At 44.9% G+C, this 57,671-nt stretch carries 48 protein-coding genes and 1 riboswitch (1 of these 49 running past the window's edge); of the genes, 17 read left to right on the forward strand and 31 right to left on the reverse strand.

What is annotated here, in order from left to right:
* Positions 1-235: 235 nt before the first annotated feature.
* The gene (locus CA598_RS12500; RefSeq protein ID WP_094876705.1) at positions 236-1,132 is read left to right on the forward strand and encodes a LysR family transcriptional regulator; all 897 of its coding nucleotides are present in this window, start codon (positions 236-238) and stop codon (positions 1,130-1,132) included.
* Positions 1,133-1,212: 80 nt separating this feature from the next.
* On the opposite strand, the gene CA598_RS12505 is transcribed toward CA598_RS12500, so the two are convergent.
* Entirely contained in the window at positions 1,213-2,445 is a 1,233-nt protein-coding gene (locus tag CA598_RS12505; RefSeq protein ID WP_256990483.1) for an MFS transporter, read from the reverse strand.
* 188 nt (positions 2,446-2,633) lie between these two features.
* Here CA598_RS12505 and CA598_RS12510 point away from each other — a divergent pair, with 188 nt between their 5' ends.
* Complete coding sequence (locus CA598_RS12510) at positions 2,634-3,209, forward strand: TetR/AcrR family transcriptional regulator (protein ID WP_094876706.1); 576 nt, start codon at positions 2,634-2,636, stop codon at positions 3,207-3,209.
* A 42-nt stretch (positions 3,210-3,251) separates the two neighbouring features.
* Here the strand turns inward: CA598_RS12510 and CA598_RS12515 are convergent, their stop codons facing one another.
* The 3 genes from CA598_RS12515 to CA598_RS12525 form a co-directional block, all read right to left on the reverse strand.
* Entirely contained in the window at positions 3,252-3,734 is a 483-nt protein-coding gene (locus tag CA598_RS12515; RefSeq protein ID WP_094876707.1) for an NUDIX hydrolase, read from the reverse strand.
* Between the two features lie 33 nt (positions 3,735-3,767).
* A complete protein-coding gene (locus tag CA598_RS12520) occupies positions 3,768-5,483 on the reverse strand; it encodes an ABC transporter ATP-binding protein (RefSeq protein ID WP_094876708.1) in 1,716 nt (571 codons plus the stop codon).
* Positions 5,484-5,793: 310 nt separating this feature from the next.
* A complete protein-coding gene (locus tag CA598_RS12525; protein WP_094876709.1) occupies positions 5,794-8,046 on the reverse strand; it encodes a glycoside hydrolase family 127 protein in 2,253 nt (750 codons plus the stop codon).
* A gap of 145 nt (positions 8,047-8,191) precedes the next feature.
* On the opposite strand from CA598_RS12525, the gene CA598_RS12530 reads away from it, so the two are divergent.
* Positions 8,192-9,085 carry a helix-turn-helix transcriptional regulator gene (locus CA598_RS12530; protein ID WP_094876710.1) on the forward strand — a complete coding sequence of 298 codons (894 nt, stop codon included), beginning with the start codon at positions 8,192-8,194 and terminating at the stop codon, positions 9,083-9,085.
* A gap of 179 nt (positions 9,086-9,264) precedes the next feature.
* On the opposite strand, the gene CA598_RS12535 is transcribed toward CA598_RS12530, so the two are convergent.
* Positions 9,265-10,821 (reverse strand): sigma-70 family RNA polymerase sigma factor, encoded by a 1,557-nt coding sequence (locus CA598_RS12535; protein ID WP_094876711.1) that lies wholly within the window; start codon positions 10,819-10,821, stop codon positions 9,265-9,267.
* A 171-nt stretch (positions 10,822-10,992) separates the two neighbouring features.
* Here CA598_RS12535 and infC point away from each other — a divergent pair, with 171 nt between their 5' ends.
* On the forward strand, positions 10,993-11,511 hold the full coding sequence (gene infC / locus CA598_RS12540; protein WP_094869666.1) for a translation initiation factor IF-3: 519 nt from the start codon (positions 10,993-10,995) through the stop codon (positions 11,509-11,511).
* Between the two features lie 104 nt (positions 11,512-11,615).
* On the opposite strand, the gene CA598_RS12545 is transcribed toward infC, so the two are convergent.
* The 9 genes from CA598_RS12545 to CA598_RS12585 form a co-directional block, all read right to left on the reverse strand.
* Positions 11,616-12,317: a histidine phosphatase family protein gene (locus tag CA598_RS12545; RefSeq protein WP_094876712.1), complete on the reverse strand. Its 702-nt coding sequence runs from the start codon at positions 12,315-12,317 to the stop codon at positions 11,616-11,618.
* 18 nt (positions 12,318-12,335) lie between these two features.
* Positions 12,336-12,938 carry a response regulator transcription factor gene (locus CA598_RS12550; protein WP_042184310.1) on the reverse strand — a complete coding sequence of 201 codons (603 nt, stop codon included), beginning with the start codon at positions 12,936-12,938 and terminating at the stop codon, positions 12,336-12,338.
* Positions 12,935-14,089, reverse strand: a complete 1,155-nt coding sequence (locus tag CA598_RS12555; protein ID WP_143812121.1) for a sensor histidine kinase — start codon at positions 14,087-14,089, stop codon at positions 12,935-12,937. Before CA598_RS12555 ends, CA598_RS12550 begins: the two co-directional genes overlap by 4 nt.
* Before the next feature lie 4 nt (positions 14,090-14,093).
* Positions 14,094-14,828, reverse strand: a complete 735-nt coding sequence (locus CA598_RS12560; RefSeq protein WP_094869711.1) for an ABC transporter permease — start codon at positions 14,826-14,828, stop codon at positions 14,094-14,096.
* Between the two features lie 2 nt (positions 14,829-14,830).
* On the reverse strand, positions 14,831-15,739 hold the full coding sequence (locus tag CA598_RS12565; RefSeq protein WP_094876713.1) for an ABC transporter ATP-binding protein: 909 nt from the start codon (positions 15,737-15,739) through the stop codon (positions 14,831-14,833).
* Positions 15,740-15,922: 183 nt separating this feature from the next.
* Complete coding sequence (gene nfsA, locus CA598_RS12570; RefSeq protein WP_094876714.1) at positions 15,923-16,675, reverse strand: oxygen-insensitive NADPH nitroreductase; 753 nt, start codon at positions 16,673-16,675, stop codon at positions 15,923-15,925.
* A 31-nt stretch (positions 16,676-16,706) separates the two neighbouring features.
* Positions 16,707-19,169: a heavy metal translocating P-type ATPase gene (locus tag CA598_RS12575; protein ID WP_094876715.1), complete on the reverse strand. Its 2,463-nt coding sequence runs from the start codon at positions 19,167-19,169 to the stop codon at positions 16,707-16,709.
* 114 nt (positions 19,170-19,283) lie between these two features.
* Positions 19,284-19,484, reverse strand: coding sequence for a copper chaperone CopZ (gene copZ, locus CA598_RS12580; protein WP_042184300.1), 201 nt, complete (start codon positions 19,482-19,484; stop codon positions 19,284-19,286).
* 53 nt (positions 19,485-19,537) lie between these two features.
* Positions 19,538-19,810: a metal-sensitive transcriptional regulator gene (locus tag CA598_RS12585; protein WP_256989783.1), complete on the reverse strand. Its 273-nt coding sequence runs from the start codon at positions 19,808-19,810 to the stop codon at positions 19,538-19,540.
* Positions 19,811-20,187: 377 nt separating this feature from the next.
* Between CA598_RS12585 and CA598_RS12590 the strand changes: the two genes are divergently transcribed.
* The 7 genes from CA598_RS12590 (at position 20,188) to CA598_RS12620 (ending at position 26,700) form a co-directional block, all read left to right on the forward strand.
* Positions 20,188-21,708 (forward strand): MDR family MFS transporter, encoded by a 1,521-nt coding sequence (locus CA598_RS12590; protein WP_094876716.1) that lies wholly within the window; start codon positions 20,188-20,190, stop codon positions 21,706-21,708.
* 4 nt (positions 21,709-21,712) lie between these two features.
* Positions 21,713-22,276: a PadR family transcriptional regulator gene (locus CA598_RS12595; RefSeq protein ID WP_042184294.1), complete on the forward strand. Its 564-nt coding sequence runs from the start codon at positions 21,713-21,715 to the stop codon at positions 22,274-22,276.
* A gap of 117 nt (positions 22,277-22,393) precedes the next feature.
* Entirely contained in the window at positions 22,394-23,371 is a 978-nt protein-coding gene (locus tag CA598_RS12600) for an aldo/keto reductase (protein ID WP_256990484.1), read from the forward strand.
* 393 nt (positions 23,372-23,764) lie between these two features.
* Positions 23,765-24,928, forward strand: a complete 1,164-nt coding sequence (locus CA598_RS12605; protein WP_218832597.1) for a flagellar export protein FliJ — start codon at positions 23,765-23,767, stop codon at positions 24,926-24,928.
* 1 nt (position 24,929) lies between these two features.
* Positions 24,930-25,517, forward strand: coding sequence for a signal peptidase I SipW (sipW, locus tag CA598_RS12610; RefSeq protein ID WP_094869658.1), 588 nt, complete (start codon positions 24,930-24,932; stop codon positions 25,515-25,517).
* 91 nt (positions 25,518-25,608) lie between these two features.
* A complete protein-coding gene (locus CA598_RS12615) occupies positions 25,609-26,211 on the forward strand; it encodes a TasA family protein (protein ID WP_094876719.1) in 603 nt (200 codons plus the stop codon).
* A gap of 159 nt (positions 26,212-26,370) precedes the next feature.
* Positions 26,371-26,700 carry a helix-turn-helix domain-containing protein gene (locus CA598_RS12620; protein WP_256989782.1) on the forward strand — a complete coding sequence of 110 codons (330 nt, stop codon included), beginning with the start codon at positions 26,371-26,373 and terminating at the stop codon, positions 26,698-26,700.
* A gap of 181 nt (positions 26,701-26,881) precedes the next feature.
* Here CA598_RS12620 and CA598_RS12625 read toward each other — a convergent pair whose 3' ends face one another.
* Positions 26,882-27,037 carry an anti-repressor SinI family protein gene (locus CA598_RS12625; protein ID WP_143812120.1) on the reverse strand — a complete coding sequence of 52 codons (156 nt, stop codon included), beginning with the start codon at positions 27,035-27,037 and terminating at the stop codon, positions 26,882-26,884.
* A 27-nt stretch (positions 27,038-27,064) separates the two neighbouring features.
* Positions 27,065-27,149, reverse strand: a riboswitch (cyclic di-GMP riboswitch).
* 471 nt (positions 27,150-27,620) lie between these two features.
* Between CA598_RS12625 and CA598_RS12630 the strand changes: the two genes are divergently transcribed.
* Complete coding sequence (locus tag CA598_RS12630) at positions 27,621-30,488, forward strand: 2-oxoglutarate dehydrogenase E1 component (RefSeq protein WP_094876720.1); 2,868 nt, start codon at positions 27,621-27,623, stop codon at positions 30,486-30,488.
* Positions 30,489-30,540: 52 nt separating this feature from the next.
* A complete protein-coding gene (gene odhB, locus CA598_RS12635) occupies positions 30,541-31,815 on the forward strand; it encodes a 2-oxoglutarate dehydrogenase complex dihydrolipoyllysine-residue succinyltransferase (RefSeq protein ID WP_094869654.1) in 1,275 nt (424 codons plus the stop codon).
* A 403-nt stretch (positions 31,816-32,218) separates the two neighbouring features.
* Here odhB and CA598_RS12640 read toward each other — a convergent pair whose 3' ends face one another.
* From CA598_RS12640 to CA598_RS12660, 5 genes are all read right to left on the reverse strand, one after another.
* Positions 32,219-33,181, reverse strand: coding sequence for a hypothetical protein (locus tag CA598_RS12640; protein WP_094876721.1), 963 nt, complete (start codon positions 33,179-33,181; stop codon positions 32,219-32,221).
* A complete protein-coding gene (locus CA598_RS12645) occupies positions 33,142-33,750 on the reverse strand; it encodes an RNA polymerase sigma factor (protein WP_094876722.1) in 609 nt (202 codons plus the stop codon). The genes CA598_RS12640 and CA598_RS12645 overlap by 40 nt, the downstream gene beginning before the upstream one ends.
* Positions 33,751-34,121: 371 nt before the next feature.
* Positions 34,122-35,372 carry an L-lactate MFS transporter gene (locus CA598_RS12650; RefSeq protein ID WP_094869651.1) on the reverse strand — a complete coding sequence of 417 codons (1,251 nt, stop codon included), beginning with the start codon at positions 35,370-35,372 and terminating at the stop codon, positions 34,122-34,124.
* 126 nt (positions 35,373-35,498) lie between these two features.
* Entirely contained in the window at positions 35,499-36,227 is a 729-nt protein-coding gene (locus CA598_RS12655) for a LytR/AlgR family response regulator transcription factor (protein ID WP_094869650.1), read from the reverse strand.
* Positions 36,224-37,828 carry a sensor histidine kinase gene (locus CA598_RS12660; protein ID WP_280787205.1) on the reverse strand — a complete coding sequence of 535 codons (1,605 nt, stop codon included), beginning with the start codon at positions 37,826-37,828 and terminating at the stop codon, positions 36,224-36,226. Before CA598_RS12660 ends, CA598_RS12655 begins: the two co-directional genes overlap by 4 nt.
* A 262-nt stretch (positions 37,829-38,090) precedes the next feature.
* On the opposite strand from CA598_RS12660, the gene CA598_RS12665 reads away from it, so the two are divergent.
* Entirely contained in the window at positions 38,091-38,606 is a 516-nt protein-coding gene (locus CA598_RS12665) for a nucleotidyltransferase family protein (RefSeq protein WP_179283662.1), read from the forward strand.
* Positions 38,607-38,657: 51 nt separating this feature from the next.
* Here the strand turns inward: CA598_RS12665 and CA598_RS12670 are convergent, their stop codons facing one another.
* The gene (locus CA598_RS12670; protein WP_094869649.1) at positions 38,658-40,175 is read right to left on the reverse strand and encodes a methyl-accepting chemotaxis protein; all 1,518 of its coding nucleotides are present in this window, start codon (positions 40,173-40,175) and stop codon (positions 38,658-38,660) included.
* Positions 40,176-40,419: 244 nt separating this feature from the next.
* On the opposite strand from CA598_RS12670, the gene CA598_RS12675 reads away from it, so the two are divergent.
* Positions 40,420-41,514, forward strand: coding sequence for a GGDEF domain-containing protein (locus CA598_RS12675; RefSeq protein WP_179283658.1), 1,095 nt, complete (start codon positions 40,420-40,422; stop codon positions 41,512-41,514).
* 60 nt (positions 41,515-41,574) lie between these two features.
* Here CA598_RS12675 and CA598_RS12680 read toward each other — a convergent pair whose 3' ends face one another.
* The gene (locus CA598_RS12680) at positions 41,575-44,718 is read right to left on the reverse strand and encodes an EAL domain-containing protein (protein ID WP_094876725.1); all 3,144 of its coding nucleotides are present in this window, start codon (positions 44,716-44,718) and stop codon (positions 41,575-41,577) included.
* A 291-nt stretch (positions 44,719-45,009) separates the two neighbouring features.
* Here CA598_RS12680 and CA598_RS32275 point away from each other — a divergent pair, with 291 nt between their 5' ends.
* Both CA598_RS32275 and CA598_RS12685 read left to right on the forward strand, forming a co-directional pair.
* The gene (locus CA598_RS32275) at positions 45,010-45,153 is read left to right on the forward strand and encodes a hypothetical protein (protein WP_167348483.1); all 144 of its coding nucleotides are present in this window, start codon (positions 45,010-45,012) and stop codon (positions 45,151-45,153) included.
* Positions 45,154-45,323: 170 nt separating this feature from the next.
* A complete protein-coding gene (locus tag CA598_RS12685) occupies positions 45,324-47,651 on the forward strand; it encodes a TPM domain-containing protein (RefSeq protein WP_094876726.1) in 2,328 nt (775 codons plus the stop codon).
* Positions 47,652-47,751: 100 nt separating this feature from the next.
* On the opposite strand, the gene CA598_RS12690 is transcribed toward CA598_RS12685, so the two are convergent.
* From CA598_RS12690 to CA598_RS12730, 9 genes are all read right to left on the reverse strand, one after another.
* Complete coding sequence (locus CA598_RS12690; protein ID WP_094876742.1) at positions 47,752-49,353, reverse strand: ATP-binding protein; 1,602 nt, start codon at positions 49,351-49,353, stop codon at positions 47,752-47,754.
* A 180-nt stretch (positions 49,354-49,533) separates the two neighbouring features.
* A complete protein-coding gene (locus CA598_RS12695) occupies positions 49,534-50,322 on the reverse strand; it encodes a formate/nitrite transporter family protein (RefSeq protein WP_094869645.1) in 789 nt (262 codons plus the stop codon).
* Positions 50,323-50,682: 360 nt separating this feature from the next.
* Entirely contained in the window at positions 50,683-51,783 is a 1,101-nt protein-coding gene (locus CA598_RS12700; protein WP_094876727.1) for a toxic anion resistance protein, read from the reverse strand.
* Between the two features lie 11 nt (positions 51,784-51,794).
* Positions 51,795-52,499, reverse strand: coding sequence for a hypothetical protein (locus tag CA598_RS12705; RefSeq protein ID WP_094876743.1), 705 nt, complete (start codon positions 52,497-52,499; stop codon positions 51,795-51,797).
* Between the two features lie 34 nt (positions 52,500-52,533).
* Positions 52,534-53,589: an ATP-grasp domain-containing protein gene (locus CA598_RS12710; protein WP_094876728.1), complete on the reverse strand. Its 1,056-nt coding sequence runs from the start codon at positions 53,587-53,589 to the stop codon at positions 52,534-52,536.
* Positions 53,586-54,419: an HAD family hydrolase gene (locus CA598_RS12715; protein ID WP_094876729.1), complete on the reverse strand. Its 834-nt coding sequence runs from the start codon at positions 54,417-54,419 to the stop codon at positions 53,586-53,588. Before CA598_RS12715 ends, CA598_RS12710 begins: the two co-directional genes overlap by 4 nt.
* On the reverse strand, positions 54,416-55,567 hold the full coding sequence (locus CA598_RS12720) for a cysteine protease StiP family protein (RefSeq protein ID WP_094876730.1): 1,152 nt from the start codon (positions 55,565-55,567) through the stop codon (positions 54,416-54,418). The genes CA598_RS12715 and CA598_RS12720 overlap by 4 nt, the downstream gene beginning before the upstream one ends.
* Entirely contained in the window at positions 55,564-56,994 is a 1,431-nt protein-coding gene (locus tag CA598_RS12725; protein ID WP_094876731.1) for a phosphoribosyltransferase family protein, read from the reverse strand. The genes CA598_RS12720 and CA598_RS12725 overlap by 4 nt, the downstream gene beginning before the upstream one ends.
* Positions 56,939-57,671, reverse strand: the 3' portion of a protein-coding gene (locus tag CA598_RS12730; RefSeq protein WP_256990485.1) for an HpcH/HpaI aldolase/citrate lyase family protein. It continues 479 nt past the right edge of the window; the window shows 733 of its 1,212 coding nt (coding positions 480-1,212); its start codon lies off the right edge, out of view — the gene reads right to left on this strand; the stop codon is at positions 56,939-56,941. Before CA598_RS12730 ends, CA598_RS12725 begins: the two co-directional genes overlap by 56 nt.

A 57,671-nucleotide genomic window follows, 5' to 3' on the forward strand; every position in this document is an offset into this window, starting at 1 on the left:
TACGAAGTGAGCTTTCCTACGGAAAGCTTTTAGTCGGTCGCTGACGCTCCTACAGTTCCAAACCTCCTCTTCGGTACTCCTTTTCCCTAACTAAAGATTCAAGTTCAACTTCAACTTCAACTTTATACCTGTATTGTAAATCAGTTATAATCATAAATATAATATATCTTTAAACCAAAATTATATATTTAATATATGAATCAAACGATAGCAGATAGCAGATAGGAGCTTAACCATGAATCTACACGCCTTACGCTTATTCCATGTGATCGCATCAACGGGTAGCGTGACGCGCGCCTCTGAAGTATTAAATATCAGTCAGCCTGCGATTACGGCTCAGATCAAGAAATTCGAAAAGGAACTATCCTTCGCCCTGTTCAAGCCTCAAGGTAGAGGAATTGCTTTAACGGATGCGGGTGAAGAGCTTGCCCTACTCGCAAAAAGACTGTTCGCTGTCGAACAGCAGATCGAACAATTCACTCAGGATTATGTTAATGGCACGAATGGAAGTATACGCCTAGCCGCGACGTATTTGCCTGCTCATTTCCTTATCCCTACCTGGATCGCAAAGTTCAAGCAACAATATGAGCAAGTAGAAATGGTGATTACGACCACCAATTCAAGCGATGCCCTGAAGCAGCTGTTAAATGTAGACGTGGATATGGCGATTTACGGAGGGATTTCCGAGGCCTATCCAGATACGATCCGGACAGAGGAGTTATTTCAGGATGAGTTATGGTTTGTGGTCGCACCCCATCACCCCTATGCGAATAAGCAGATTTCTTTATCCGAAATGATGAAGGAGCCTTTTGTCATGCGTGAGGAAGGGAGTTCGACGAGAGAGCGATTATTATCGTTATGCCGTACATATAATACGCCAGTTCCCACAATCTCTTTGCAATTTAACGGACTTCATGAAGCGATCCAAGCCGTTATCGCCGGGTATGGCGCCAACTTCGTCTCTTCACTCGTTGTTCGCGAAGATGTTGAACGGGGAGAGTTATGCCGAGTTTATGTTGAAGGCATACATCTGAAGAATAGCATTGCGATTTGTACGCGAAAAAATGAACCGTTATCCGCCTCGGCGGCAAACCTTATTCAAATGATTCGCCAAAATCCTTATACCGTTTAGGAATTCCAAAAAAGACTGCTCTCTAGGCTGAATATATTCAGCCTGGAGAGCAGTCCTTGTAATGCCTTTATTTGAACCTCTTACGCTTGTTTTTTCTCCGTTAAATAGTACAGGAAGGCTAAGATCGGCAGAGCCAGCCCGATCAAGCTGGTCAGACTCCAGCCGCCGTACGCATATGCCCAGCCCCCCAGTGAAGAACCAACGGCTCCTCCTACAAAAAATATCGCCATAAATAATCCGTTCAAACGTCCTCTCGCCTCGTTCCCAAGGGAATAAATCGCCCTTTGTCCAAGCACTAGATTACCCGATACCCCCATATCCAGCATGATGGCCGCTGCGACCAGCAATCCAAGGGTTACTCTCGAATCCTCCTGAAACAAGTAAGCTAGAAGAAAAGCCACAGCTGCCAGCACAAACGCAAGACCGGTCAGCGACCGGGTCCAGCCGCGGTCGGCTAATCTCCCGGCGATGGGAGAAGCGATAGCCCCGGCTACTCCAGCCAGTGCAAACAAGGCAATGCCTTGCTGACTTAAATGATACGTATCGGACAGATGCAAAGAGACTGTCGTCCAAAACAGGCTGAAAGCGCCAAACAGGCTAGCCTGATATATTGCCCGGCGGCGCAGCACTGGCGTATTCTTCAGTAAAGTACCTAGCGAACGGATCAATCCACCATAATTCATTGTAGGCACAGGCTGGCGCTGCGGCAGCACACGGGACAATAGAAGTGTTAATAAGGCAATCACTACTGCCGATATGGCATAAATCGCATGCCATCCCCACAATCCAGAGACAAAGCTAGCCAGTGGCCGGGCGAACATAATGCCGAGCAGCAGCCCACTCATTACATTACCGACCACCCGGCCGCGCTGCTCTTCAGCAGCCAGAAAAGACGCATACGGCACAAGAATCTGGGCAGCTACGGAACCGAGGCCAATGAACAGAGACGCTCCCAGAAAGATTGCAGCATTCGGAGCTAGTGTGGCTGCTACCAGTGACACCACCACCACAGCCAGTGACGCCACAGTCAGGCGGCGATTTTCAATTATATCGCTAAGCGGTACTACGAACAAAAGTCCAAGAACGTATCCTACCTGGGTCAAAGTTACAATCAGACCTGCTGCCCCAGAAGAAAGCTGCGTAGCTTGGGCAATCTGTCCGATCAGGGTTTGGGCGTAATACAGATTAGCCACAATAAGTCCGCAGGAGGCCGCCAGTAACAATGTAATCCATCCAGGGATCGTTTTTCCTTCCGAATGTTCCTTTGCCGGATTTACTGAACTAACAGGATTCATTTGATTACCTTGATTCATAAGATCTCCACCCTTCGATTTTTAATACTGAACGCAACGTTCATTAATTAATTTAAATATATACTGAACGTTCAGTTTTGTAAATAGGTGATTGGCTACTTCTTAAAATATTTTGTATAATGAACGTACAGTTTCTTTTTTTTGATCGCAAGTAAAATAAAGGATAGATTAGTCGGGAGGGATCTCTTATGGATAAAAAAAGAGGACGGCCGCGCAATAACGAAGCGGAGGCTTCTATTCTGGCAGCATCGTATGATCTACTGCTGGAGACTGGATTTGGTGCGGTGACCGTAGAGAAAATTGCGGAACGGGCCAAGGTAAGTAAAGCGACCATTTATAAATGGTGGCCTAACAAAGCAGCTGTCGTCATGGACGGCTACCTCACTGCAGCATCCGCAAGATTGCCAGTGCCGGACACCGGTTCGGTCAGGGACGATATTATGATCCATGCCACGAATCTGGCTAATTTTTTTCGCAGCCGAGAAGGAAAAGTAATTACCGAATTGATCGGTGAGGGACAATTCGATGCTGGCCTTGCTGAGGCCTATCGTGCGAGGTTCTTCGCTCCCCGCCGCCAAGAGGCGCGACAGTTGTTGGAGCGCGGGGTGACCCGAGGCCAATTAAAAACGGAGCTGGATATTGGGATCACGATTGATCTGCTCTATGGACCGATATTTTATCGGCTTCTAATCACAGGGGATGAGCTGGACGAAGCTTTTGTGAAATATTTGATCACCTCTGCCTTTGAGGGCATCAAAGCATAATCAAAAAAGCCATCCTTTGCAGGATGGCCTATCACTTTTATTTTACACCGTTCGATCCAAATTAACTTCAAACGTGTCCCCAGTTACATAATCCATATACCTCGTATTCCCATCGTAATCCAAATAAGCTTGATAGCGGGTACGAATAGCCGGTTGTGTAATCCAATCCAGCACTTTCTCTCTTGCCACCCACATCACTTCAGAGGTTTCCTCCGAGGTACATAATTCCCCACCCACGGGCTTGCAGATAAAATCAAACATGACCTTAGTAGGAACATCGGTTACACCGTCATACCATTTATGAATGCCTGTATTCGAATACACACCAATCAATTGAGATACCGTGACATCTATTCCACTTTCCTCTTTAATCTCTCGAATTAATGCATCCACCAGGTTCTCTCCGACCTCTACTTGTCCACCAGGGAATACCCATCCACCATCATGCGTCTTTACTAAAAGGATATCTCCTTGTTCATTTTCTGCGAATCCACCTGCTGCTACAATATGTGTTGGCCATGCCATAGACTGCACCTCTTTTTAGAAGAGGTTAACAATTTAATCAGCATTTGTAAACGATATTTTTCTATTCCACAACGCTTTAAAAGCTTCACAATGCGCTATCAAATCATCAAACTTCCCTTCACCCACGACCGAACCTTGATCCACTACCAGTATCTTATCAACATCTTTTATAAAATTTAGCCGGTGTGCAACAATAATGATGGTTTTGTCCTGAAATTCCTGCAAAATCGTCTCCATAAGGCTTTGCTCCGTAATATTATCAAGTGCTGACACTGGCTCATCCAGAATTAGAATGTTTCTTTTCTGAGCAATGATTCTGGCAAAAGCTAATCGCTGTCTTTCCCCGCCTGATAATTTGACGCCTTTTTCACCTACCAATGTATCTAGACGATCCGGTAATTGGCTTACCTTTTCCTGCAGATGAACCTTCTCCAAAATTTCATACAACACTTCATCGGATAAGGAATGCTCATCAAATATAATATTGTCCCTAATCGTAGCGTCAAAAATCGGCGTGTCTTGTGATAAGTAAGAGATATGATCATAGTAGCTATCCAGATGGATCTCATCGATATCTTTACCATCCAATAAGAGTTCACCTTCGTCCTTTTTTAATAAGCCTACGATTAACTTAATCAGGGTTGATTTCCCGCCCCCACTTAATCCGACAATAGCAACCGACGTTCCTCTCGCAATTGAAAAGGATAGATGATTCAAGATCTTCACTTGTCCATAATCAAAAGATACATCCCTAAATTCAATATTACCTTGGATCTCAGTGATAACTTCTCCTCGTTCTAGATTCTTATCTTCTGGGGCATAAATAAATTCCTCGAATCTTTTGTAGGTCACTCTATTCAGTCTGTAATCTACAAAGAGGACATTGAAGATAGCAATCGGCGAATAAATCTTATCAATAAACATAAACAAAGCGACCACAATACCAAGTGATGTCTCACCTGCGACAATGCTTTTTACACCGTAAATCAGGACAACAACTTTAATAATCGTGACAAACAACTCAAATATCGCGAAAAAAGCTTCATGGATCATTTGTAGCTGAGCATTTTTGTGAATGATAGTGCGTGCGGTGTGGCTTAATTTATCGATCTCTTTCTCATATCTTTTGTTCGTCCGGAAGACGACCAATTCCATAAATCCACGGATAGAGAATCTGGACATCTTTTCTTGTTCCTGTAGAATGGTTGCCTTCATCGCATACAGAAATTTCAACAGCAGATTCGTTATCAAAAAGACGACCACGTAGCCAGCTGCAATCACTACCATGATCCTTAAATCATAGAAGCTGATAAAGATAAGACTGAACAGAAGCGTGGGCAATAACTCATGTAAAGTTTTAAGGAAAAAGGAGAAAATCATGCTGTTCCCAGCCGCCGCTCCATTCTCGATCACTTTAATCATCTGCCCTGTGCCGATATCCTGATAGGCTTGATAGTCGATTTTGGATATTTTAGATAGTGCAAGTATCTTTAATCGCTCCGTTATACTGTTCGATAAATACACGCTAGGGTATTCATCTACATAATTTAGAATTACCACCCCAGCCAGCAAAACCCCATACATCATAATCAAATTCAATATTTCATCAAAGCTGCTGATCATCGTGGCCTTGTCTAATATTTTTTGAAACACTACAATGCCTAAACTACTCAGTAGCTGAATCGTAAAACCCAATAAAATATAACCGCATATCCACCATTTCAGGTGAGCTAGACTCTTTTTCAACATATCGTTAATCCCCTATCTTTTAATTGAATGCAAAAAAGCCAGGCAACCCCCAACATCCAACTGTAAAAAACCATCCACAAATAAACGGTTCTCTAAGTCAAATAGGTTAAGTGCCTGGCTTTATAGAAATAGCTGCCTATGGCACCGTTCAAAGCTCTAGTTCATGGATCAAAAGGATAGACTTCTCCCTTGATAGCTGGTACGCGTTTCACCCAGCCCGATAACTAGTTACTTCGAACGATACGGAACGACATCCATTTCACCTCAATTAAAAGAATTGCTCCTATTATAATTCTCGAAGCTTTATTATTCAAGAATTACGTTTAACGATACGTAGTCCGGCCACTTGGCCCACCTTATGTCCTTCATGCGAAGCAAACTTGATTGTAGTAGCTGATGCACCACCCGTGACCAACTGCGGAAGCTCGTAACGAATCGTCACCAGCTTGTTCATCTCTTCAGACTCAAGGACACCTAGTCCAAGCCGTTCACCATCTGCCGTAATATCGAAGGCCACCGAAGTATCGTTGGACTTCAAGTACGTTACCACCAGATCCACTTGCTCCTCTGGCAAGACTTCCATTGTGAAGGAGAACCAGCCATTGATCCAGCTATCGCGATACTTGCGGTTGTAGATTTTGCCTAAGCCTACATGCTCCCCTTTGAAATTATGGTCTCGTTCCGGCTGCATTTCAGCAGGTTGCACCGAATCTACGGTTAGCTGTTCAAGTACTAGATTGTTCTCAACAGCCTCGCGATATTCAGCCTCCACCAGCTTCCACTCCTCTGACGTGAACAAATCCCAATACACGGAATAACGATGATCATGCATAGGGTAGAATGGACGAAGCTCATGGTCTCCTGCATATCCTAAACCTTTCATCCGGAACACATTTTTGCTCACATTTGACTGAATGAGGCTGTCTGTTAGCGTCTCGCGATCACCGATTAATACGGAAGCAAGCGCGCGGTCACGATTCAGCTCCGCATCTATTGGCCCGAAATCGCCTGCCAGCACAAGGGGGCCGTAAAGGAACGTTATACGATTCGGGTTATCCGGCATCGCTTCGATTCTTACCGACATCGGAATATCATATGCGACAACGTCTCCATCCTGCCATACTCTATCCAAAGCTAGGTAGCTGGATTTACCTACATTCACAGGCACGTCTTCACCATTTACGCTAACGCTCATTCCTTGCTCAGCCCAGTACGGGTATCTTAGCTTCAATGCGAACTTCCTGGGCTGCGCTGCGCTGATCCGCAATACACCTTGTCCCTCTTCTGGGAATTTGGTCTCCTGCGTCAGACGGACACCCTGCTCTTTCCAAGTCACCGTTGAAGGCACGTACTGATTAACATACAGCTCATCCTCACTATGGAAGTATAGCGCTGATCCATACATAGAATGACTTTCCATTCCTGAGCCTACACAGCATGTAAAGCTCTCAAACTGGGAGTTGAACGACTTATGTCCACCCATTTCGAGAGATACAAAATAACACACACGTCCATCTACCGGCTCCTGAGAAGCTAGGATATGGTTATACATTGCACGTTCGTTGTAATCCGCATATGCCGCATAAGCATCCCACTGGAACATATGCTTGGTCAGCTTCAGCATGTTGTAGGTATTACACGTCTCACATGAACCCTCTCCCAATCGATCGTTCAGCTTATCCGGTTCGCCAAAATGCTCATTATAGCTGTTGCCGCCGATCACGTATGAATGATGATTAACGACCCGATCCCAGAAGAAGCGAGAGAGGCCTGCATAATGCTTCTGTCCCGTTACCTCATACTGTCTTGCCGCACCAATAATCTTCGGAATCTGAGTATTGGCATGTCTTCCTGCTAATGTGTCTTTTTCTTCGGCAAGATCATTAAGGACTTCTCCATGGTAAAAGCTTTCGGCTAAAGCAAGGAAACGTTCATCCCCGGAATCCTCTCCCAAATCCGTCAGCGCTTCATTCATACCGCCAAACTCACAACGCAGCACCTCTTGGATCTGATCTTTACTGAGCCCTGCGAAAATATCTTCAAGCCACAGCCCCAGCTTCGTTTCAATAACGAGTGCCTTCTGATTGCCGGCCAATCGATAAGCGTCGCGGAGACCTGCAAACAGCTTATGCATCGTATATAGCGGCACCCAACCCCCGTTAAGGTCAAAGCCCTGTGAGCGAATATCACCTGCCTTCACTTCCTCAAATAACTCTTTGCCACGAGGAATGCCGGAAATGAAGCCATTACCATGCGCAGCCTGACACAGCTCTAGTTCATCTACTACATAATTCACGCGTTTAAACAGCTCTTCATTCCCTGTTGAGGCATACATTAACGCACAGCCAGATAGATAATGACCTAGTGTATGGCCGCTAATGCCTTGAGATTCCCAGCCTTCATAGTGAGCAGCCTTAGGCTCTAAGCCAGCATATTGGCGAAAACGCGACAGAAGACGATCAGCCTCCAGCTTGAGTAAATAATCTTTATTTAACTCCATCGCATGGAGAAGTGGACCTGACTCGATGCGTACGTTCTGCAAATCAAAAGCTTGCGTCTTCAATGAAATCGCTCCCTCGCAATCTTGTCAGGGTGATATGACAAGTGTATATTTGTATCCATAAGATAACACCCGAACGTTGATTTGTCGGTAGATCAGCCATACAAATGGTGGACAAATCCGACTTATTGATGGCTAGGAGGATCGCATGATCTATTTGAAAATAAATGCAGATATACCTGTTCATTTTACGGCGGCAGGTGAATTCATCTCAGAAACGCCATGGAAACATGTAGAACGTGCAATGGGCAATTATGAGCTAATCATAGGCGTGAATGAAACGGTCTATTTGAGTGAGGAGGACAAAAGCTTCGAAGTGGGCCCTGATGAAGCTCTTTTGCTTATGCCTAATCGCACACATGTCGGCTATAGAGAATCATGGCCTGGGGTTAAATTTTATTGGTTTCATTTCGAGCTGACCCACGAGGGGGTATTGCTGAGTGAGGAGGAAATGAAGCCTGAAGCAGAAGAAATCTTGTCGCGTACACAGCGCTTATGGTCTGTACATGATCTATATCTGCCGCAGTTCATAAAAATCGAGCACAGTGACAGGATTCATATTCTGGCAAATCAAATCCTCCATGTAGCTAACTCAGGATATTTGACCTATTCCAGTGTTAATTATTTGTTAACCTCACTCTTAATTGAGCTGTCTGAGCATGCGCTTCAGCCGTTCGCCAGTAAGCTAATCCGTCCGCAGCAAGATGTCACCTTTGTCAAAATAGCCGAGTGGACAAGGATTCATGCAGGAGAGCCTCTTACGGTGGCCATCATCGCGGAGAAATTCAATTACAACAAGGATTATTTAGCTCGTCTATTTAAACAACACACCTCGATGGGGCCTTTGGAGTATATTCATTCCGTACGTGTGACTAAAGCGAAGGAGCTGCTAACCAGAACCGCCCTCAGCGTGAGGGAAATCGCGATAGAGACGGGGTTCACCGACGATAAATATTTCATGCGCCTCTTCCGCAAATACGAAAATATGACACCAACCCAATATCGTAACGCCTATCATAAGACGTTTATGAATAATGACTAAAGTAAAAAACTGCGGCAGGCTTCAACGTTTTGAAAAGAGTTTGAAACAACACTCCGTCCGCGGAGCCTCCGATAGATAATCAGGGAATTTCTCCCTAATTATTCTCAAGAAAAGAAGCTGCCTCTAAGTAGCATTCACTACTTTTGAGACAGCCCCTTCTCTAACTTACAATCTTTATATCATTGAATCGTTTGCGAAGAAAAATTCCATCGCCAGCGTGGAGTCGATCCTTGCAGATGCACCCCTCCATACCATTCATCGATTCCTTTTTTCTGAACCCAGTCTTCATTTCCAGCCCATACACTTTTGCCTAGCTCGGTTAATGCAAGCTCGCAGTCTATGAATGGCATTACTGGATCGTTATAACCAGGAAAATCATTGTACCCATAGGTTTGCAGCAATGGGTACGGGCGTTGTGCCATCTGTCTTAGAATATGCCAATATTGCAAGTCGCCCATGCCTAGTATATGAAGCTTAGCTCCCACATTCTTGAACAACTCGTAAGGGGAGTTCATTCCAGCATGAATCATCTCCAGAGTCATCTGTTCTACGATACCAAGTCCATTATAGGTTGATGGGAACCGAGATAAATGCGCTATGAAGGCGTCATGTGCAAATGGCAATGCGGACGTATCCTTAGTTAGTAGCTGTTGTAATGATTCTGGATTCGGTGATACATAGGCTTCCCATAGTTCTTGGCCTACCTTTAGCTCCTTGTCGCCGATTAACTTCCACGTTCCTGATAAAGTCTCCATTTGCTCTACAGATAGTTGTCCAATTCCTCGAAACAGCTCAATGCCGGGATATTCTCCAATGCACAATAAACTCAGCTTCGTGGATTCCTTCTTCTGCTTCGAGAACCAATGGAGCAAATAGCACAGCATCGTCTGATCGAATAGATCATGCTCGAACCATAATACAACTTCATCATATTTATGAAAATCAGCTAAGATCTTTTCCTGTTCCTTACTGCTCTGTATAAATTCCTTCTGCGGAATCCCCATCGTTTGTTCTAAATAATGCGCTCTTACTAAGCGGTTATTCTGTTCCGCAGGCTCTAAAAAGACCGGCCCATGAGAGTAGACCTCTCTCCATACTAATACATCCCCTTGCACAATTCCCTGACGCAGCTTATCTCCCACTACATCTCCGTTTACAATATGAAGCACACCTTTTCCTCCTTCGTACAAATGATTGAACACGGAGAGGACATCCGCAACAGGTAGCGCACCCTTAAGCTTGCGGCGAGCATCAAAGAGTCGTTTCTTCAATACCGGGACTGAAGTCCCCAGAAAATCAGCAATCTCTTGAAGGGAATATCCCTGAAAATAATATAATTGAACGGCAATCCGCATATTGGATGTCAATGCAGCTATAGACTCGTGAAGCAGACGCCGCGCTTCTTTTTTCTCAATAATGTCCGCCACACTACATGAAGATTCTGTCGATTGCACAGCTTCATCGTAGGGTAATGCAGGATGCTGCTTTCTTCGCAAGATTCGATAACATTGCCTTGTAACAATCGCTTTAAACCAGCCCGGAAATGCCTCTACTGCCCGTAATTTATTCAAATTCAGGAAGGCTTCTGTGAAGGCTTCCTGCACAGCATCCTCCGCTAATTGATAATCGTGGAGCTTTTCATACGCAACTGCATTCGCCATTGGTGTAAAATGCCTAACGATCTGTTCAAAAGCTTGACGGTCTCCTCGTCTCGCTTCTTCAATATACTGAAGCATACCTTCGCTCGCTCCCTTCTTCCGTATTATATACAAGTGCCCACGAAGTTCCCAAAGGTTACGGATTTAGGTCAATGTTTTTCACACAAATCCTACTCTTCACATTTGAACCTCAAGCTAGTTCCATATATGATAGCTTTATCTTTAGTTATCAGGGGAGGATTCATAGAAGTGGCAGTATTAATCAATGAACAAATAAGAGCATCCGAAGTAGTCCTAACTGGACTTAGAGGTGAGAAGCTGGGCATTGTATCTAGAGAAGAGGCATTAGCAATGGCTCGCGCTGCAGGTGCAGATCTAGTTTGTACCTCGCTAATGAGCAGCCCGCCGCCCTGTAGCCTAACTGCAAAGGGCAAAGCAAAAGCGGCCGCGCAGAAGGAGGCAGCCTCAGCACGCAAGGCTAGTGGTGGCCCAGCTGCAAAAGGTGGCAGCAAAGAGAAGGTCAAAGAACTACGCTTCACTGCTCATATTGAGGAGCATGATTACGATACGAAGCTCCGTCAGGCAGACAAGCATCTTCGCTCCGGCAAGCCAGTGCAATTAGTTGTGAAGGCATCCGGCGCCAAAGAAGCCGCTGCTTCCAAATCCGTTTTGGAGCGACTAGTAACTGACCTGAAGGAAGTCGGAACGAAGGATACTGGCATTCAGACAGGTGGTAAAGGTTCACAGGTGAAACTAAATCCACGTTGAAAAGTCACCTATTCCGATCATATAAAATCCAGCAAAAAAGCCATCCTCTCAGGGATGGCTTTCACTCATTAAGAAATATCCTTACTCGCTCTTCATCATTCACCTTAAACATGATTGCCCATTAATCCCCGTGGGCGATAGCTCATGCCGCCAGCATAAAGATGGGAAACGTCTCCTAGTCCAATACATCGAGGAACCGCAAAGTGCTTGCTGCGCTCTTCAAACAAGATCGTCGTTACCGAGCTTGGCGCAAGCCAGAATACGGACCAAGTCAAGGCTAACGGAATTTGTAATAAATGAGCTAGCCATGCGAGACCAAAGCCACCGTGGCATACTACTCCAATCTTCTTGGTAGACGGCTCAAGGATACGATAAAGGCCATCTTCTCTTCTATAATGGTGTCGAAGCAAGAATTGATCTGAAGCCGTTTGTAATTCGCTAAACCGCAATCTGTATTCCTCTTGCTTCAACCAATGATCTGTTTCATCAGACCATACTCTTTTTCCACTCGATAGTTCGCTAATATGTTCTCCGGGGCTATCCCAAATAGATGCCAATTGTCCATCCAACATAATCTCTGTCCAATCCAGTTCACAAGTCCAAGGCTCTGTATGAATGACAAGTCCCGTCTCTTTGGCCACATAACTGGCTGTTGTCTGTGCCCTACCCAGTGGTGAAGCATATAATTCATCCAGACCTATAGATGCCATGCGTTTTCCTAGTGCTGCTGCTTCCTGATGCCCGAATTCTGTTAGACCATCTATGGAATAGTCCGGATCACCATGACGAATCAGAAATATTTGCATAATAATGCCCTGCTCCCCTCAAATCCAACCTTTTTCCTCTGCCAGTCGTACCGCCTCAATTCGACTTTTCACTTCCAGCTTATTGAGTATTTCAGAAATATAATTGCGAACAGTTCCATAAGAAAGGTGTAGCGAAAACGCGATTTCCGCCGCCGTTTGCCCTTCACCAGCCAGCTTTAAAATCTCTCGCTCCCGTGCTGTTAGTGGATTTTCTTCCCGCAAGCTACCAAAAACTAACTCGGGGGATACCTCCCGATGTCCAGCCATGACACGTCGAATAGATTCGGCCAGCTTATCTACAGGCTCGTCCTTCAACAAATACCCTTGTATACCAGCCTTCACTCCACGCTCGAAATAGCCCGGACGGGCAAAGGTAGTCAAGATGATAATTCGAGTCGGACAGCCTTTACTCCGCAATATTTCTGCAACCTCCAGCCCGCTCTTGAACGGCATTTCAATATCCATGAGACATACGTCCGGCTGAAGCCTGTCGATTAAAGCTAACGCCTCAGCTCCATCACAGGCCTCTCCGACGACTTCGATATCATCCTCAAGATCCAGCAGGGATGCCATCGCTCCCCGAAGCAGACGTTGATCCTCCGCTATAACGATGGTTATCATGCACTCTCACCTCCTGTTGCTTCCTTAACGATTAGAGGGATCATAACGATCAGCGTAGTTCCCTGACCTTCTTCTGAGCTTAGCGACAGAGAGCCATCAATCAGGGATAGTCGTTCCGCCATCCCCTTCATACCATTTCCATCACTAAGCTCACCATTACATCTCTCACCGTTCTGGAGGCCAATTCCGTTATCTTTAACGGTAACTCGAACTTTTCCGGCGGTCTTTTCCACCCCGATAAAGCATTTATCTGCTCTACTATGCTTCACAATGTTAGTCACCGCTTCTTTGATGCAAAGGCTGAGAATATTTTGCGTCAGATCGGATACTCCCTCTAGCGAGATATCCCCTTCCACTTCCAGGGCAATCTCCGCCGTGCGCAGCATTTCCCCGGTTTCTGCCAGTTCTTCTGCTACTGAGATCGCACGCATTTCCGACACTAGCTCACGCACCTGACGGAGCGCAGCCCGCGAAGTACGCTGAATTTCCCGCGCCTCCTCTTGGGCTCGCTCCGTATTTTTGGTCACCAGCTTCTCTACGAGTTGGCTTTTTAATGTAATCAAGGACAACGTATGCCCGAGCGTATCATGTAAATCACGAGCGATTCGCATCCGTTCCTCACGCTTCACCAGCTCTTTAATCACCTCATTGGCTTGATCCAGCTCTTTCTCCAGCTTCTGATTCCGATTCATGGATCTCACTCCGAATGGGCTAATCAACATAATAATGATAAATGGAGCTAAAAATATCATGCTTCCCCACTCCATCTCACGACCCACTAAGACCAGCACAGAAAGTACCATGACCACAAAAGAAGTAAATGCAATTTTGAACCCTTTATTCTCCGTATAGTAAGCTATAAAATTTGCGGTGAAAAAGCCCATGTAAAGATTAAAGGGCGTATAAAACAAACTAAGCACCACGATGATCACCATTTGAATCATTAGCCAGACATTAAAGACTCCACCCCGAACCCAATACAGCTGGCGATAGCTGATGGCAAACACCGCTATCATCAACCCGCCTAGAATGAGCTTCAATCCAGTCTCCCCACGCAAATTCAGGATGGGCAAAACCAGATAAACAGCCCATACATAAGGGAAAAACCCTTGTTTTTGTGGAAATAACCGGAACTGCGCACGCTCAGCCATTCATTCACACCGCTTCCTGTTTTTTTCGGATATAAACCGATAGTAACATAAAAACTACCAAATACCCGAGCAAAATCAAGACATTACTCCAATGCGGAGCTGAGCCACGCACAATCTCCCATGCCCCATTTCCATAGTTGTAGGAAGGTAACCAATGACCAATCTTCTGCATTAATTGCGGCAAAATCTCAATCGGCATCCACATGCCCCCCGCTACAGCAAGCGCCATATAAATCACGTTGCTGACTCCACTAGCTGTGTCCACCCGTTTCATAGCACCCACAAGCGTACCAATCGCCAAAAATGGAAGGGAACCGATCAAAATCCATAGCCCACTAAGCACCCATTGACCCGCAGATAAGGAGACACTGTTGATTAAATATCCTGCGATAAAAATACAAATGACCGAAAACAGATGCATCATCGTTTGCCCGAACATTTTTCCGAAGAAATAAACAGAACCCGGTAGCGGGGTAATCCGAATAAAGGTGGTCCAGCCTTGTGTTCGCTCTTGTACTAAACGGATGCCAAGCGTCATAATCGCTGAGCCCATTACACTAAAGGTTGCCATCGACATTAAGTAGTGAGCGCGCCAAGTCGGGTCATCGTTACCTGTATTAACCACGCGGGTGAAGATGAAGTAGAACATAATGGGCATGAGCAAGGACCAGAACACGTAATAAGGATTACGGATGATCCGCAGCATCTCGGCTTTACACTGTACAGTAATTAATCTCATCATTAGATAGCCTCCTCTTGGTTCATGGTCAATTGTTCAAAAGCATCATCCAAACGTCCCTGATCGATCCGAACATCCTTCACGGGAAGCCCATTAACAAAAATCGCTCGCAGCGCTTCATCCGTATCGTCTGTCGTCACATGAATTCGACCTTCCTTTTCATAACAATCTTCAATAGCGGTTAGTTCCAGCAGGCTCCTGCGTAATTTAGATCGATCACCTATTGGCAAAAAGGACACCGAACGCTTTACAATCCGCGATTTAATCTCATCTGGACTTCCGTCTGCAACTAAATGGCCTTTGCTAAACAACAGAATACGATCCGCAATATCTTCAGCTTCCTGTAAGTAATGTGTCGTGAACACTATCGTCTTACCCTGCTCCGCAAGTCCACGAACCGTATCCCAGAAACGCCGCCGGGAAGTAATATCAAGTCCAACCGTAGGCTCGTCGAAAAAGATCAGCTCTGGGTCACCTGCCAGGGCCAGGGCGAAGCCTAGACTACGTTTTTGACCGCCCGAGAGCTTCTCAGCGTATCTATTCAGATCCGCTGGCGCAAGCCCTGTAGCTTTAATTAGAAACTCCATATCCATCGGCTGTGGATAATAGCTACGGATCAGAGCAATGATCTCCCGAACCTTCAGCCGATCCATCACACTTACCTCTTGCAGCATCGCGCCGGTCTTTTCACGTACGATTTTATCTTTTGGATGTTGTCCAAATATTTTCACTGTACCTTCAGTGGGTTCTAATAGCCCCAATAACATTCCCAATGCTGTTGTTTTGCCTGCTCCGTTTGGTCCAAGAATAGCTGTAATCGAACCCTTGGCAATGTTGAAGCTGATATTATCTACTGCTTTCTTATCCTTATATAATTTGCTAACTCCATTCATCTCAATAACATTGTCCATTTCGTAACCCCTCCGATTCCGAATGCGTTTGATCTATTTCTATCATATGGAAAAAGGAGACCATACATTAGTATGGACTGTCATTTCTTTAAGATGACAACTGTCACCTTCACAAAAAAAAGAGGTTGTCCTATCCATAGTTTTAACTACGAATAGGGCAGCCTCTTTAAGCGAAATACTAGATTACCTCTTGAAAAATCCTTTTCCGAGAAGGAATTCCTTCATATGCATTCGCGCTGGCTGTGCCAACCGTTCTGCCATAATCACAGACCAAGGTGTATCCTTGGCACCATGAGTCCGCTCACGCATATAGTCTGAAGAGATTTTATCGTAAGTCTTGACCTGCTCCACTGTCGTTTCGGCATTGTAGCGATTGCGATGTAGAACAGCCTCTAATGGCAGACGCGGACGCAGGCTTGTAGCTCCATCAGGATAGCCCACACACATTCCAAATATCGGGTAAACCAGCTCAGGCAGTCCAAGCAAATCAGAAACCTCCCCGATCCGGTTACGGATTCCGCCGATATAAACAATCCCGAGCCCGAGTGATTCCGCAGCTACAGCAGCATTCTGAGCAGCAAGCGCAACATCAACGGTAGCTACAATAAGGTTCTCCGCAGAATCTTCATACGATGTCTCTCCCTGTAAATGAGGTTTTGTGACCTCACGCAGCCGATATAAATCCGCGCACCAGACCAAAAAGACTGGGCATTGTTCGATATAAGCCTGATTACCCGCTAATCCGGCAAGCTCTGCTTTTAGTGCCGGGTCAGTCACTGCAATGACACTATAGGCTTGTACACTGCTGGAAGTCGAAGCCATTTGGCCTGCTTCAATAATAGCTGCAAGCTGCTCTTCACTTACTGGCTTATCCTGATACTTGCGGACAGATGCATGGTTCATTAATAGAGATATTGTCTCGTTGTTTTCTTGCACAGCGGCCACTCCTTACATAGTTAGGTTTCTCTTACAGCTTTACCCGCTGCAAACGAAGTGCATTCAAAACGACGGACACAGAACTGAATGCCATCGCAGCTCCAGCTAGCCATGGAGCTAGAAATCCGAGTGCAGCAATCGGTATACCTATTGTATTGTATGCAAGTGCCCAGAACAAATTCTGCTTAATATTACTCATCGTTTTACGGCTCATCATAATGGCATCGGGTATGCTCTTCAGATCTCCCCGCATCAGTGTAATATCTGCAGCCTCCATTGCTACATCCGTACCTGTACCGATCGCCATGCCCGTATCTGCAGTAGCCAGTGCAGGAGCATCATTGATGCCATCTCCAACCATAGCTACCTTTGTCCCATTCCGCTGCAGCTTACGAACTTCCTCCGCTTTGCCTTCCGGCAGAACCTCTGCTAACACTTTTCGAATACCTGCTTGCTTCGCAATAGCTTCTGCGGTGATTTTATTGTCACCTGTAATCATAATGACCTCTATGCCCATCGCATGAAGCGCAGCTACAGCTGCTTTTGAGGTTGGTTTAATCGTATCGGCAACAGCGACAATCCCGGCAATCTCATCGCCCACCGCTACAAGCATAGCTGTCTTTCCTGCCTCTTCCAGTCTCTTCATGACTGGGGTCCACTCTGTGATGTCCAATTGATGATCTTCCATCATACGCCGTGTACCCACCCTAACTTGTTGATCGGAGACAACAGCCATAATTCCCCGTCCAGGTACATTATCAAACTGTTCAGCGGCGGGTAAGATCAATTCTCTGTCAGCAGCTCCTGCTACGATGGCTTCCGCAAGCGGATGTTCTGATAATTTCTCGGCTGCCGCAGTTAAAGCTAATAAACGATTCTCCGCACTTTCTTTACCATAAGCGGCAATTCCAGTGGTAGTCACGATATCAGTCAGTATGGGCTTACCATTTGTAACCGTACCTGTCTTATCTAAAACAACGATCTTAATCCCTTGTGCGCCTTCTAAATGCTCACCACCCTTGAACAGGATACCAAGCTCTGCAGCGCGGCCCGATCCCGCCATAATGGAGGTTGGCGTTGCAAGACCTAACGCACATGGACAAGCGATTACGAGCACCGCAATAGCTTTTTCAAGGGCATCGGCAAATTGACCAGGTGCTGCCCAGAAGTACCAGACCAAGAAAGTGATCATCGCAATGCCTACAACAATCGGTACAAAAATACCTGAGATGACATCCGCGATCCGCTGGATAGGCGCTTTGGAGCCTTGGGCCTCCTCCACTACTCTAATGATTTGAGCGAGTGCAGTGTCTCTTCCTACTTTGTTAGCTTTAATTCTTAAGATCCCATTCTTATTTAATGTAGCACCGATAACGGTATCTCCGGTTTTTTTCTCTACAGGAATACTTTCTCCGGTCAACATAGACTCGTCCACAGAAGAGGAACCCTCTACTACCTCGCCATCCACCGGCACCTTTGTTCCGGGCTTCACCAATACAATATCGCCGGGAATCACTTCATCTGTCGAGATATTCATTTCTTTGCCATCACGGATCACGAGAGCCGTCTTTGCCTGAAGCCCCATTAAGCTCTTAATGGCGTCAGAGGAACGTCCTTTGGCTAGCGCCTCGAACCATTTACCGACAAGGATGAGCGTGATGAGTACAGCACTCGTCTCATAATACATTTGGGTGGTATGATTCATTCCCTTCATACTTAATGAATCAATCGTCAGATAAAGACTGTAGAAATACGCTGCTGATGTCCCCAGTACGACCAACACATCCATATTGGCACTCCCGTTACGAAGTGCTTTATACGCGCCTACGTAGAACTGCCAGCCGATGATAAACTGTACGGGGGTCGCCAGAACAAGCTGAAACCAAGGATTCATAAATATCTCCGGTGTTGGAATCCAGCTTGTGAATGAGAAATGACCTGCCATCGCCCATAACAACGGGAAAGAAAGAATAGCAGAAATGATCCACTTCCACTTCTTATGCTGAATTTCCTGTACACGACGGTCCACATGATCCTTGCGGTCTTCTTTAAGTGTAGCTTTATATCCGATATTGCTTACCTTCTCCATGATCTCTCTTGGACTAATATTACCGGGAGTATATTGTACATGTGCCGTTTCCAGCGCTAAATTCACATTCACTGCTGCGATCCCCGGCGTACGACTCAACACTTTTTCGATCCGCGCCGAGCATGCAGCGCAGGTCATGCCTGATATATCAAAATCCGCGGTCTCTTTGACGGTATCATAACCAAGAGCGCGGATTTTATCTTCAATTTGTGGTAACCCTGATACAGAAGGATCAAATCCGACAGTGGCTTGTTCCAAGGCCAAATTTACATTTGCGCGAGAAACACCCTCCATCCGGGACAAACCTTTCTCAATTCGAGCTGCACAAGCAGAACAGGTCATGCCTGTAATCTGTACGGTCGCTTGCTGTTCATTGGGTGAAGCTGTTATTTTTAACTTATCCATGATTCCAAAGCCTCCTCATACCCCTATAGAGTATGATAATTTCTATAAAAAGAAAAGGCATTGGAGCTTATGGCATCCCCATAACAGCTCCAAGCCTTATTACTGTGCTTCAAATTAAACTACATCATACCCTTGCTCTTCAATAGCTTCTTTAATAGCTCCAAGGCTCACCTTGTTCTCATCATACTCAACGGAAACTTTTTTAGCTGCAAGATCCACTTTAGCAGTAGCTCCAAGATTACCTACAGCCTTCTCTACAGAGTTGACACAGTGACCACAAGACATTCCTTCGACATTTAATGTAGCGTTCGACATTATTATTACCTCCAGTAAATGTTATGAAGCTATGCTTAAGAAGCATTAGCTTATTATTTCATTAATTTGTTAACCGTGATTAGCAGCTCATCGATAACCTCATGTTCACCGGCTTCGATTCGTTCAACAATACAACTCTTCATATGCCCTTCCAGCAGCATCTTACCAACACCGTTTAGTGCCGCTTGAACCGCTGCGAGCTGATTGAGCACATCGTCACAATAAGTATCCCGCTCTATCATACCCTTTATCCCGCGGATCTGGCCTTCAATCCGGTTGAGGCGAGTATTCAAACCATTTTTGAAATCTGTCGAATGATGACTCATTCGTTCTCCAGATACTGAAGAATGACAGTCAGCTTCACAGGATTTCTCAGTTTGTTCTTGCTTACTAGTAGACATAAGGATCAGCCTCCTTGCCAATAATATAATATACCCCCGTAGGGTATGTCAAGAGATGTTCTTTATTTCCTATCCCCTAAATCCCATTTTTTCAAGCATAAACGCCTTCGTTATCTATATAAGGACGGTTAGCGTTTAAGCGAGAAATATAAGACATATAGTATGGTGTGAAACTTATACTTCTTATATTTTAAAAAAACTATTGCTACCCTATTCAAATTTGAATATAATAAATTTTGCTTCTAACCTATGAACATTTTTTGAACGGATTTATCACTATTAGAAAAAGGAGCCTGCGAAGCATGCATACTAAAGAAAGTAATCTTAAACTCGTAGTTATCGGCCTGCTGCTCGGTATTCTGATGTCCGCGATGGACAATACCATTGTAGCTTCAGCTATGGGAACCATTGTTTCCGACCTTGGCGGTCTGGACAAAATCGTATGGGTCACTTCGGCCTATATGGTCATGGTAATGGCTGGGACCCCAATCTTCGGCAAGCTCTCGGATATGTATGGACGTAAACGTTTCTTCATGTTCGGACTGATTGTATTCCTGATTGGCTCAGCACTGTGCGGCACTGCAACCAGTATTACACAACTCAGTATTTACCGGGCTATTCAAGGGATCGGCGGCGGTGCACTAATGCCTATCGCCTTCACTATCGTTTTCGACATTTACCCGCCTGAAAAAAGAGGAAAGCTGACCGGCCTATTCGGTGCCGTCTTCGGAATCTCCAGTGTACTCGGACCATTATTAGGTGCATATATTACCGACTATGTAGGCTGGCAATGGGTATTCTACATTAACCTGCCGCTCGGAGTTATTGCACTGTTTCTGATCGCAACTTCGTACAAAGAATCGATCTCTCACGCTAAACAGCGCATCGACTGGGGCGGAGCCTTCACTCTCGTCAGCGCCATTATCTGCCTAATGTTTGCGCTAGAACTGGGAGGCAATCAATACGCTTGGGATTCCAGTGTCATTCTCGGCTTATTCGCCGGCTTCGCTGTACTCTTGCTGGCATTCATCCTCATTGAGAGAGTGGCGGCTGAACCTGTTATCTCGTTCGCGATGTTCAGTAAACGGTTGTTTGCAACAAGCAGTGTGACAGCCTTGTTCTATGGCTCTGCCTTTATCGTAGCCACCATCTACATTCCTATCTTTGTACAGGGCGTATTTGGCGGCTCCGCTACGAACTCTGGACTGATCCTCATGCCGATGATGATCGGTACGGTCGTGGGCAGTCAGACCGGTGGGCTACTTACAACCAAAACCAGCTTCCGCAACATTATGATCCTATCCGCTGTCTGTTTTGTAGCAGGTGTCTACAGTCTAAGCACTTTATCACCAGATACCTCCCGTCTCATGCTTAATGTATTCATGGCCTTAACTGGATTCGGCGTGGGCTTCTCCTTCTCCGTGCTAAGCATGGCAGCTATCCATAATTTCGATATGCGCCAACGCGGTTCGGCAACTTCAACAAGTACCTTTATGCGCTCGCTTGGGATGACGCTGGGGATTACGATCTTCGGTATTATTCAGCGTAACAACTTCACTAGCAGCATTAGCGAAGCTTTTGGCGGAAGTGAGCAGTCAGCAGCCTTCGGCGATCCACGGGCAGCCCTGACACCTGAAGCAAGAGCCAAGATTCCACCTGAAATTTTGGAGAAAATATCTAGTGCACTGTCCTCTTCAATCGCACATACCTTTATGTGGGCCATGATTCCTGCCGTCCTTGGTTTAGTCTTTGTGCTGCTGATGCCGAAAGACCGCCTCACCATCCCGAGTAAAACTGCTCAGGCGTCCGAGGGTAAAAGGTAATTATATGTCGATGAAATTGGCTATTCTCGGACTATTGCTTGAACGAAATATGCATCCCTATGAAATTACACTAGTCATGAAAGAGCGCTCCATGGACCGGATTACAAAGCTCCAGCTTGGGTCTCTCTACTACGCTGTCGATAAACTTGCACAAGATGGTTATATCGAAGCTTTAGAAGTGATTAGCAGCAGTGATCGCCCAGACAAAACCATTTACGGTATTACTGAGCAAGGTAAAAATTTATTCGAGCAGTTAATTCTACAGCAAATTAAAAAGAACGAGCCCTTCTATCATCCGATGTATATGGCTCTAGCCATGTCCCGTCATGTTGATCAAAACAAGGTGGAGAAGCTGCTCGAAGAACGTATTCGGGAAACCGAACATCAGGTGAATCTGGCTTATCAGGTATATGAAGAACATATTCCTATTGTTCCTCGTTCCGCCCTTCATCTCATGTACGGCACCTATGAACACACCCTTATTGAACTAAAATGGCTGCAACGTCTCTATGATGATGTTGTAGCACGCAAGTTGAATGACATTGGAACACCACTTAATACAGAGTAGAGTCCTTAGGGCCTCTACTCTTTTTTTACTTTTACAGATACAATAAATACCATGCTAGAATCTAAGCGTGTACAATATGTACGTGTATGCAATCATATTTCCCTAGGAGGAATCACATTGTTGAGAACGCTGCCTTTAAACAAGCGCGGTATACCAGCCAGCCGTATTGCTCTAGGTTGTATGGGATTTGGTGGGGGCTGGGATCATGAACCGATCACCACCGAGAATGTTAAGCAAGGACATGCAGCCGTCGACGCTGCACGATCTATTGGTATCAATATGTTTGATCACGCAGATATTTATACCCGTGGTAAAGCCGAGAAGGTATTCGGTCAGATCTTTAAAGAACGCCCAGGACTCCGCGAAGAAATCATTATCCAATCAAAGTGCGGTATTAAGCTAATGGAGCCTGGAGACAGTTCTAATGTCTTTGATTTCTCTAGCCAGCATATTCTAAGCAGTGTGGATGGAATATTATCACGACTAGGAACGGAATATATTGATATTCTGCTGCTGCATCGACCTGATCCTTTAATGGATCCGGAGGAAGTGGCCTCCGCATTACATCAATTGAAGACAGCTGGTAAGGTTCGTCATTTCGGCGTCTCCAATATGAGTGCAGCGCAGATCAAAATGCTGCAAGCCTATTGCGATGAACCTTTTATCGTAAACCAGCTACACATGAGCCTAGCCAAGCTCAGCTGGGTCGATGCTGGAATCAGTGTAAACCGTGAACCTTGGAAGGATATTACCTTTCCCGAAGGAACCCTTGAACATTGCCGAATGGAGAACATTCAGCTTCAAGCTTGGGGCCCACTCGCACAAGGCATATTTAGCGGACGTTCATTAGAGGATCAGCCAGAGAATATCGTCCAGACAGCCGCCATGGTTAAACAAATTGCAGATAAAAAAGGAACAACACCCGAAGCCATAGTGCTATCCTGGCTAATGACACATCCGGCAGCTATTCAGCCTGTGATTGGGACTGTGAATCCGCAGCGCATCGCTGCCTGCGCCGATGCGGACAAGCTGGAGCTTACTCGAAAAGAATGGTATGACCTATATGTTAGTTCACGTGGTACTCGTCTTCCCTAACTGAACCCACAATTAAAACTCGCAAGAATTCTTAATAGCCTAATCGTGCTTCACGCACGATTAGGCTATTTTTAATGCAGTCGCCTCTTATACCGTTCTTTATTGCGAATAAAAATAGATATCAAGCGATAAACCGAGATAAATAGAGATAAATTAACATTATCGTTCTTTATAGAGCACAAATGAGACTTATTGACAGTTTTCTTTTCAAATTATTCCATGTATTATTCATTACAGAAGTTGTTCTTAATAAAGAACAACAATAACGAACCAAAGAAACTCAAGACATTGAGGGGAGGTATTCCTCTGAGACCCAGATCAGCAAAAAGAAGGCCTAAACGAAAGAAGCAAATCGGATTACGTGTTCTGCAATCAGGAATGGCTGTCTCCGTCTTGTTTCTGACTACCTCGCAGCAAGTGGGTAGTACCTATGGTGGTTTTGGAGCTACTGCGCAAACCACTAGCACCATTAGCTTTTGCGAAGTATTTCCAAACTCGATCAAGGGGCTTCTAACAGAACTCAAAGATCATATCGAAAGAGCTAATGCTTTAAAAGGATCTCTGCAAAGCTATACCCCTTCAGGCAGTCTCTCAGACGTTTCGGGAATAGAAGGCATGACGCTGGATGAGCTTGATGTCGCAGCGCAAGAGATTTCCACACAAATCTCCGCACTTCAATCTCAAATCAATGGCGTGAATGAGCAACTGGCCACAAACAGCCAAATTTGGAACGAAATCAATGGTGAGCTGAACGCAGCAGCAGCCGTCCTATTCCAGATTGGAGGATATATGACCTCTCTAGATTCAAACTGTCTAGAAATCAAGGATGAACCATTCTTCAGAGAGCTGCAAAGCAGCCTAAATCAAAGTGGGGTAATCTCTGAATCTCTAAATGCTTCATTAAAGGGAGTTATCCAGTACCTAAACTTCATACACGACATCGGCCTTCCATTTGCTTCGGTAGTGACCAGTGATGTATATGGACAACCCGAGTTACGCAATGAGGCGTTTCAGCAGCCGTTGCCTTTCCTGATTCCTTTTAGTCAGCCGGCCGGCAATATCTCTAGCGAACTGACCTCCACTTATGAGAATCTCAACACTGAAATGAATGACCTTAAAGAATCCGCTACTTCAGGAATCAGCAATCTTCAGAGTCAGCTCCAATTGATCAGTCAAGCCCGTGAACAACAATTGGAAGCCCTTGAGAAAGCCCGATTAGAGGCGCTGGAACAAGCGAAGAAAGAAGAAGAGCGTTTGGCCCTGGAGAAGAAGGAAAAGCAAGAAGCCGAGGACAAAGCGAAAGCAGAAGAGAAAACAAAAACGGAAGTGACTCCACCGACAGGTGAAGCAGCTCCAGAAAACATAAATAAAGAACAACCTGAAGCCCCAGCCACTAACCCGGTCGTTCCGGGAGTTGGTGAAGAGCCAACGATTCCACAAGATGTACCACAGCAAAAGGTTCCTCAGGAGACGCCAAAGGCGGAAGATACAACCTCTTCCCCACCGGCAGCAACACCAGCTCCTGCGGCCCCTCAACAAGACAAAGGTGGAGAATAATATGCGGATTAAAAAAATGATCAACAATACATTATCGAGCATCATGCTTGTCATCTTTATCCTGCTGGTGGTAGCTGTAGTTTTATCAAAGGCCTCCGGCGGTGAACCTGCCTTCTTCGGATACCAGATCAAATCCGTACTCTCTGGTTCGATGGAACCAGGGATTCACACCGGATCGATTGTCGCTTTAAAACCCGGAGGAGATATGAATCGCTTCAAAAAAGGCGATGTTATCACCTTTAGAAATGAAGAAAACCTGCTCATTACTCACCGTGTTGTGGAAGCAACAATGAACAACGCTACTGGTGAAGCCATGTATCGTACGAAAGGCGATAACAATGATGCGCCTGATATGAACCCTACCAGTTCAACGAATGTTGTAGCTGAGTATACCGGGGTTACCGTACCTTACGTAGGTTACGCTATGAATTTCGCAGTTTCCAAAGCTGGAAGTGTCGTGCTCATGATCGTACCAGGCTTGATGCTCCTGCTCTATGCCCTGTACTCATCATGGAAGGCTGTAGCTGCACTCGAAAAGAAAAATGCTGCTATACTGCCCACCTCTCCACCCCCAACTGAAATACAGTAATCCGTTGATTGTCCGCTTCCGCTTACGAACCGGAAGTTACAATATATAAATTTTATAAAAAAACCACAAAAACCGAGGAGGAATTTTAATTATGGGTATCAAAAAAACATTGGGTCTTGGCGTAGCATCTGCAGCACTGGGTTTATCATTGATTGGTGGAGGAACCTTCGCTTACTTTAGTGACACTGCAACAAGTACCTCTACATTCGCAGCGGGTACACTGGATTTGAACTCTGACCCTTCTGTTATCGTAAATCTGGATAAATTGAAACCAGGTGACACAATCAAGAGAGATTTCAAATTGAATAATGATGGTAACATCGATATCGGCTCTATTGTTCTCAAAACAAAGTACGACGTTAATGATGTAGGTGGTAACAACAACGGCGTTGATTTAGGACAATTCATCCAAGTCGAATTCATACAAAATAAGGACAAGAGCGGCAACATAATCCCAGATATTGTTGTTTATAAAACAACACTATCTGAATTGAAAAACTTAACACCAGATCTCGTAGAAAAGCTACCATTCATAGGCAATGAGGCATCCGGCATTAAAGCAGGTACTTCTGATAGCTTCACCGTCCAATTCAAATTTGTAGATGACGGTAAAGATCAGAACATTTTCCAAAAAGATGTGTTGACACTGACTTGGGATTTCTTTGCTAAGCAATCCGCTGGAGTCGCTAGATAATCTAATAAGTCTTCCATTCGAAGAGCAGCAGATTCTTATTCCGGAAAGCGGATAAGTAGATGCTGCTCTTCTCTTTACAATAAACTTTGTCGAATTTATCGATATTTGCTATACTAATAACAAAAAATACGGAGGGGCGTCAGCATAGTGGCACAAAATATGGGCCAACGTATCCAGCATCTCCGCCTAGAAAAGGGATTCTCCCTATCTGAGCTTGCGGACAGAGCGGATGTTGCTAAATCGTATCTTAGCAATGTGGAGAGAAACATCCAATCCAATCCTTCCATCCAGTTTATCGAAAAGATCGCCGATGCGCTTCAGGTATCCATCCATGCTTTGCTCTATGGAGAGCCTAATGATGCTGAGGAATCGCCTTTAGATTCGGAATGGTTCCGATTGGTGCAGGAAGCTATGGCCTCAGGCATAAGCAAACGCGAATTCAAGGAGTTTCTGGACTACCAGAAATGGCGCCTGGATCAGAAGGACTAATCCTTCATCTGATCTAATAAGATCCTCTTCTACTCATACTATCAAACATAAACGCCTTCGCCCTCCTAACATGGATGGCGAAGGCGTTTTATATTCTAACCATGTATCGTGTACAACTTATAGAAAAAGGGCACAGCGATTTATCGCCATGCCCTTTTTCGGTATATAACGCTCTAATGTATTACTGCACGGCTTGCACAGTCTTCTCCTGAAAGAATCGACGAATTTCATCTGCCTTTATGCCAGCCTTCTTAGCTGCTAATAATAAATGTACCCACTCTACGTCTACATCAATAACCTGCTGTTCTCTGTTGCTTCCCTGGTTGGACTTGTCCAAAAAATCTCCTCCTAAGATTTTACGTCCCCAGGCAATCCGGCTGTCATAGTATTTCTACCTTAGACCCGCGACTTTGTGCCCCTGTCTTTCGGCAGGTTTACCTTTTACTGGACCCTTTACACGAAAGGATCTACTTCAAAAAGGATGAAAAACGCTAACTGCAATAACATTATACTATACTAAAGTGGAAAAGTGTGTCGATTTCTGATTAGTTTTTCCATTAAAAAACAAAAAATAGAAGCTCTTTTCTGTGATATCTTGTCCTATTAACACGATACTCGTCCTATTCATAAAATTAATTAAGACAATATAATGATGCTTCCTTCCCTATTAGTTAAAAATAAGGATATTAGAATCATTTTAGTGGGCCTTAGGAATGGGTAATGAGAAGAAACAGCGTTCTTTTCATTAGAACAAGCTAACCCATACCATTTTGCGAACGTATTGGACGAAAGAATGAATTGATTACACGTGTGGAAAGTAGCACAATAAGATGAGAAATGAAACCGCAATCATCACAGCTCCAGTAAGCGTTGACACAAAATGTCACGTATGGAGTTCATCCGTTAAGGAGGATGTATTCATGGCAGCCAAAGAGCCCTATAACGAATCCATTTGGAGTAAGTATTACGGACCCAATTTAGGCTACATTCAAGAAAGATATGAACAGTTTGTGAAAGATCCATCCACCGTAGAGAATAATTATCGCGAGCTTTTTACAAATTCGGGTCCCCCACCCCTAACACCGGACACCGAACCAGCTCCACAGCCTCGCATTTCGGGTGACACCGAATGGCTTAGAAAGGCAGTAAGAGCTTCCAAGCTAATCGCTAATATTCGTATATATGGCCATATGGCCGCTGATATTGATCCGCTTGAGCGTGATCACAATCCCATGGCTAAATATCTCGAACTCGAAACCTATGAGCTGACTCGTGAGGATCTGATCGCACTACCTGCCACGCTCATTTGGGAGAATGCCCCGAATGATGTGCATACCGGATGGGATGCAGTTCAGCGTATGCGTCAGGCTTACACCAAGACGATCGCCTATGAATTCGGGCATGTGCATGAAGAAGAAGAACTGAAATGGTTGAACAGACAGGCAGAATCCACAAGCTCACCAGCGCCTTTAAATAATACAGAACGTAAAGAGCTGCTAAACCGCCTGATCCAAGTCGAGCAATTCGAAACCTTCCTCCACAAAACCTTTGTGGGTCAGAAGCGTTTCAGCTTGGAAGGCAATGACGCTCTCGTACCGATGCTCGATGAAATCGTACGCGCTGCTGCGCATGACGGTGCAGAGCATATTCTGATGGGCATGGCGCATCGTGGTCGCCTCAATGTTCTTGCACATATTTTGGGCAAACCTTATGATATTATATTTTCAGAGTTTCATCATTCTCCAAACAAGGAGCTTTTCCCTTCCGAAGGCTCTACAGGCATTAACTATGGCTGGACGGGTGATGTGAAATACCATCTCGGTGCAGACCGCGCTGTTCGCGAAGGAGAAACCGTACGCACAAGAATAACACTAGCGAATAACCCAAGTCACTTGGAATTCGTCAATCCTGTCGTGGAAGGCTTCACTCGTGCTGCTCAAGAAGATCGGAGCACAGCCGGATTGCCGAAGATTGATACCAGTAAAGCTATAGCGGTGCTAATGCATGGCGACGCTGCTTTTCCAGGTGAAGGAATTGTTGCAGAAACACTTAATATTGGCAAACTTCAAGGTTATCAGAATGGCGGGACGATCCATATCATTGTTAATAACCGGATCGGCTTTACGACAGAAAGTGAAGACTCCCGTTCAACGCATTATGCGAGTGACATCGCAAAAGGATATGAAATTCCAATTATCCATGTCAACGCTGATGATCCCGATGCCTGTATATCAGCTGTTCGTTTAGCTAGCGCATATCGCAATCAATTCAAAAAGGATTTCGTTATTGATCTCATCGGTTATCGTCGTCATGGACATAACGAAATGGATGATCCTGAGACTACACAACCTATCGTGTACGGCAAGGTGCGTAATCATCCAACCGTTTACAAGGTGTATGCGGAGAGGCTACAGCGTGAGAAAATCCTTACAGCTGAAGATGTACAAAAGATGCACATTGAAACAGAAGGCGTATTGCAACGTGCATACGATAGTATGAAGGAAGGCAATCACAAGAAAAAAGAACCAAAAGCCTTCGTTCCTCTTCAAACAGAGCGCTCAGCGGCAGGGACAACAGCCGTACCGATCTCCAGTCTGCAAGAGATTAATCGTGAGCTACTGACCGTACCTGATGGATTCCAAGTCTATCCGAAACTGGAACGTATTCTGCAGCGTCGCAAGGATGCATTGAATGAGGGTGAAAAGGTCGACTGGGCACTCGCCGAGTCTCTCGCTTTCGCTACCATCCTGAAGGATGGAACGCCAATTCGACTTAGCGGTCAGGATGCACAGCGCGGCACCTTTGCACACCGCCATCTAGTACTGCACGACAGCAAAACAGGAGAATTATTCTCTCCGCTTCATCAGCTAAGTAATTCCCGTGCTTCCTTTGGCGTATATAACAGTCCGCTATCTGAAGCTTCTGTGCTAGGTTTTGAGTATGGATATAATGTGTTCGCACCAGAAACTTTCGTCATCTGGGAAGCACAATATGGCGACTTCGCCAATGCAGGTCAGGTTATATTTGATCAGTTCATTGCCGCCGGACGTGCGAAATGGACACAGCGCAGCAATCTCGTCGTCATGTTACCGCATGGTTACGAGGGACAGGGACCCGAGCATTCCAGTGGTAGATTAGAACGCTTCCTGCAGTTATCCGCGGAAGAGAACTGGACCGTTGCCAACTTGACCACCGCTTCTCAATATTTCCATGTCTTGCGGCGCCAAGCTGCTTTATGTGGACAGGAAGACGCTAAACCACTGGTGATTATGACGCCGAAGAGTCTCATTCGTAATTCGCGCAGCACATCTGCCGGTACTGAGCTCGCCTCCGGACAATTCCAGCCTGTGTTAGCAGAGCCCCTGCTAGGCCAGAAACCAGGTGAGGTCAAACGTCTAGTAGTCTGCAGCGGTAAAGTAGCTATCGACATCCAAACAGAGCTAGAGGCTGCTTCAGACAAAGATTGGTCATGGCTACATGTACTACGCTTGGAGCAACTCTACCCGTTCCCAGAAGTTGAACTGAGTGCTCACTTAAGCTCCTTCACCTCCCTTCAGGAAATTGTCTGGGTGCAAGAAGAGCCGAAGAATATGGGCGGATGGAGTTATACCGAACCTCGGTTACGCGCCATCGCACCGAACAACACTAGCGTAAGATATATCGGACGTCCTGAACGTTCCAGTCCTGCGAGTGGTTATGCAGATGTTCATAGCTTTGAACAGCGTAGAATTGTTTCAGAGGCCCTAAAAGCAAATTCACAAGTACAAACAGCTGTACCATCCTCTTAAGAGGATGGTATCACAATAGCGTAAACCATTATGTTTGGGGAGGTAACGGCCTGTGTCAGAAATCTTAGTACCCGATCTGGGAGAATCTATATCCGAAGGAACCATCTACAAATGGCTGGTTAAAGAAGGCGACACGGTAGGTCAAGGTGATGTGCTTGCTGAGTTAGAGACGGATAAAGTCAATTTGGAAATTAGTGCGGAGGTGGAGGGTGTCATCTCCTCCATCCTGCGTCAAGCGGGCGAGAACGTAGCCGTTGGCGAAGCCATCGGCATCATTGGAGCCGCTAGCGGCAGTACACCGCAGGCCGCTGAGAGCAAAGCGCCTGAAGCGGCACCGGCAAGCGGCAGCGCAGCAGCCGCACCTGTAGCAGCGCCCGAAGTCGCTGTAGCGGGTGGCGAAAGCCCCGCTGCACTGGCATCGCCGGGCGCACGCAAGCTGGCACGGGAGCGCGGCATCGACCTCGGCGATGTTAGCGCCCGTGATCCTATCGGCCGGATTGGTCAGGCCGATGTGTCGGGCCATGGTGCAGCAGCGCCACAGGCCGCTGCACCGGTAGCTCCGGCGGCACAAGCCAAGCCGGAGCCAGCGAAGCCGGCAGCGAGCAAAGCCGCGCCGGACGATGGCAAGCACGTGGAGCGCAAGCGCATGTCGCGCAGACGGCTCACGATTGCCAGCCGCTTAGTTGAAGCGCAGCAAACTGCAGCCATGCTGACCACCTTCAACGAGGTGGATATGACCGCGATCCTCGACATCCGTAAGCGCCGAAAGGATGCGTTTAAAGAGAAGCATGAAGTTGGACTAGGCTTTATGTCCTTCTTCACCAAAGCTGTGATCGGAGCGCTGAAGACCTATCCACTGCTGAACGCTGAGATCGACGGTGAAGATCTGGTCGTTAAGAAGTTCTACGACATCGGCATTGCAGTTGCAGCTAAGGAAGGTCTGGTGGTTCCGGTTGTCCGTGACGCGGATCGCCTAAGCTTCCCGGAAATCGAACGCCAAATTGGCGATCTCGCTTCCAAAGCACGCGCCAATACACTCAGCCTCTCCGAGCTACAAGGCGGAACGTTCACCATCACAAACGGTGGTGTATTCGGTTCCCTGTTATCCACCCCGATTCTGAATACCCCTCAAGTGGGTATTCTAGGGATGCATAAGATTCAATTGCGCCCCATCGCGCTGGACGAAGAAAGAACCGTTAACCGCCCAATGATGTACATCGCCCTTTCCTACGATCACCGGATCGTTGACGGCTCTGAAGCGGTTAGCTTCCTTGTTAAAGTGAAGGAATTGCTGGAAGATCCAGAAGCACTGCTGCTGGAAGGCTAACCCTGATCGATCTTTCGACTTAAGAATATAAAGAAGGTATCCCTAAAGCTTCGCATTAGGGATACCTTCTTTTATATCTGAATCAACTTTTGAGATGAAGTATTTCATAAGTACAGGGTGAATCATGAATCCTTAGTTTAGAAAGCCCGGCGCTGTCAGCAATGCTACCTACCTTGCATATGATCTAACTGCATTTTGTACACTTATTTATTTCTGATCTCCCATATCCTCTTCCTTCATTGCATTCTCTACAACTAAAATCCGCAAAAACGTTTATTTCCACTAATCTAAGCATCAATAGCTGTATTAAATACAACTACAGGGCTTATATAAAGGTATTAGTTAACTTTAATTGTATATAGTACAACTAACTTAGCGCATGCAACTACAAAACTACAAGAATCTACTTCAGCAGCTCACCAGCCACCTGAAGAAATTGCTCCTTGGTCAAAATCTTATCTCCGTAGCTAGTGAGCGTATAATACGCATCCTGCTTCTCGTTATACCAATTCAGATAGTCGTAACTGACCTCTTTCTTTACTACTTTGTTATAAACAACCTCCGTACCTGCTACTACAATCTTATCCGCTTGATTCTCAGGTTCTTGCTCCACGAACACTTTCCCGCCATGCATGATCGTGGCAGAGATACTTATAAAAGCATTATTCTTCGAATAAATTGCACTGATCCAGCCTGGTTCCGACCATGGAATAGCCTTCATAAATATATTATGGCTCCCCTTCTCTTTGTTCACCTGGGCTGTAAGATCTTGTAATGTCTCCTGGTATCGAGAACTTTTCTTATCTGCATCCGTTGTCGGATAATTAGGGTATATAACCCCATATTTAAAAGCATACCCTGATGCCATTGCAGGAAGCATCGGTGCCTCTGTCCGTTTGATTTCCTTTAAGAAATCAGAGTATACGCCTATCCGCTGCTCTTTATACTTAAATTGCAATTCTGTCGCCATGCCTTCTGCACCTGCTTTGTTGTTCATCAAATATGCAATCAGCTCACCCGGTTTAGCAAATGTATCGGCTTGCTGCGCATATTTATCATAGGAGGCGACTCCTGCCGATTCATTCGGGGCAACATGCTGGACCTTCACTACGCCTTCACTATTGCGGATCTGGATATATTCCGATGCAGCATAGGCTGTCACAGAAATCAGCAGGAACAATGCTAACATACTGGCAAATGCCGTTGTTTTATTCATCATCCGCAGCGAAAAAGCCCGCTTTCGAGAGGATATGCCATGGATACGACCCATGACCTTCTCTTCTACATCGATTTTACCCAGAAGTTCATTGCCGGCCGAGGCATAGATTATATCTTGGTATTCATCGCTGATTGTGGTTCGTTCCATTTGATCTCCTCCTCCAATTTTATAGCTTCCTGCACCTTCCGCTTGATCCGGTTCATTCTCTTCGTCAGTGCATTCGGACTGACCCCAAGAATTTCGCCTATCTCTGCATAAGTCTTCTCTTCAAAGACCCGCAAAATAAGCATATTCCTCTCTTCCAGCGATAACTGCGTTAATGCGGCTGACAATGAGGGATTAAACAACCGATCATCCAGCTCTTGTTCAGGACTTGCAGACATAAAATCAGGCTTGAAGATACTCATGACCCGCTTTTGCAAACGGCGTCTGCGCAGCAGGTTTAAACAATGATGATACGCGATACGATAAAGCCATGCCGAGAAATGCATTTGCAATTTGTATTGATGGATAGATTGATAGCCCTTTACCAAAATATCCTGAACTGCGTCCTCCGCATCCTGCTTGTTCTCTAACAAACGATAACAATAGCGATAGATCGGCATTTGAAAAGCTTGGACAATAAAAGCATATTGGTCGGTATTGCCTTTTTGCACACTAGCTATGCACTCTTCCAATTCCTTGGGGTCTAACAAATCCTGTGGCGATGTAAGCACCTCCTTACCCTTTATATCTTCTATAACACTTGAGCCTAGAAAAAAGTGCCTATGTACACCAAAATCGGAGCAAATCAGTATAAACCTTTGTTACACAGAAGTAATTCCAGCGTAATATAGAATGTTTAACAGACCAAAGAAACCTTATTTCAGAAAAATATGCAGTTTCCGCCTACAGTCGGACTCAAATGCTGCCATTTGCTCAAATTCACTCCAATTATACACATTTAGAGGCTAATAAGAGCTATGCAGTCTGTATAGCTCTTAGACTCCACAGGTATTTTTGGGGGCACACTCCACGTACTGAACACACTTCTAACCAATAAAAAAACGTACAACTGTTGTCAGTTGTACGTCTTTTATAAATATCCTTAAGCCGTCCGTTCTGTAGCTTTGAGCCGAAGCGCCTTCTTCTCTTCCGCTTTCTCCACTGGCGGTTTTAGCGAAATCGCGATGATGCAGGCCAGCAGACACAAGAGACCAAAGATCACGAAAGTAGGTTTAAACCCGCCCAGGAAGACGGCGATGAACGAACCGGAAAGGGCTCCAATACCGAAACCTTGATATACGATTCCATAGTTCTTACTGTGATTTTTAAGACCAAAGAAGTCACTGACAATCGCCGGGAACACTGTAATGTTACCCCCGAAACAGAATGCAATGGCTGCTACACAAGTGAAGAACAGTCCGAAATTCAGCGTCGCATAGCTAAGGGTCAGCATAGCGGCTGCCGTTACTGCAAGCGAAGCACCTACCAGCTTCAAACGGCTCATTTTGTCAGACAAGGCACCCAAGATTAAACGCCCTGCTGTATTAAAAATTGCAATCATCGCTACGGCATTAGCTGCCGTCTGTACATCAAGTCCAGCCAGCTGCACCCCGATGTCTTTAACAATACCGATCAAATACAGACCACACATACAAGCGGTAAAGAAAATGATGAATAACAGATAAGCTTCTTTTGTCCGTAGCATTTCTTTTACCGTGTAGTCCTTCGGTTTAGCGATAGTCGAAGCTGATGTTGCACCCAGTGATGCCGTTTGTACTGGAGCTTCTCTGACAAGTAAGGAACCGATTACAATCATCACCATAACAATCATGCCCCAATACATAAACGTATTAGACACACCCACCGAGTCGATCAAACTACCATTGATATATTTAAATATCAAGCTCCCCGTTCCGTAAGCACCCACGGACACACCGGAGATTAAGCCTTTATTATTCGGAAACCATTTAATTAAGTTAGATAATGAAGTGATATAAGCTGTTCCGTCTGCAAAACCAACGATTACCCCAGCCAATATATAGAACATTAGCAGCGAATTCGCCTGAGAGCTAAGAATCAATCCTAGACCAAGCACAATCCCTGCGGTGGCAGTTAAGCGGCGAAGACCAAAACGATCCTGCAATTTCCCTGCGAACAAAGTCGCAAAAGCGAGTGCAAAGCTCGTGATCGAAAACGTAATCGAAACAGCGTTAAGCTCCCATCCGAATTTTGTTACCAGATGTGCATTGAACAAGCTCCATGTATAAATGGTACCTAGACCCATCTGCATAATTACGGTTCCTAATACGATAAGCCACCGTTTTGCGTTTTTGTTGTCTTTCGTCGAAGTCATGGTCTATTCCTTCTTTCTCTCTCGTGATGTGCTACAAGAGCTTCTATCGCCTCTTTATTGTAGCTAAACCAGCGGATGTTGAGAGAAATCTGGCATGAAATGACGCAAATGAAGAATGAACTGCATTTATAAGCGCATGATCTGCCTGAATTCTTTTACCTTACTGCGACTTACGGGCACCTCAAACTCCAAATCATGCAAACGCAGCAAATACGTATTGTTGAACCAAGGGATGATTTCCTTGATTTTGGACAGGTTAACGATATAGGAACGATGGCAGCGAAAAAAACGATCCTCCGGCAGTCGATTATAAAAATCGCTGATGCTGAGCGCCATACTATATTCCTCACCTTTAGTTATTACGCTCGTACTTTTCTCTTGTGCGGAGGCGTAATAAATATCGTCGGCATTCACTACGATAATCTTTTCGTTTTTCCACAGATTCACCTTATCACTGACGGGATTACGTTCCTCTTCCCCCTGTCTTCCGCGAGCAACGAATGCCCCCTCTAGCTTGTGCAGCATAGCTTTAATGCGAACCTCACTGTAGGGTTTAAGAATATAGTCAAACGCTTCAATCTCAAATGCCTCAGCGGCATGCTCCTTATACGCAGTAATAAACACTATATAAGGTTTTACCGAGAATCTGCTAATATTCTGAGCCAGCAGCACTCCGTCTATCGAGGGAATGTTAATGTCCAGAAAGATCACATCTACCGTCTCAACCTGTAAAAATTTGAGTGCATCCAGCCCATCTTCAAATTGTGCGGCAATATCGATCCCGCTATGTGTCTCTATTAAATAAGCCAGCTCCTGTCTTGCCAGCTCTTCATCCTCTACGATGATCGCTCTCATAGCCCCTCCTTTTTGACATCAAAAAAGATGTCCGTCCCTTTATCCAATCTCTGAATGGTAAGTCCTGTCCCATAGATCAGCTTGACCCGTTGATGTACATTAAATAGTCCGATTTTATTCTCCGGCATATCGCCAGCATAGACCTTCTCTATGGTATCTTCGCTGATGCCAGCTCCGGTATCCCGAATGCCAACCCGCACATTATCGCCTTGATCTTTTACAGAAATCGTTACCGTTCCCGTCCCTCTTACCTTCAGTATGCCATGGATGATCGCATTCTCTACAAGCGGCTGAATAATCAGACTCGGAATCCGGACTTGAACCTCATCAATATCATAAAGCACGTTAAGACGGCTTCCGAAGCGCGCCTTTTCAATCTCAACGTATTGCTGGACCTGCTGTAGCTCTCGTTTAATGTCGATAAATTCATCCGTCAGCTCCAGATTGTATCTCATATAACCGGACAGATTCACGATCAACTCACGCGCCTTATCCGGATTAATCCGGATCGAGGACGCAATCGCGTTCAGCGCATTGAACAGAAAGTGTGGGTTAATGCTTGTCTGCAGCGCCTTTAGCTCCGCTTTGTTCGCCATTTCTTTAATGCCCTCAACCCGCGATACTTCCATTAGCGTAGAGATCATTTGCGACAAACCTACAGCCATAGCTTGTAAAGAATAAGTGATCTTGTGGGCTCTGGTGTAATAGATTTTGAGCGCTCCCGTCACTTCACCTTTTTCCTTCAATGGAATAATAATCAGCGATTTAATCTCCGGATTCACATAATCACTATCGTCGTTACGGATCGTAATTTCACCACTGGACAACGTCACTTTCGTTTCTTCGCTTATAATTTCATTGGTCGTAGTATAATCCTCTTCTCCAACACCAACGTAAGCGAGAATGAGTCTTGTATCCGAAATAGCTACAGCGTCTGCACCGATATCTTCTTTGATAATTTGGCAGATGGTACGAAGCGACTCGGGATTAATATTGCGAAAATATGGCAAGGTCTTATTGGCAATATCCAGTGCCAGCTTGGACTGCTTCGCTGCAATCCGTTCCTTTTCACCCTCCACACTCTGCACTAGCATGACAATCAGACCAACACTAATCTGGCTCATAATCATCGGAAAAGCAATTTTGGACACGATATCCACACCCAGCGATGACGGTTCGGCCATCACCAGAATGAGCAACATCGTCAGGGCTTCACAGGCCATCCCGGCCAAAATACCGGCCATCCAACGACGTTCACCTGAAGTGCGGCGGTATATTACCCCTGACACAATCCCTGCGGTAATACTCGTAATCAGACAAGGAAGAGAGGTTACCCCTCCAATATCAATTAGAAAACGGTGAACCCCTGAGATGATGCCTGTTATGAGCCCTACCCATGGCCCGAACAAAATCCCACCAGACACGATGGCGATAATTCGTACATTCACAAGCGAGCCTTCCACATTAATCCCACTATAGGTACCAAAGATAGCGAATAAACTGAAGATCGTAGTCGCAATGGCAAGCTCCTGCGGGGCGTAGGTTCCTTTTTGAAAAATCTCTTTAAACCGCGGCAGACGAGTCAGCACGAACAGACACATCAGCAGTAGTGCAGCTCTTTCGAATAATTGCAGTAATATCGTAAACGTATATTGCACGGTCTCCGCCTCCAAAGGACTAGATGTCGACTTATTATAAAGATAGTTCATGCCTCTGTCCATTCAGCCTATCCTTTAATACCTCTATTGAAACTCTTGTTGTATGATAGGATCAGAATAAAAGCATACATATACGGAGGTGGGCGGTTTGCAAAAATTAGAACATGAGGCAGATATCATACAGCTTGTACAAAATGATCCCTGGATGATGGATATATTAGAGAATGCTAGATCGCTGCAGTTACCTGACTGGTGGGTTTGCGCCGGCTTTGTGCGTGCAAAAATTTGGGACACCCTTCACGGCTTCGAAGAACGGACACCTTTGCCAGATGTTGATGTTATTTATTATGACGACAGCAATCTTCAAGAGGAGGTGGAGAAGGATTGGGAGGCGAGACTACGAAGCCTGAATCCTGCTATTCCCTGGTCTGTTAAGAATGAAGCAAGAATGCATACCGTCAATCAACTCCCACCGTATACATCAGCTGTTGATGCGATATCCAAGTTTCCGGAAACCGCTACAGCGCTTGGACTCTCCCTAGATCCATCAGGGAAAATCCTCCTAGTCGCTCCACACGGAATTTACGATGTTATTCATGTAGTATTACGACCTACCCCACATTTTACTGAAAACCCGAGCTTACTCCCTATTTATGAACAACGCGTTATTAAAAAGAACTGGCAGGCGACGTGGAAACAGTTGCAGATCAGCGCTACCTAAAATAACAAAAAGCAAGCCCCTAATATAGCAGGGCTTGCTTTTCTGGTTTTATTACACCGCCAAATCGATACCTACTACACCAACGACATCTCCCTGACGATTCTTAATCGCTCTGGATAATGTAACACAAGAACGCTTCGTAATCGCAGATACATAAGGCTTCGAGACATATTCACCTTCATTTATGGCCCCATTCCACCAATCACGCCGCTTGGCATTCAAGAGGCCAGCCGCTGGCTCGGAATAGATAAAGGTCCCATCCGTCCGATTGGACCAAATGGCTTGTACATCCGGATTTTTTTTAATGTAAGAGGTCAAAACACCTTGATGAACTTCAGTATCTGGGTCGTACAGTTCTTCTTTAGCTGAAATTGTCTCCAAGAGACTCTGCATTTCTTGAAGCCGGGCTGCATATTGGCTCATCTCGATTTCTTCTCGACCCGCAATGCCGGTAACCGACTGCTGCAACGATTGCGACTCGGCTAACAGATTGGCGCTGACTTCGTTCAGCTGCCCGATCTGGCTCCGCTGCCGTGTCACCTGTTCCAGCGTAAGATCCACATTGGCAATCGTCTCATTCACGATAGCCACTGCCCCACTCAGCTCCGTCGTCACTTCAACTATCAGCTTGCCCTGCTTCGCGGCAGCATCGATGGTTTCCGTTACTGCGCTGCCGACCTCATCGACTCTCGAAGCAATATCATCGAGTCGAAGCTTCACCGTGCCGACCTCGTTCACCCCACGTTCCACTGAATCTTGCTCTTTCGTAACGGATTCCAGCACCTGCTGTACTCCGTTATTAATGTCGAGCAAGATGCCGGAGGAACGGTCGACCGAGCTCTTGCTTTGATCAGCCAGCTGCCGAATCCGGCTGGCCACCACCGCAAATCCGCGGCCCTGTTCCCCGGCCCGGGCCGCTTCTATGGAAGCATTAAGTGCTAGCAGCGAGGTCTCATCCACAATTCCGTTAATAAGCGTATTGATCTCTTCTACCATCGCAATATGATTACTCAAGATAGTAAACTTAGCTAACATGTCCCCGCTCTGCATCTGTAAATCCTTCATCACAGCATCTGCGATGCTCAAGGAATCTACCATGGTTGTCATTCCTTGACGGGCATATTGCATATTTGACCCCAGTCTCTCCGTCAACTCTTCGATATGTGTGGTAACGGATGCTACTCCGCCCATTGTCCGATAAGCACCTTCAATGTTAGCTTTAGCTTCGTTACTGCGAATCCGCAAATCCATTTCATATTCATGTGAATAATCAGCTGTCCGCTGCAGCTTTTCTGTATGACGGCTGATTTCTTCGAGTGCACCATGCAGTCGGTCCGAAGTAACTACAATCTCATTGCCAAGCAGCTCCACTTTACTATTAGCTTCCTTCAGCAGTACTTCTTTACGGTAAACGTAGCGGGACAAATTTAGCAGGACCCAGCCTAGAGAAGCCATAAGCAGGATGATTACCAGCTTATGAATCCAGAACATGTCTATCAACAAACTGTAAACACTGACCAGGAGCAACAGGACGACTACAAAAATCTGGCTTCGACGAATCTGCATCATTATTCCCACTCCACTCAATTGATGTTATGTATTCTAACATTATATCAGCAGAGTTAATGAAAGGAAATACTTTCTATACTATTCCTTTTCGATCAGTCCTTCCACACGCTAATCCATATCTATGGAGGACCTATACCAACGTTACCGTAATATACGAATATATTTGGAGATAATTGGTCGAGAGGGAATCCGTAATTATTGTCGAATATATAAGCAAATTGCCACTGGAAAAGAGGAACACATTATGCATACTACATCTCAAACTCCTCGTCAGACCCATTGGAATCGCGTCCTGCTCAATGCATTCTGGATCATCCTGATTGTGGATTTAAGTATTCATATGTTTGTTTCTCAATGCTTATGGGGCCAACATTCGGATACCCTAACCAGGGGAGAGTTTATTACTCAGTCGCTGATTCCTGATTCCGTCATATTGACTTTGATCTTTATTCTGGAATTTATCTATAGATGGAAACCCGAATGGTCCGAGCTAGCGATTACAGTAGCGAGCCATTTATTTGCGCTTCTTATTATCATCAATCTCAATGATGAACTGTATGTTAAGTCATTAATTATGCTGCTGCCGCTGCTTGTATCCATGATCTATATGAAGTCTAGTTATATGATAGCCTCTTCTGCTGTTTGTCTACTGTACACGATCATTTTATTCATCAAGGCATCTAATCACGGGTATGTCCCCATCGCCCAAACTATCATTATTGTTCTTATTTTTGCTTCTACTGCTTTAGCAGGCTTTGCAGTTATCGGTCGCGGGCGTGATTTGATGCGATCCCTGGAGAACTCCGTAAAGTCAGAACAGGAGTTACGCATTCAGAATATAATCATGGACCGGCTATCCAAGATCGATCCTCTGACGGACCTTTATAATCATAAGACGTTTCATGAATACTTAGGATGGCTGATCGATCATCAGCAGAGTAATCCATTTCCTATGCAGCTAGCCGTCATGGACATCGACAACTTCAAAAAAGTAAATGATTCCTATGGGCACTCCGTTGGAGATATCGTATTGCAAAAGGTTGCAGCGATCCTCCTCGAGCATGTCGGTCCTGATGATTTCGCGGCTCGCTTTGGCGGGGAAGAATTTGTCGTCATTCTGACTTCTAAGACCCTTAATCATTCTCATGAGATTATGAAGCATATTCTAACGTCCATCTCCGATACCCCCTTTGCGGAAATGAACGACAAAAACGTAACCGTCAGTATCGGTATGCACGATTTTATAGGTACAGATTCCAAAAACTCTACATTTCAGAAAGCAGACGATGCACTTTATGAGGCTAAGAACACCGGGAAGAACAAAATCGTAATCAGCTAAAGGCCGAACACAAGCAAAAACGCCTTCGGCGTCCCTAATGGACGGTAAGCGTTTTTGTGTTCATCTGCTTGAATCTGACTGCTGTATCCCATAGCGCCTCTGTGTTTCTAAAAGCTCTTCGACTGCCTGCTTTGGCACAGGTCTGCTAATCAGGTAGCCTTGGATCTTGTCGCAGCCTAATTGCTTGAGCACATCCATCTGAATGACCTCTTCTACACCCTCTGCTACAACTTTCAGTCCCATATTATGCCCCAACTGTATAATGGACTGCACAAAAGACTGGCTGTCAGCTTTTTCTGAAAGCGAATCAATAAAGGTTTTATCCATCTTGAGCGTTGAAATCGGCAATTGCTGCAAATAGCTAAGTGATGAATAACCCGTTCCGAAATCATCCAAGGCGATACTAATGCCCTTAGACTTTAGAAACTGCAGCTTACCCAGAATACTCTCAAATGATTTCATAAAAATAGACTCGGTGATTTCCAGCTCAAGGCAGCTTGGATTTAGGCCACTTACTGCCAGACTATCCTGTACCCTCTCGATAAAATCGTTCTGGAATAGCTGAATAATCGAAATGTTGACCGATATTTTATAAGGAACACCAGTACGATCTTGAATACCTTTCATAAAGATGCAAGATTCGCGAAGCACCCATTCACCAATATCGATGATCAGTCTGGAATCCTCAGCAATTTTTATAAAAGAAAGTGGAGATACAGAACCGAGAGATGGGCTGTTCCAACGAATTAAAGCTTCAAAGCCAGAGATGAATCCGGATTCGATATCCATCTGGGGCTGATAGTTCAGTTCAAATTCATTATTGTTCATAGCACTGCGCAAATGTTTCTCTATATTCATTCGTTCATTAAACGCTGTATGCATCGATTTGTCATAGACTACATAAGTTCCTTTGCCATCCTCTTTAGCACGGTACATCGCCACATCCGCATTACTCAAAATTTGCTCGGCCGTCTCTCCATCCTCTGGATAAAAGGAAATTCCGATGCTTAGCGAGACGTACAGATTACTCTCTCCTATTAAAAAGGACTGCCTGAACGCTCTCATTATACGCTCTGCCAGACGCAATACAGCCTCACGATCCTCTGTATCTTTAATAAAAATAACAAATTCATCTCCACCTAGCCGTGAGAGCATATCTCCTTCCCGCATCAGTGACTGCAATCTCTCACTTGCCTTCCGGATGAGTACATCCCCGGATTTATGACCTAGGGTATCGTTGATGTATTTAAAATTATCTGAATCCAGAAACAGCAGTGCAAATTTCCCTCCCGGATGCTTTAGATACTTCTCCATGGTCTCCAGCAGACATAAACGGTTAGGTAAGTTACTAAGCGCATCCACATAAGCCAGACGATGCATATGTTTCTGATTGTCTAGAAGCATATTATATTGTACTAGAAGCTCCTGTTGAGTAGTCGCGAGCTGCTCATAGGTCGCCCCAAGCTCTTGGTAGCTGTTGCTCAGTTTAAGCTCCGCTTGCTTCCGCTCGCCGATATCAATCAAGGAGCCCATGAATAACAGAACTTTATCCTTTGGATTAACGGTAGCCTTACCCCTAACCTCAAACCACACGATTTGATTATCTTTGGTAATCATGCGGAACTCCGTTTCGAAAATAGGTGTGACACCCTTCAGGTGATCTTGTTTAAGCTTAAGGGTTGTAGCAAGGTCTTCCGGATGAACAATACTAAGCACTCCATCTTCAAACGAATTGATTTCATCCTTCGTGTAACCCATGAGTTCATACCATCGTTCCGATAAATTAAAGTGTCTCGCCTCCAAATCAAACTCCCACATATACGCACCAGAACCTTCTGTGGAGAGCCGAATACGCCTTTCACTGATTTGTAGCTTATTAAATTGCTCCTGTAGATCGATCTCTGTCGCTGAGAGCTCTTCGTATGTAGCTTCCAATTCCCTATAACTTAGCTGTAGCCTCAGCTCATTTTGTTTACGATTATCGATATCCACACCTACAAGGACAAAGATATCGGCTGCTTGCTTATCAAGTCCTTTTAATAAGGCTGTCCGGAATGAGAAATATCGCGCTTCAGATGACTGGTCTGGGAGTTTAATTTCTACGTTGCTGACATATTCGAGACGTATTGCCTGCTTCAGTAGATCCCGGATTATAGCCGTGCTGCCTTCCAGACCTGCGATATCCTCAATATTTACACCCAGTACCTCTTTTTCACTTAAACCCGTCATCTGTTCAGCGAATTTATTAAACCGCACTACCTTTTTATCTGCCTGCACCGCCCAAACTACCATGCCACTATGCTCTATAACATCTTCAAAAAATTGATGCTCTGAATAAACAGCACGCCGTAAACGATTAATATTCATTTTAAGCAGGACTCCACCCAGGATAAGAAGACAGAATAGAAGGATTGCTCCGTAAACCCATCTTTTGTGGATCATGCCTTTATAATAATCAGAATGAACGAAAAAATAGTTCTGGTACAACTCTTCAAAAGCACCCGAATGCTTCAATTCCCCCAATCTCTCGTTAACATAAGAAACTAACTCCGGTGCAGACTTATTGATTGCAAAAGCTACATCCCTGGGATAAAGATCATTCATTTCCTTAATAATACTGTCTGTCTTCCCCTGTTCAACGAGCAGATAATCGACCACCTCCTGATTCTCAAATAGAAGGTCGATCTCCCCTGTTTCTAAAGCCTCCAAGGCTTCAGGAATCGTAGCAAATTCTACGTAATCATTAATTCCCAATTTCCCGTTCAGTACTGTTTCAGAATACTGCCCGTTTCCTAGACCTATCTTATAACCTCCAAGCTTATTTAAATCAATCTTACCCTTAAGCCCTAGCCTTGCGTAGATGGAAATATAGCTTTTGAAAACAGGATCTGAAAATAACAACTCTTGTTTTCGTCCTTCCGTTACTGCCATTAGACCCGCTGTTTCGATATCACCCTGAACGAGCCGATTATACACATCAGGCCACTTCCCTGTACTGTAGTGGACATCATAATCCTGCTTCTCAAAGATCATATTACTCAATTCAATATCAAAACCGGTCATGTACCCATCTTTTATATATTTATAAGGTGGATATTCCAGCTCTACTTGATATTCGATCTCCTTTCTTTCGGCGTGAAGAGCAGTAGGAGGTAAGAGCATAAATAAAATACTAATCAGAAGCAACAGTCTGCACTGCTTCATCGCTTGTTCCCCCTTTTTACTGAATTTACAGTAATATCCTAAATGTTATTCGACAAAATATGGCAATACCCCTGCTTTTTCTTTCCTCGTCACATAATATACGCAAATCCCATCAATGAACCCTTCCCTTTGTAAATTATATAAAATTACGGATGCTACATTTTTATATTGCTTTTTAGATGGAAAATGTGGATAATAGCAATAATGATACAAGTTGATAATGATTATCATTATTAAATAAGTTATTGATTTCACTTTACTATATTTAAGTTAAAAGGAGACTGATCACCCATGAACGTTACCTCTACCCGAACAACACTACAGGTTGACGATTATCTGGATCTGCTCAATCTTGCCGTTAAAGTTGGAGATTTAAAATGGCAAAAAGAAATTAAATCCAGATTGCAATACATTCTCTGTCTGCCGACAAGATAACCTTTCTGAATATTCGCCGCATTCCTTTTAGGGAATGCGGCTTTTTTTGCTTGTATGATTGGCAGCTATGTAAGAATAGGTATCCCCGGGTCACTTGAGGGTTAATGATATAGTATAATTATCAGCATAATATACTGAATACAAAGTCCTTCAGATTGGAGCGTGTCAGCTTGAAAAAGTATATAGCTTTATTCTTATTGATCAGCGTGTTATGGATACCCGGTGCATACGCCGCCGAAATCCCTGCTGAGCAGGGATTAGTAACCGATAAAGCTGGAATGTTCAGTTCCGCAGAAGCGACGTCCATTTCTGCTGCTGCCACTGGAGATCTGATTACTATGCATGTACTCACCGTAGATTCCCTAAACGGCACTCCGGCCGATAAGTACGCCGAGGATACTTACACCTCTTGGGGATTATCCACACGCGATATTCTCTTGCTGATCTCCGCTGGCGACCAGTCCATTGAACTAAATTTTAACAATCCGGGCTTTCAAACCTCGTTAAATGCCTGGTCCCAAAATCAGGGAGGAAAATCAGGAAGTGCTGCCATTACAGCGCTAGTTAATACTTATTTCATCCCTTATGCCAGAGAAGGTGACTTCGCTGGAGGGACAAAGGCTCTAATTAAAGCGGTCCATTCCATCGGGGAGAGTACCGGAAATACTGGAGGAAATGCAGGAAGTGGTAGTGCAGTTGGCAGTACGAATAGCGGTTCAGGGAACGGAACCTCCGGTAAACCAGGGACCTCGGTCAGTACCGGAAGCCGCTCCAATAGCTCCATGTTTACGATTGTCGCCATTCTAATCGGAATCGGACTAATACTACTTGTGCTATTCATAGTGGTCACAGGTCTACGTCGACGCAAACAGCTAAACGCACAACAAGAGCAATTATCCGATTTGCTAGTACAGGCAAATCGAGCATTGGAGTCATTAAAGCCATTTCAAGGGATCGTTCAGGGAAAAACCGAGGTACTGGTAGAAGGCATTTCAAAACGGCTCTCTGCAAAGCTTGTTGAAATCTCTTCACTGCAAAGTGATGGGCAAGGTGTACAGCCACCCTTTTATCATTTGACTGCCCTTAAGGCAGCCGTGGAACAATTACAGCAGACAGAGGCCTCCTTCCGCGCAGCGCTCGAGGAAGAAGAGAAGAACATTGCTGTCATCAGTGAAGCTGATCGCAATGTTAAACAGCGAATTACAGAGCTGAAAGAGGATGCACCAGAGCTTGAAGAGCAGCTGCAGGGTGCGGTTAAAGAAACTGGCTATGCACTTCAAGAAATTGTAGAAGAGCTCAAGGAGCTTGCCGAGGAGACCTCTAAGGCAGATCAATTGGAGCTTTTTGACCCTATCGCCGCACAAGAAATTACCGAGGATGCACAAGATCGCCAAGAAAAGATTGAACAAGACCTGAAGGATGTCGATCTCTACGATGATAAGCTAAATAAGTTCCCTACGGTTTTAGCTGCAACCCGTGCCAAAATCACAAACATCATCGAGCAGAGTTCACTCCACAACATGAAGGTAAAACCATTTGACCGTCTGGAGCAGGCCCGCGCAGAATCGCTAACGCTTGAAGCGCCGCTGCGTGTTGGAGATATGGATGAGGTGCGCAAGATAGGCGCTACTCTTGACCTTCTCCTGGATGAGGCTGTTGCTATGACAGAACAACAAGCACTTCTTCGGCAGAATAACCGCAGAGATTTAGAGTTATTCCGTACCCAGTGGAGCCAACTAAAACAGCGGCGAGACGGACTGCAAAGCCGGATTACCGAAGCACGTATGTATTTTGAAGAACAACATGTATCAACTGTGGAGAACATCCTTACAGCGTGGAGCACACGCCTTCGGGAAGGTGCTAGTGAAGTGGCGCAGATTGAGAATTGGACCAGTGATGAGCGCGGCGAATATGATAAGGCCCACAATGCGCTAGAACAGTTGCTATCCCTCCAAGATGAAGCTGCAAAGCAGTTCGATGGTGTCTCAGAAAGTCTAAATGCACTTCATGAAAGACTGGATAAGGTCACTCGCCTCTTTTCCGAAGGGCAAAGCCGGGTGGAAACAACCCAGCGTATGCTGCATAGCAGAGGGTTATCTTCTAGAATTCGCTTCGAGCTATCCTTACTGCCGGAATACAGTGCACTGGAACATCGTTTGGCATCCCGGCCTTACAATCTTGAGGAACTGGAATCCCTTGGCCGTTCTTATGATTCACAGATCAATTCCTTTGTGAATGAAGCGAACCGACTCGTTCGTCAGAAGGAAGAAGAAGAGCGACTAGCTCAATTAGCTATGCTGAGAGAACAACAACGTCGCGCACAGGCTCGCAAACGAATGTCCTCTGGCCCACCTTCATCAGGTGGATTCGGTGGAGGACGCTCGTCCGGAGGCTCCTCCTGGGGTGGAGGCGGCAGCGGTGGCAAATCCTCCGGCGGATCTTCTTGGGGCGGCGGAGGGAAGTCCGGCCGAAATTCATCAGGCGGATCCAAGTGGTAGACTTTCTCCAAATAAAAGACTCTTCCAGCCTGCATAGGCGGAAGAGTCTTTTATTATGAATTACTGCTTGCACGACGAAGAAATAGCCAAGATAAGCCCTTTATTTTATTGGCAGATAAATCGTAACGGCTGTACCTACGCCCTCTTCACTTGCTATGGCCACGTGTCCTCTATGTGCAGACACTATTTTTTTAACAATCATGATTCCCAGTCCATTACCGTCACCTCTGGTTGTGTGAAAAGGCTGCCCTAATTTATCCAGCACTTCCTTGTTCATACCCTCTCCGTTATCTTTGAAGGTAATCGTCTGGAATCCATTCTCCACATCTAGGGCAACTGTAATGCTTCCGCCAAAGGGCAAGGCTTCCATTGAGTTTCTTAGGATGTTTAGGAAGACCTGCTTAATCTGATTACGGTCACACAAGATATTCGCATCACAATGGAATTGTGTTTTCAATGATATATTATTCATCTCCACTTGAATCGCAAAAATGCTGAGCACTTCCTGCAGAATCGTGCTACATTGTTCTACCCTATAATGCGCGGCCTGCGGTTTACCTAGTATGAGGAACTCGCTCACAATGAGGTTCATTCTTTCTACTTCTGACATTATAAGATCATAATGTAGCAATTGCGAATCTTTATTGGCTAGTTGAAGCATTCCTTTGACTGTAGTTAGCGGATTACGAATCTCATGTGCGATACTCATGGCTAGTTGTCCAGCGACCACTAGCTTCTCTGTATTGCGCAACACTTCTTCCGTTTTTTTCATCTCTGTGATATTACGAAGACTCCCTATCACACGAGCTAAACATGCATTCGAATCGTAAACCGGAAGCACATCCAGCATATAATGCTCAAATAAACCGTTGCTCTCCTGAATCACTTCCAGCCCAGCACATGCCTCTTGCTGAAGAATGACATGTTGAAAATAAGAGCCCACATTCCGAATTTCGAAGACACTGGCACCGATAACAGATGCTTGATGCTCACCATCCAAATGAAGCATGGTTAAGCAGTTCTCATTTATATTGACGACCGTTCCAAGTTCATCCGTTATAATAACACCCAAGTAATTGGTATCCAATAGGATTCGATTTAAAAGCTGAAGCTCAGCATTCCCCCTACGCAGCAAAATCTCGCGTTCGATAGAGTCAGCCATGGTACAGAGCAAAGGCAATAAGTGGGGATGCGCCACATCAATATCCGCCATAAATGATATCGTCCCCAATATTTCAAGCCCATCCTCTTTATAAAAAGGAGCCGTACAGCACACTAAACGATGAAGAATTTGATGATAATGATCTTGTCCCTTCAACTGAAAAGGCCGCTGATGTTCCAGACACAATGCAATTGAGTTTGTACCCACTTCTTTGTTTAGTTGCACACCTTCTTTGATGCCAACCTGCCCTACGAGATCAATAATCGTCGGATCCCCTTTGAACGCCAATAGATAACCTGCATCATCCGATATCGTAACAAGGATCGGATTACCTTTTACTGAAGAAAGGAACTTGTTTACAAAAAAATCAATAACCTCAATCACTTCACTATATACATGGAGTTGTGACCCCAATTCATCTGCAGCATAACATTTTGGAAAAATAGGAGGCTGCTCTGGATCTATTCCTTGATCAATGCAATGCTGATTGGAAGCCTTAATGATAGTCTCATCCGTCAGTATCCCTGTTGTCTTTTCCAAAGCCTTACCCCATTCTGTATGATTCTTCAATTTTGCAATACTAATATGTATTCTACTTCTTTCCCCCTAATCCTTTTCAACCCTAAAAAATCAAAATATCCCAAAGATGAAGAAATATCTTACAGCACAAAAAACTCCGCTCTTTTAAAGAGCGAAGTTGCGGATTCACATTATTTCTTCTTAATGTTTCGGATCATCCAAAAAAGGTTTGTTCACATAATAATACATAACCCCCATCAGAACCCCGCCGCCAATTAGATTTCCGATTGTAACGGGCACAAGATTATGCACCACACCGCCCCACGAAACCGTTCCGGGATGGTCAAGGACTAATGCAATTGCAAAAGTACACATATTGGCAATACTATGCTCATAACCGGAGATGAAAAAACAGAATACGAATAAGACCATTGCGAACATTTTGGCCCCATCGCCTTTGATATTCATTGGGATGAAAAAAGCCATACAAACAAGCCAGTTACAGAGGATAGCGCGGAAAAAAAGCTGCCCTGCCGGAGCCTCCATTTTATGCTCAACCACATATAGTAAAAAACCATTTACATCAGAACTGTAAAACAGCCCTGTTAAAAAAATCAACAGTGCAAATGCAGCAGCACCAAGAATGTTACCTATATAACTCATGACCCACATGCGTACAACCTCGGACCATTTCATTTTGCGTCTCAAAGCCGTGTACGTGTAATAGAAAGTATCTCCGGTAAATAAGTCCCCTCCACCGTATGAGATTAGGATGATCGCTGCTCCGAAAGTAATCGCAGCCATTGGATACGCAAACGGTGAATGCTCCATATAGAAATAGTTGCCTGTCTTGAAGGCTACAATTACACCAAACCCGATAAACATACTGGCCAGCATGGCTCTGGCAATATAGCGCAATATACTTTGCCGATAGATCTTCTGTTTCTTAAGTGCTAATTGTTCAACTTGTAGCAGCGCCTCGTTCTCCATGTGACCTCCTTAGGAATTTGGGTTTTCCAGCTAGTTATGGGCTAATCGTGCAATCTTGCGTTATTATACCCAATAACCCGCTGGAAATTACTTGAACCAAATCATGGTAAAATCCTAAGTGTCCTCATTCATTTTTGCAATCGCCTCTGCTCTTTCACTGCTGGCTACGATGATAAGCACGAGTATCAAGCACCCTAAGATCATATGCCTATCCTCACTTCCTCCACATGTAGTCTTGTGACAACTTATGTGTGAAGATAGGGCTTTATGATTGAGTATTGGCGTTAAAAAAAGCCTGTTGAATGAATTCAACAGGCATCTCAATCTATTCTCTGTATTTTTATTATTGTCAGAAACAATTTAGTTCAAGAAACTGCTCAGTTGACTCTCAGCCTCTCCTTGCTTCAGTGCCTGAGGCTTGTCCGCCTCATTTAGTCCTAAACGATTACCCAGCTGAGTATTGATTGCCGTCATTTTAGACGTATAATCTTGGCAGCTCTCAATAATACGACGGTTGGACTGTTCTGAAGTATCTAGTGCGCTAAGCAGATCACCAATCGCTTGATTCACAGCTTCCATAGACATAGAAGGCTTAGACAGCAACTCGGTTGTTTTCTCTGTAGTGGTACGCAGCAGACGTGCATTTTCTTTAAATTGATCTTCAATCGTCTTATTCGTCGCTTCTACAGCATTGATAACGTTCTCCTGATCCGCTAAAGACATCGCAATCATTGCCGACACCGTGATCAGATTAGAGGTCTTATCAATTGCGTTATTCACGGAATCAATCAGCTTGTCATTATTATCATTAATGATGTCTGTAGCAGCAATCGCTTGATTGTACAGCAGAATCATTTCTGTCATCGACTGAATTCGAACCATCACTTTACGCAATCCGCGCTCCAGATAAGCTTTACGGTACTCATTCTCAGGCTTCGCGATCTCTACCTCGAACAATTCTTTCAACTTAGTGCCGAAAGCAATTTTGGTCTGCAGGTTATAGATCTCTTCCATAGAGGTACGTTTCAGCTGACGCATATTCACAATGCTCTCTTCGAGGGTATCTCTACCATCGCGAAGCCCTGTAACTATGGCATCAATGTTCGTACGAACCGACTGATATTTATACACATAGTTCTTCATTGGACTCTTACGCAGAATCTTGCCAAAGAAGCTCACATTCTTACTTTGCTGCAGATTCTCACACTCATTCCGCAGCTTCATAATCATATTAGGCACTTCAACGCGCTTACCAGACATCAGGTCATTCACTGGGCGATCCAGCAGCTTCAAGGTTTGTCCTGCTTTTTCCTGCGTCTTAACCCCAAGCTTGCCGATATCATCCATCAAGGAATCCAGTGTAACCGTATCCGTTTGGGATACCTTCTCAATTAATTGTGCCGCTTCCTCGACTACCTTTTGTTCATCTTCTTTTTTTAATTGGATCAACTGCGTGGACATGGGATTCCCTCCTATAGTTCGGAACTGCTGTACCGCTGATGAATCAGTTCCGCCTTCGTCTGAAGTTCCATCAGGTCTTTATGTTCGATCGTGGACGCGATATCCGATATTTTGGAGTCGACATCTCTTAGACCGTTCAGCAGCATTCTCCGATTCTTCGTCTTTGCTTCACCGCCGAGCCGTAAGAACGGATTGATTACACCATTCAAATCCTTCAGAATCAACCTGCGGACCGTATGATTAATCTCGCCGTTATTCAGCTCCTGCAGCAGTGGAATTACACGTTGAAGCCTCGCGAAGAGCGCCAATGATTTCTCGACAATTTCATTGTCCAGCGTATCCTTCTGCCCTTCTGAGATAATCATATCTTCCAGAATACTAAGATACTCCACAACCGGAGCGAACTCCGGTCCAATCTTCACCGCGCTCTCAGTTCTACTGTCATAGCTGTGATTACCTGATGTGGTATCATTTGTCGTGGTGCTTAATTGAGGAGCACTCTCAGCGGGTGCCTTACCAATAGGTGTCGTCACAGGGCCTGCTGGCAACACCTCCGCTGGGAGATTGGTTCTTGGACTTCTCGTTACCAGAGCACCTATCCCCGCACCCGCTAAAGGCAACAGCAGAGAGATGAATTCGGGCAGAAAAGAGCTCGTTAATACAGCAACAACATAACCGATACCGGCGTAAAGCAACACTTTCGATTTAAACTGAATTGTTCTCACCTCTTGTGAGCGACTTTATGAACGCTCAATTCACGGCATCCGGAATGACAGATTGGCCGTTTATTTTCATAATCATCGGTTGCTCCAGATGGCTAGCCAATACATCACCTTCAAAATTCATAGGCTGAACCTCGCCACCGAGTGCGCTTTTGACGGCTAAATAAGGAAAGTTAATCCCTGACAGACATGACATATGCAGTCCACCGGACATTCGTGGGTTAATTTCCAACAACTTTGGAATATCTCCATTGTATTTCATTTGAATATTGAAATTGAAGGGGATCTTGTAAACTTCTGCAACTCTAGCTGCAATCTCCTCCAGTTCAGGAATATGCTCCATCAATCGCAGACGACCGCCCACTTTTCGACGTGGCACAGCCACTAATAGCTTACCGTTCTCATCTGCCAGACAATCTATACTATACTCGTAACCCTCCAGTAATTCCATCACCATCAAATCAGGGAAGTTCTCTTTGCTTGCAAGAATATGATAGGCATCCTCAAACGTAATCAATGGAGTTACATACCCAAAAAGCTCTTGAAGCGGATCGCGGGTATTGTCGATAATTCGGAAGCCTAACCCGCCTTCTGTTTCAGTAGGTTTAAAGCAAACACGATGTCCCTTGGCAACAAGGTCCGTGTAAGCGTCTTTAAACTGCTCCGCTGTACTAACTACATGATAATCCGGGATACTCATGATGCCCTGCTCACTAACATTCTCGTAAAATTTACCTTTGTCCATAATGGACTCCAGCAGATCAAGATCTCTACAGACCAGAACCTTAGTACCAATCGCATCAAACATTGCCACATGGAGAGCAATATCAAGCATATGCAACCGTGGAATAAAGACATCGATCTCATTACGCCGACAGAAATCAACGCAAAACTGAACATATTCTATTCCCTTCAGCGCCGGCTCGGTTTCAGCAAAGTCAGCACCTTGTAGCGACATATGGCGGATATCCGGGTGTGTTGCAAAGATTTGAACCGGTATACCATCCTCGTTATTGCGAAGGAGATTCATATAATGGTAAGCCACGGAAAACCAACGATTGAAATAAATATTTACCTTTTTCATAGTGGCCCCACTCCCAATGCAGTTAGATTATTATAGATCATATTTACATACTGCAAAATCTCATCTCCAGCAAATACGCCTGATTCTTTCGTAAATGGATATCTTGATTTTACAAGACCACTCTGTTGCTCTGCAAATATTTCACCATGGCAAGGAGCAATAGCATAGTCGGCACTCTCAAGCAGACTCTTATCTAGCAGTGAGTCCCCGGAGGCTACCATAGGTTCAGAACGAACGGTGCGCCGCAAATGGAGTATAGCGTCGCTTTTGTTCACGGCAGCCGGCACAGCGTACAACTTGCGGCCTTGTAAAGAAACCCTCCAGCCAAGATTATAGAGCCGATCTGATAGATTAGTGATTTCATCTAAAGGTAACTGATCCCGATAAACCATGAAGGAATAGAATAGATCATCACAATAATTCTCACTAATGATCCAATCCTCACGTACAACCGCCTTGATATATGATCTAATCTCTTCAGCCCCAGCAGAGTGACGAGCTACCAATCTACCGATTGATTCTCTCCATTCCTTATCCACAACACCACCGATTAAGATATTCCCCCCATTGCTTGTAACCGCATAGTCCGGTATTACTGTTTCTTGAAACAGATTAATACGCTTATATTGTTGTATCGTACGCGTAGTAACCGGGATGAAAATAATCCGTGTGTTCATATCCATCAGCTGATTTAATGCATGCTGCGAAATATAGGATCTCGTCTTTCCCTCTATAATTTCTGCCGGAATTAGACCTGGAGTATTCTCCGGCACACCTATTGCACCTAAAGAATAGATCAAAGTACGATCTAGATCACTAGCATATATCATTCTGTCTCCCCCTTCAGCGGTTTAATTATTCCGCAGCAGGAGTACGTCATCCCAGGAAAGATCTCAACAGGAACGCCCCGGTCCTTCGCTAAGAGAAGAATATGCTTTAGATTCGGATTATCCATAGTATCGACAAGAATTTTCCAAGGTACTCTACGTAGTAATACGCGGGTTGTTTCGCCGACTCCCGGCTTTATCAGATTAATGTTATCTATTCCGAAAGTCTCCTGAATACACTGAATATCACGAAGACCCTGCCAAGTAATTTCTGGCGGATGCTCCAGCATCTGTTCAGCAATATTCTTCGCTTCTTCTACTACGGAAGGAAAATACGGGCAAATCGTATCAATAAATACATTGGACTCGTCCGCATTCAGCCACTCCTTATAAAACTTTGAACCATGAAATTCCTCAGGACCAATGAGATCAGCGTGTAACACCGTTCGGCTCATCAGCCCTGAAACGGTAGAGTTTAAGCAGGCGCTAGGAATGAGATAGTCTTCTCTAGTCCCAAACATACCTGCGCAGCTTCCAGGGTCAGCCAATACGGCAAGATCATCATTTAAGCGAATACCATACTTCTCATAGAAGGTATTGCAAGAATCAATCAGCACCCCACGGATAGCCCCTTTTCCTGTCCACCCATCCACAAACTGCAAATCAGCATCAAGTCCATGCTTCTGCAGAATGTAGAGTATCGCATTCTCATCTATACCTTTTCCTCGAATAATAGAAATACTATAATGCGGCAAGTCTACCTCGTATCTCTCAGTTATATAACGCTTAATCAGTATACCAACGGGTGTTCCAGCTCTAGCTAAAGAGACAAGCACTGTACTGCGTCCTCTTCTCGAGAAAATCATTTCAGAAACAATGGCAACAGCTAAAGCAACCTTCTTAGCTGATTGCTGCAGCGTCTCATGAAACAGGTCGACATACTGCTCGGTAGGCTGATATTCAACGGGCAACATCTCAGAATAATGGACACCCGATTGAATAGCCTCCTCCCTTTCCTCCGTCGCCAGCTCCAGCGAAACGTCACTAAGATCCTTAAGCAGAAACGTAACATCTGACGGTGGATAGCTACCTAAGGGAACCGGTTCTGCTATTTTTTTGTCTATGACTTTATGATTACTTGTTCCCTTCATACTGGAGGCCCTCCACTTCTTCCTTCAGGAGTCAGTACAATAAGATGCACTTTATGGCGAGCAAGTGTCTTCAGTATATCAAGCATGGGTTTCATTCGTTCATGCGGTACATCACGCTCAATCAGCACAAATATTTCATCATACTGATCAGAATCCACATTATAAATAAAGTTTGTAATTTCCGGATCGCTAGCTGAAGGATATGCGGCAGCACTATGCACTCCGTAATCTGGTCGACGTTCAGGGTGGATTGGACTGCGAGTAGAGGACTGATACGAAATGCCTTCCCCCATCTCAGCCGCTATCCGCATAGGAAGGTACATAAATTCACCTACACCCATCACTAGAGTCTTAGAATTCCCCCCTCGTAGTTCTCTTAGCCGAGCGGCTATCCGGGTTACCCCTACATCAAGATCATCATTATTCAGCGACTCCAGTCCGAAACGTCCGCTGTATTTCACATAAGGAGACGAGTTGGTGTCACCATATGAATCTACGGATGTTGCCTGCAGACGTTCTAAACCGTCCACTACATAAGTGGTCACTACTTCGGATTCCACTGAAGACGATAACAAATCTTTGTCATTCCCAGCATTTAGCAAAGGCGTGCCTTTTACTTCAATACTGCCTTGAAGCAAACACAAGGACTTAATCCGAATCCCCAGCTCCTGTTCTAATTCGCTATAGGTATGAAGATTATTACCGCTCCTCCAATCCAAAATAGAAACGACTACGTATTCCTCCCGAGGGAATTTGGACTGAATATCACGGATCGTATTAATGGCTGTATTCCCTGTTGTAATCTCATCATCCACCAAAATAATCGGCTCAGTCCCTGATAATAGCTTAATGTTCAAGGCGTAACATAGATGGTCAACCGCATGTGAATGCTCTTCTTCAAAGCTAACAATGGACTCCAAATCGATGATATGTTCACGGGTAGTATGAATATATGATGCTGCATCAGCAAACATGTTGTACACACTGTGACCCAGTGCAGTTGCAGTCTCAGCAAAGCCAATAAAGACAACAGGCCTAGGAAGAATTAATCGTGCAGCTAATAAATGCTCATAGGCTTCCTTGGCAGACTCAGGATGTATCAGTCCGTGTACAGCTTTATCTAATAAATCTTCCATCCTATCATTATCCGCAGAATTACCGTTCATCTCCTGATATAACAGCAGCGCTAATGCAGCACCACTTAGCAGAGAGGTGTACGGATTAACAGGGATATGTTTACCAAGTACCTTGCTGACGAACAAAAAGGAGCGTTTCTTATTAATCCGGGCTGCCATGGAGAATAAAGTATCCACAGGCAAATGAAAGGGATTAGATGTTTCGGTAACCATAACCTGCAGGTTCTCGACTATGTTATACGTGTGTAAATTCGTTTTCGGGTAATAATCCGACAAAATGCTGTTGTTCATGTAACACCCCGTATATTTGTGATCGTAGTAAAATCCGTTTTGCCCAGTTCAAATGCGGCTTAATCTCGTTCATTTTATTAGAATATTGACTCTTGAAGACTCCTAGGCTGCCATCGTTACTCTCTACGATACTGCAGGCATCAACATATTCCTCGTGCATTACCGTGTACATGGCCTGAACAGGTCTGAGGTGTGAGGGATGTATAATTGTCTTGCCCAAGATCCCATTTTCTTTATCTAAAATCACTTCACGAATAAGCCCATCCATGCTGCTAGAAATGTAACTATTTCGCATGTCGCGGCCGTTTTTACCATAGGTGTCCTCAAATGGAGTCTGCCGTAGCTGTGGTCTGAGCACCCGATGCCCTTTATTCGCAAAATATTCCCAGACTGGTCCGGAAATTACATACCCTTCTTCCACTCTGCCAAAAATATTAATAATATCCGATATGCAGTCTCGAATAGGGGTAAGATCATAAATACTAATATCAGGACTACGGCGCAGTCCGAATAAACTTGAGAAGTCTGTTGCTCCAATTCTAACGTTCAACACATATTCGCGGTAATTGCCTAGCAAATTACGAATAGATAAAAGACTATCTACCCGGCTCTCCCGGTAAATAATAGGCGCACTTTCCAGAATTGGCATGCCATAAAGCACTGGGTCTGAGTAACTG

The organism is Paenibacillus sp. VTT E-133291 (genome assembly GCF_002264395.1).
Lineage (GTDB): Bacteria > Bacillota > Bacilli > Paenibacillales > Paenibacillaceae > Paenibacillus_AQ > Paenibacillus_AQ nitricinens.

What these genes read in the sequence shown, in the direction of transcription:
- CA598_RS12545 (WP_094876712.1), bottom strand. Translation starts at nt 12,317, where the DNA reads ATGCAAATATTTCTGATTCGTCATGGTGATCCGGACTATTCCATAGAT.
- CA598_RS12590 (WP_094876716.1), top strand. Translation starts at nt 20,188, where the DNA reads ATGCATACTAAAGAAAGTAATCTTAAACTCGTAGTTATCGGCCTGCTG.
- CA598_RS12665 (WP_179283662.1), top strand. Translation starts at nt 38,091, where the DNA reads ATGATGGATATATTAGAGAATGCTAGATCGCTGCAGTTACCTGACTGG.
- CA598_RS12695 (WP_094869645.1), bottom strand. Translation starts at nt 50,322, where the DNA reads ATGGAGAACGAGGCGCTGCTACAAGTTGAACAATTAGCACTTAAGAAA.
- CA598_RS12520 (WP_094876708.1), bottom strand. Translation starts at nt 5,483, where the DNA reads ATGTTGAAAAAGAGTCTAGCTCACCTGAAATGGTGGATATGCGGTTAT.
- CA598_RS12515 (WP_094876707.1), bottom strand. Translation starts at nt 3,734, where the DNA reads ATGGCATGGCCAACACATATTGTAGCAGCAGGTGGATTCGCAGAAAAT.
- CA598_RS12560 (WP_094869711.1), bottom strand. Translation starts at nt 14,828, where the DNA reads ATGAGATTAATTACTGTACAGTGTAAAGCCGAGATGCTGCGGATCATC.
- CA598_RS12720 (WP_094876730.1), bottom strand. Translation starts at nt 55,567, where the DNA reads ATGAAGGGAACAAGTAATCATAAAGTCATAGACAAAAAAATAGCAGAA.
- CA598_RS12535 (WP_094876711.1), bottom strand. Translation starts at nt 10,821, where the DNA reads ATGCTTCAGTATATTGAAGAAGCGAGACGAGGAGACCGTCAAGCTTTT.
- CA598_RS12615 (WP_094876719.1), top strand. Translation starts at nt 25,609, where the DNA reads ATGGGTATCAAAAAAACATTGGGTCTTGGCGTAGCATCTGCAGCACTG.
- CA598_RS12660 (WP_280787205.1), bottom strand. Translation starts at nt 37,828, where the DNA reads ATGTGTCTGTTCGTGCTGACTCGTCTGCCGCGGTTTAAAGAGATTTTT.
- CA598_RS12595 (WP_042184294.1), top strand. Translation starts at nt 21,713, where the DNA reads ATGTCGATGAAATTGGCTATTCTCGGACTATTGCTTGAACGAAATATG.
- CA598_RS12725 (WP_094876731.1), bottom strand. Translation starts at nt 56,994, where the DNA reads ATGAACAACAGCATTTTGTCGGATTATTACCCGAAAACGAATTTACAC.
- CA598_RS12630 (WP_094876720.1), top strand. Translation starts at nt 27,621, where the DNA reads ATGGCAGCCAAAGAGCCCTATAACGAATCCATTTGGAGTAAGTATTAC.
- CA598_RS12650 (WP_094869651.1), bottom strand. Translation starts at nt 35,372, where the DNA reads ATGACTTCGACGAAAGACAACAAAAACGCAAAACGGTGGCTTATCGTA.
- CA598_RS12505 (WP_256990483.1), bottom strand. Translation starts at nt 2,445, where the DNA reads ATGAATCAAGGTAATCAAATGAATCCTGTTAGTTCAGTAAATCCGGCA.
- CA598_RS12555 (WP_143812121.1), bottom strand. Translation starts at nt 14,089, where the DNA reads ATGGCTGAGCGTGCGCAGTTCCGGTTATTTCCACAAAAACAAGGGTTT.
- CA598_RS12640 (WP_094876721.1), bottom strand. Translation starts at nt 33,181, where the DNA reads ATGGAACGAACCACAATCAGCGATGAATACCAAGATATAATCTATGCC.
- CA598_RS12710 (WP_094876728.1), bottom strand. Translation starts at nt 53,589, where the DNA reads ATGAAAAAGGTAAATATTTATTTCAATCGTTGGTTTTCCGTGGCTTAC.
- CA598_RS12575 (WP_094876715.1), bottom strand. Translation starts at nt 19,169, where the DNA reads ATGGATAAGTTAAAAATAACAGCTTCACCCAATGAACAGCAAGCGACC.
- copZ (WP_042184300.1), bottom strand. Translation starts at nt 19,484, where the DNA reads ATGTCGAACGCTACATTAAATGTCGAAGGAATGTCTTGTGGTCACTGT.
- CA598_RS12510 (WP_094876706.1), top strand. Translation starts at nt 2,634, where the DNA reads ATGGATAAAAAAAGAGGACGGCCGCGCAATAACGAAGCGGAGGCTTCT.
- CA598_RS12585 (WP_256989783.1), bottom strand. Translation starts at nt 19,810, where the DNA reads ATGAGTCATCATTCGACAGATTTCAAAAATGGTTTGAATACTCGCCTC.
- CA598_RS12715 (WP_094876729.1), bottom strand. Translation starts at nt 54,419, where the DNA reads ATGATATATGCTAGTGATCTAGATCGTACTTTGATCTATTCTTTAGGT.
- CA598_RS12670 (WP_094869649.1), bottom strand. Translation starts at nt 40,175, where the DNA reads ATGATGCAGATTCGTCGAAGCCAGATTTTTGTAGTCGTCCTGTTGCTC.
- CA598_RS12680 (WP_094876725.1), bottom strand. Translation starts at nt 44,718, where the DNA reads ATGAAGCAGTGCAGACTGTTGCTTCTGATTAGTATTTTATTTATGCTC.
- sipW (WP_094869658.1), top strand. Translation starts at nt 24,930, where the DNA reads ATGCGGATTAAAAAAATGATCAACAATACATTATCGAGCATCATGCTT.
- CA598_RS12530 (WP_094876710.1), top strand. Translation starts at nt 8,192, where the DNA reads ATGATCTATTTGAAAATAAATGCAGATATACCTGTTCATTTTACGGCG.
- CA598_RS12565 (WP_094876713.1), bottom strand. Translation starts at nt 15,739, where the DNA reads ATGGACAATGTTATTGAGATGAATGGAGTTAGCAAATTATATAAGGAT.
- CA598_RS12675 (WP_179283658.1), top strand. Translation starts at nt 40,420, where the DNA reads ATGCATACTACATCTCAAACTCCTCGTCAGACCCATTGGAATCGCGTC.
- CA598_RS32275 (WP_167348483.1), top strand. Translation starts at nt 45,010, where the DNA reads ATGAACGTTACCTCTACCCGAACAACACTACAGGTTGACGATTATCTG.
- CA598_RS12500 (WP_094876705.1), top strand. Translation starts at nt 236, where the DNA reads ATGAATCTACACGCCTTACGCTTATTCCATGTGATCGCATCAACGGGT.
- CA598_RS12655 (WP_094869650.1), bottom strand. Translation starts at nt 36,227, where the DNA reads ATGAGAGCGATCATCGTAGAGGATGAAGAGCTGGCAAGACAGGAGCTG.
- CA598_RS12550 (WP_042184310.1), bottom strand. Translation starts at nt 12,938, where the DNA reads ATGATAACCATCGTTATAGCGGAGGATCAACGTCTGCTTCGGGGAGCG.
- CA598_RS12700 (WP_094876727.1), bottom strand. Translation starts at nt 51,783, where the DNA reads ATGTCCACGCAGTTGATCCAATTAAAAAAAGAAGATGAACAAAAGGTA.
- CA598_RS12620 (WP_256989782.1), top strand. Translation starts at nt 26,371, where the DNA reads ATGGGCCAACGTATCCAGCATCTCCGCCTAGAAAAGGGATTCTCCCTA.